General features: G+C 45.2%; 42 protein-coding genes (2 of these 42 running past the window's edge). 17 read left to right on the top strand and 25 right to left on the bottom strand.

Going from position 1 to position 57,671, the window contains the following annotated elements; translation table 11 throughout:
* Positions 1 to 286: the 3' portion of a type IX secretion system plug protein gene (locus tag HYN43_RS00820; RefSeq protein WP_162996246.1), read on the top strand. Its footprint begins 935 nt before the window's first position; 286 of the gene's 1,221 nt are visible here — the last part of the coding sequence; the start codon falls outside the window, past its left edge; the stop codon is at positions 284 to 286.
* An 18-nt stretch (positions 287 to 304) separates the two neighbouring features.
* Here the strand turns inward: HYN43_RS00820 and purU are convergent, their stop codons facing one another.
* Complete coding sequence (gene purU, locus HYN43_RS00815; RefSeq protein WP_119407644.1) at positions 305 to 1,129, bottom strand: formyltetrahydrofolate deformylase; 825 nt, start codon at positions 1,127 to 1,129, stop codon at positions 305 to 307.
* A gap of 118 nt (positions 1,130 to 1,247) precedes the next feature.
* On the opposite strand from purU, the gene HYN43_RS00810 reads away from it, so the two are divergent.
* On the top strand, positions 1,248 to 1,667 hold the full coding sequence (locus HYN43_RS00810; protein ID WP_162996245.1) for a hypothetical protein: 420 nt from the start codon (positions 1,248 to 1,250) through the stop codon (positions 1,665 to 1,667).
* A gap of 76 nt (positions 1,668 to 1,743) precedes the next feature.
* Here HYN43_RS00810 and HYN43_RS00805 read toward each other — a convergent pair whose 3' ends face one another.
* The 3 genes from HYN43_RS00805 to HYN43_RS00795 form a co-directional block, all read right to left on the bottom strand.
* The gene (locus HYN43_RS00805) at positions 1,744 to 2,103 is read right to left on the bottom strand and encodes a hypothetical protein (protein ID WP_119407642.1); all 360 of its coding nucleotides are present in this window, start codon (positions 2,101 to 2,103) and stop codon (positions 1,744 to 1,746) included.
* Between the two features lie 22 nt (positions 2,104 to 2,125).
* Complete coding sequence (locus HYN43_RS00800; protein WP_119407641.1) at positions 2,126 to 2,728, bottom strand: DUF998 domain-containing protein; 603 nt, start codon at positions 2,726 to 2,728, stop codon at positions 2,126 to 2,128.
* Between the two features lie 166 nt (positions 2,729 to 2,894).
* On the bottom strand, positions 2,895 to 3,323 hold the full coding sequence (locus tag HYN43_RS00795; RefSeq protein ID WP_119407640.1) for a pentapeptide repeat-containing protein: 429 nt from the start codon (positions 3,321 to 3,323) through the stop codon (positions 2,895 to 2,897).
* Positions 3,324 to 3,522: 199 nt separating this feature from the next.
* Between HYN43_RS00795 and HYN43_RS00790 the strand changes: the two genes are divergently transcribed.
* Together HYN43_RS00790 and HYN43_RS00785 are read left to right on the top strand one after the other, a co-directional pair.
* Positions 3,523 to 4,011, top strand: coding sequence for a DUF6265 family protein (locus HYN43_RS00790; RefSeq protein WP_119407639.1), 489 nt, complete (start codon positions 3,523 to 3,525; stop codon positions 4,009 to 4,011).
* Between the two features lie 41 nt (positions 4,012 to 4,052).
* Positions 4,053 to 5,051, top strand: a complete 999-nt coding sequence (locus HYN43_RS00785; protein ID WP_119407638.1) for a hypothetical protein — start codon at positions 4,053 to 4,055, stop codon at positions 5,049 to 5,051.
* A 24-nt stretch (positions 5,052 to 5,075) separates the two neighbouring features.
* Here HYN43_RS00785 and HYN43_RS00780 read toward each other — a convergent pair whose 3' ends face one another.
* The 7 genes from HYN43_RS00780 to HYN43_RS00750 form a co-directional block, all read right to left on the bottom strand.
* A complete protein-coding gene (locus HYN43_RS00780; RefSeq protein ID WP_119407637.1) occupies positions 5,076 to 5,588 on the bottom strand; it encodes a hypothetical protein in 513 nt (170 codons plus the stop codon).
* Between the two features lie 4 nt (positions 5,589 to 5,592).
* Entirely contained in the window at positions 5,593 to 6,654 is a 1,062-nt protein-coding gene (locus tag HYN43_RS00775) for an AAA family ATPase (RefSeq protein ID WP_119407636.1), read from the bottom strand.
* A gap of 108 nt (positions 6,655 to 6,762) precedes the next feature.
* A complete protein-coding gene (locus HYN43_RS00770) occupies positions 6,763 to 8,976 on the bottom strand; it encodes an alpha-galactosidase (RefSeq protein WP_245447103.1) in 2,214 nt (737 codons plus the stop codon).
* Between the two features lie 14 nt (positions 8,977 to 8,990).
* On the bottom strand, positions 8,991 to 12,329 hold the full coding sequence (locus tag HYN43_RS00765) for a DUF5107 domain-containing protein (RefSeq protein ID WP_119407634.1): 3,339 nt from the start codon (positions 12,327 to 12,329) through the stop codon (positions 8,991 to 8,993).
* Between the two features lie 17 nt (positions 12,330 to 12,346).
* A complete protein-coding gene (locus tag HYN43_RS00760) occupies positions 12,347 to 13,702 on the bottom strand; it encodes a sugar porter family MFS transporter (RefSeq protein ID WP_119407633.1) in 1,356 nt (451 codons plus the stop codon).
* Between the two features lie 90 nt (positions 13,703 to 13,792).
* Entirely contained in the window at positions 13,793 to 15,754 is a 1,962-nt protein-coding gene (locus tag HYN43_RS00755) for a glycoside hydrolase family 97 protein (protein ID WP_119407632.1), read from the bottom strand.
* Positions 15,751 to 16,779, bottom strand: coding sequence for an aldose epimerase family protein (locus HYN43_RS00750; protein WP_119407631.1), 1,029 nt, complete (start codon positions 16,777 to 16,779; stop codon positions 15,751 to 15,753). The genes HYN43_RS00755 and HYN43_RS00750 overlap by 4 nt, the downstream gene beginning before the upstream one ends.
* A gap of 237 nt (positions 16,780 to 17,016) precedes the next feature.
* Between HYN43_RS00750 and HYN43_RS00745 the strand changes: the two genes are divergently transcribed.
* Positions 17,017 to 17,913: an AraC family transcriptional regulator gene (locus HYN43_RS00745; RefSeq protein ID WP_119407630.1), complete on the top strand. Its 897-nt coding sequence runs from the start codon at positions 17,017 to 17,019 to the stop codon at positions 17,911 to 17,913.
* Between the two features lie 379 nt (positions 17,914 to 18,292).
* Positions 18,293 to 18,823 (top strand): DUF6886 family protein, encoded by a 531-nt coding sequence (locus tag HYN43_RS00740; protein ID WP_119407629.1) that lies wholly within the window; start codon positions 18,293 to 18,295, stop codon positions 18,821 to 18,823.
* A 261-nt stretch (positions 18,824 to 19,084) separates the two neighbouring features.
* Here the strand turns inward: HYN43_RS00740 and HYN43_RS00735 are convergent, their stop codons facing one another.
* The 5 genes from HYN43_RS00735 to HYN43_RS00710 form a co-directional block, all read right to left on the bottom strand.
* Entirely contained in the window at positions 19,085 to 20,296 is a 1,212-nt protein-coding gene (locus HYN43_RS00735; RefSeq protein ID WP_119407628.1) for a DUF5000 domain-containing lipoprotein, read from the bottom strand.
* 21 nt (positions 20,297 to 20,317) lie between these two features.
* Entirely contained in the window at positions 20,318 to 21,544 is a 1,227-nt protein-coding gene (locus HYN43_RS00730; RefSeq protein ID WP_119409204.1) for a DUF4959 domain-containing protein, read from the bottom strand.
* 52 nt (positions 21,545 to 21,596) lie between these two features.
* Positions 21,597 to 23,516 carry a RagB/SusD family nutrient uptake outer membrane protein gene (locus HYN43_RS00725; protein ID WP_119407627.1) on the bottom strand — a complete coding sequence of 640 codons (1,920 nt, stop codon included), beginning with the start codon at positions 23,514 to 23,516 and terminating at the stop codon, positions 21,597 to 21,599.
* Between the two features lie 18 nt (positions 23,517 to 23,534).
* Entirely contained in the window at positions 23,535 to 26,834 is a 3,300-nt protein-coding gene (locus HYN43_RS00720) for a SusC/RagA family TonB-linked outer membrane protein (RefSeq protein ID WP_119407626.1), read from the bottom strand.
* A gap of 531 nt (positions 26,835 to 27,365) precedes the next feature.
* Positions 27,366 to 29,828: a TonB-dependent receptor gene (locus tag HYN43_RS00710; protein ID WP_119407624.1), complete on the bottom strand. Its 2,463-nt coding sequence runs from the start codon at positions 29,826 to 29,828 to the stop codon at positions 27,366 to 27,368.
* 380 nt (positions 29,829 to 30,208) lie between these two features.
* Here HYN43_RS00710 and HYN43_RS00705 point away from each other — a divergent pair, with 380 nt between their 5' ends.
* The 3 genes from HYN43_RS00705 (at position 30,209) to HYN43_RS00695 (ending at position 32,573) form a co-directional block, all read left to right on the top strand.
* On the top strand, positions 30,209 to 31,330 hold the full coding sequence (locus HYN43_RS00705) for a sensor histidine kinase (RefSeq protein ID WP_119409203.1): 1,122 nt from the start codon (positions 30,209 to 30,211) through the stop codon (positions 31,328 to 31,330).
* Positions 31,331 to 31,333: 3 nt separating this feature from the next.
* Positions 31,334 to 32,074, top strand: coding sequence for a LytR/AlgR family response regulator transcription factor (locus tag HYN43_RS00700; protein ID WP_119407623.1), 741 nt, complete (start codon positions 31,334 to 31,336; stop codon positions 32,072 to 32,074).
* 76 nt (positions 32,075 to 32,150) lie between these two features.
* A complete protein-coding gene (locus tag HYN43_RS00695; protein WP_119407622.1) occupies positions 32,151 to 32,573 on the top strand; it encodes a DUF1801 domain-containing protein in 423 nt (140 codons plus the stop codon).
* On the opposite strand, the gene HYN43_RS00690 is transcribed toward HYN43_RS00695, so the two are convergent.
* Both HYN43_RS00690 and HYN43_RS00685 read right to left on the bottom strand, forming a co-directional pair.
* A complete protein-coding gene (locus HYN43_RS00690) occupies positions 32,570 to 34,885 on the bottom strand; it encodes a tetratricopeptide repeat-containing sensor histidine kinase (RefSeq protein ID WP_119407621.1) in 2,316 nt (771 codons plus the stop codon). The genes HYN43_RS00695 and HYN43_RS00690 overlap by 4 nt on opposite strands.
* 131 nt (positions 34,886 to 35,016) lie before the next feature.
* On the bottom strand, positions 35,017 to 36,459 hold the full coding sequence (locus HYN43_RS00685) for an aminotransferase-like domain-containing protein (RefSeq protein ID WP_119409202.1): 1,443 nt from the start codon (positions 36,457 to 36,459) through the stop codon (positions 35,017 to 35,019).
* A 93-nt stretch (positions 36,460 to 36,552) separates the two neighbouring features.
* On the opposite strand from HYN43_RS00685, the gene HYN43_RS00680 reads away from it, so the two are divergent.
* The 8 genes from HYN43_RS00680 (at position 36,553) to HYN43_RS00645 (ending at position 42,925) form a co-directional block, all read left to right on the top strand.
* Positions 36,553 to 37,020, top strand: a complete 468-nt coding sequence (locus tag HYN43_RS00680) for a GNAT family N-acetyltransferase (protein WP_119407620.1) — start codon at positions 36,553 to 36,555, stop codon at positions 37,018 to 37,020.
* A gap of 144 nt (positions 37,021 to 37,164) precedes the next feature.
* A complete protein-coding gene (locus HYN43_RS00675) occupies positions 37,165 to 38,358 on the top strand; it encodes an aminotransferase class V-fold PLP-dependent enzyme (RefSeq protein WP_119407619.1) in 1,194 nt (397 codons plus the stop codon).
* A 153-nt stretch (positions 38,359 to 38,511) separates the two neighbouring features.
* Complete coding sequence (locus HYN43_RS00670) at positions 38,512 to 39,360, top strand: alpha/beta fold hydrolase (RefSeq protein WP_119407618.1); 849 nt, start codon at positions 38,512 to 38,514, stop codon at positions 39,358 to 39,360.
* Positions 39,361 to 39,647: 287 nt separating this feature from the next.
* A complete protein-coding gene (locus HYN43_RS00665) occupies positions 39,648 to 40,505 on the top strand; it encodes a helix-turn-helix domain-containing protein (RefSeq protein ID WP_119407617.1) in 858 nt (285 codons plus the stop codon).
* 69 nt (positions 40,506 to 40,574) lie between these two features.
* Positions 40,575 to 41,147, top strand: coding sequence for a DUF417 family protein (locus tag HYN43_RS00660; RefSeq protein ID WP_119407616.1), 573 nt, complete (start codon positions 40,575 to 40,577; stop codon positions 41,145 to 41,147).
* Between the two features lie 23 nt (positions 41,148 to 41,170).
* Complete coding sequence (locus HYN43_RS00655; protein WP_119407615.1) at positions 41,171 to 41,710, top strand: carboxymuconolactone decarboxylase family protein; 540 nt, start codon at positions 41,171 to 41,173, stop codon at positions 41,708 to 41,710.
* 95 nt (positions 41,711 to 41,805) lie between these two features.
* Positions 41,806 to 42,207: a nuclear transport factor 2 family protein gene (locus HYN43_RS00650; protein WP_119407614.1), complete on the top strand. Its 402-nt coding sequence runs from the start codon at positions 41,806 to 41,808 to the stop codon at positions 42,205 to 42,207.
* A gap of 115 nt (positions 42,208 to 42,322) precedes the next feature.
* Positions 42,323 to 42,925, top strand: coding sequence for a DUF1684 domain-containing protein (locus tag HYN43_RS00645; protein ID WP_119407613.1), 603 nt, complete (start codon positions 42,323 to 42,325; stop codon positions 42,923 to 42,925).
* A 340-nt stretch (positions 42,926 to 43,265) separates the two neighbouring features.
* Here the strand turns inward: HYN43_RS00645 and HYN43_RS00640 are convergent, their stop codons facing one another.
* The 7 genes from HYN43_RS00640 to HYN43_RS00610 form a co-directional block, all read right to left on the bottom strand.
* Complete coding sequence (locus HYN43_RS00640; RefSeq protein WP_119407612.1) at positions 43,266 to 45,545, bottom strand: glycoside hydrolase family 3 N-terminal domain-containing protein; 2,280 nt, start codon at positions 45,543 to 45,545, stop codon at positions 43,266 to 43,268.
* 388 nt (positions 45,546 to 45,933) lie between these two features.
* Positions 45,934 to 48,888 carry a discoidin domain-containing protein gene (locus HYN43_RS00635; RefSeq protein WP_119407611.1) on the bottom strand — a complete coding sequence of 985 codons (2,955 nt, stop codon included), beginning with the start codon at positions 48,886 to 48,888 and terminating at the stop codon, positions 45,934 to 45,936.
* A 466-nt stretch (positions 48,889 to 49,354) separates the two neighbouring features.
* Positions 49,355 to 50,584 carry a DUF4998 domain-containing protein gene (locus tag HYN43_RS00630; protein WP_119407610.1) on the bottom strand — a complete coding sequence of 410 codons (1,230 nt, stop codon included), beginning with the start codon at positions 50,582 to 50,584 and terminating at the stop codon, positions 49,355 to 49,357.
* 17 nt (positions 50,585 to 50,601) lie between these two features.
* Positions 50,602 to 51,846, bottom strand: coding sequence for a DUF4959 domain-containing protein (locus HYN43_RS00625; protein WP_245447101.1), 1,245 nt, complete (start codon positions 51,844 to 51,846; stop codon positions 50,602 to 50,604).
* Between the two features lie 25 nt (positions 51,847 to 51,871).
* Positions 51,872 to 53,785 carry a RagB/SusD family nutrient uptake outer membrane protein gene (locus HYN43_RS00620; RefSeq protein WP_119409200.1) on the bottom strand — a complete coding sequence of 638 codons (1,914 nt, stop codon included), beginning with the start codon at positions 53,783 to 53,785 and terminating at the stop codon, positions 51,872 to 51,874.
* A gap of 16 nt (positions 53,786 to 53,801) precedes the next feature.
* Positions 53,802 to 57,299 (bottom strand): TonB-dependent receptor, encoded by a 3,498-nt coding sequence (locus tag HYN43_RS00615; RefSeq protein ID WP_245447099.1) that lies wholly within the window; start codon positions 57,297 to 57,299, stop codon positions 53,802 to 53,804.
* A gap of 187 nt (positions 57,300 to 57,486) precedes the next feature.
* On the bottom strand, positions 57,487 to 57,671 hold the 3' portion of the coding sequence (locus HYN43_RS00610) for a FecR family protein (protein ID WP_119407609.1). Its footprint extends 967 nt past the window's final position; the window shows 185 of its 1,152 coding nt (coding positions 968–1,152); its start codon lies off the right edge, out of view — the gene reads right to left on this strand; it ends in the stop codon at positions 57,487 to 57,489.

Here is a 57,671-nt window from a genome sequence, read left to right as displayed (position 1 = left end):
TGCGCCGTACGTGGTAGGTCAGTTTAACAATTACCGCCTGGACGATAGCAATAAACTACACCCGCTTGATGACGGCCGCTATACCGTAAACATGCTGTTAAAACAAGGCGTATACGATTATGAGTACGTTTGGGTAGACGCCAAAACCGGCAAGGCCGATGATATACCCTTTGAAGGCAGCCATTTTGAAACTGAGAACGAATACCAGATGCTTACCTACTATCGCCCGCCCGCTGCAAGGTGGGATGAGCTGGTTGGGTTCAGGGAATTGGTAACGAAGAGGTAGCCAAAAATCATTCAAAGCCTATCCAAACACCACTGTTTTATTCTTGTGTACAAACACCCTATCCTCAAAAACCAGTTTCAGGGCTTTTGCTAATACGGCAGTTTCCACTTCCTGTCCGGCTTTAACCATATCTGTCCAACTGTAAGAATGATTTACGGGTACAATTTGCTGTGCGATGATAGGGCCTTCATCCAGCTCGTCGGATACATAATGGGCGGTAGCTCCTATCAGTTTTACACCTCGTTCAAATGCCTGTTTGTAGGGGTTGGCACCGATAAATGCCGGTAAAAACGAATGGTGAATGTTGATGATCTGCATCGGGAACTCGGCCACAAACCTTGGCGACAGGATACGCATATATTTGGCCAGCACTACATAATCGGGCGTATATTGTTTAATGGCGCTGATCACCTGCTCTTCAAATGCTGCTTTAGCCACCCCTTCGTGGCTGATGTGATAAAACGGAATATCAAAGCGCTCGCAGATATTTTGCAGTTTGGCATGGTTGGCAATAACGCATTGCACGCTTGCACCCAGGGTACCAAAATGGTTACGGATCAGGATATCGCTAAGGCAATGATACTCTTTAGTAGCCAGTACCACCACTTTTTTCACCGGCTCGGGATTTACTGCAATATAGGCCCCATCCGGAAGGATTTTCCGCAACGAGTCTTCAACCCCTGCGGTATCGCCATCCTCCACATCCAAACGGGTAAAAAAAACATTTTCATTATGATCAACATGCTCACGCATGGAAACTATATTGAGCAGGTGTTTGGCTAATGTAGATGCTATGGCTGCCACAAGGCCCACCTTATCCCGGCATTGTATTACGATAATCATGCTTTAATGATACAAAGAATTTTGCTGAATTACCAAAGGCCACGATCTAAAATTTATTTATAACCTGCTGTAGCAAAGCAGGGTGACAGGCCGTAAAGTATAATATAAACCCACAATTATGAGAAAGGTAACTTTAATGTTTTTTGCCGCAATAATATGCAGTATAACAGCCTGCGATAAAAACAATCCCGGCCCTGGCAACCCAAGTATAGTGGGTAAATGGCGATGGGTAAAATCGGTTGGGGGTATTGGCGGCTTCACTTCCACACCCAAAAGTGTAGGCTATAACCTGCAAGACGAATTTTATGCCGATAGCACATATAAGCGACTTAAAAACGATACGGTGCTGTTTAGCGCCAGTTTTCATACTACTAAAAACTATAAGCTGAGCGCAACTGAAACGGTAAATCTGTTGTCAATTTACGGCCCTGCTATTGATGGCTTTCCGGTAGCATATGTGGTGAGGCATGATTCGCTTTACCTTAACAATTTTTATATCGCCGATGGAGAAAACAGCGTATATGTGCGGATAAAGTAAAAGGAAGTATAATAACTCACCCCGACTTCGCTGCGCCGGTAGGGGTGAGTTATTATACGCCAGACCGATAAAAATCTTATTTGGTGCTATGCCCCACTTTCATCATATCCCTTACAGCCTGCGCTAACGAGATTTTCTCGCCATTATCAAGGTCGGTATGTTTTTCGCCGCCGTTAAACTGGTAGCTGATGTGGCCGGCATGATCGCTTTCGGCAATAATATCTACGTCGTTAGTTTTATATATCACCGTTCCGTTTGGCGAAATGCGGCTGATAGCTGTACTATCGGGCGTGAAATAAGCGTAGCCCCGGTATTCTATTCTGCGCTCCCTTCCATTGCTGTTTTCAACAATTACGGTGTGCCTGCCGCCTATATGACAACCATCTAACAAGGCAATAAGGCCAATTACTACTAACAGATATCCTAATGTTTTCATTTTCTTTATTTTTTAATGATGACTATTTTAATTGATGCCGCTCTTTTAAATCGAGCATTTTGTTCAAAGTGATACTTAACGATATAAACCAAACCGACCAGCCCGCGTGCGCAAACCTTTGAATAAGCCCGGTATAATTATTTTGCAATGATGCTGATGGAATAAAGCGGATAAAGATGAGCAGCATAATACCGAGGCTTAGCAATGATAGCAGCCTCAACTGCTTAAACTCCACTCCTCTCCATAACACCGCAGCAAGTAGTGCGCCTACATAAATGAGCAAAAACACCGGGCCCGACGCAGAATGGAGGGGATTGCCCGAATGAAATATTGCCGCCCAGCCAAACATAACAGGGAAACCTATCACCCCAAACACAGGCAATATATTGAGTTTAAGCTGGCTGCAGGCAATAAACAACCCTGCCATAAAAAACACGCTGAGCACGGTACACAGCAAAGTGAAGGTTTCCATCAGGGTTTCGGATTTTGTGCCGATAGCGCCCAACTCGCTGATGGTGCCGCTGATATGGCTGTAGTTACCATGTACCAAACCACATATAATGGTTGCCAGCCAAAAAACTACCGGGATAATGATGCCTGTATAAAGTAGTGGTTTAGTATCCATTTTATTGCTGATTGTTTACGATCAAAGTTTCTGATCTGAACAAAGATAATATTAAACACAGTACTATACAATACATAGTACTATAAAAATTAAAATTTATTTTTTCAGGGAAACAAAAAGCCCCGCCGGATAAGGGCAGGGCTAAGTTTTGGAGAGACAGGATATTTTACTTACTTAACTCATAAACCCTTAACAATTCTTCCACTTCTACCCCATTTATCTTCATCCCGCTTAGGTTACAATCCGAAATTTCAACATTACTTAGGTTGCAATTGCTGATGGTGCTGCCCTGCAAATCGCAGTTTTCAAATTTAAGGGGGCGCTGCTTCAGGTTGGGATCGTAAGCCGGGTGCCCCTCGGGCGGCATGCCAATATCGTGTATGTACGCCCCGCCAAGCTGCGCGTATTGTATTTCGAGGTCGCTCAGGTTGGCATCTTCAATTTTAAGGTTGGTGATACATACATCTTTGAAACTGGCATTGTTCATCATTACCTGCTCGAGTGTGGTGCCATTGATAACAGCACATTTTACTTCGAGTATTTTTTGAGTTTCTTTAACGGTGATAACTTCGGGGTTGCTGGCTGGATTTTCCATGGTTTACTTGTTGGTTTTAATCAAAGATGCTGAAAATCAACAATGCGTAAGGGTTTCATAAGCGACAACAAGCGGGTGCAATTGCGACAATTTTGTTTTATTCCAGGACACGTAACTCCCTCCGGATGACGGCTTAACATCGCTGCGTAAAACTGTTTTCAAATTGATTTTTTGTAACTTCAATCTAAATTAACCTGTCATGATGGTACGTAATTATATTAAACCCGCATTCGTGTTTCTTGCCTGCCTTCTCTCCACAACAATATCATACGCTCAAACCAAGCAACCTATCGCGCAAGCCCAATGGCTTATCGGCAACTGGAAAAACCAATCGGCTAAAACGTTGGATATTGAAAGCTGGAAAAAACTGAATGACAGCACCTACCAGGGCCGGAGTTATTCATTGGCAGGCACGGATACGGTATCATCAGAGCATATCAGAATTGAGCAGCATGCAGGTAAATTATATTACATCCCAACGGTAAAAAATCAAAACGATGGCAAGGCGGTAACCTTTACGCTTACCTCATCAACCGGTAAACAACTGGTATTTGAAAACCCGGAGCACGATTTCCCCCAAAAAATAACCTATACTCAAATCAATAAGGATTCGTTTGTGGCGGAGATTTCGGGCAACCGGAAAGGCAAATTCAAGGCCATTCCATTCCCCATGAAACGGGTTAGGTAAAGTGGCAGAATATCCGGCTTTTTCATATTATTACAGCCGATATGAAAGTCCTATTCCCTAACACAATTAAACTATTTGGTGGCCTTTTACTGGCTGCTGCATTACAAAGCTGCGTTAAACAGCCCGGCTCATGGCGTAACGACCAGATTCCCGGTGGTAAACGCGACGATTTTCACAAGCTGAACGAACAATTGCTTCGCGATCTGAAGAGCGGTAACAGCGACGATATCGGCAATCTCGAATCGAAGGATATGCTGGATGATCGCTCGAACCTCCGCCGGATTGAAATAGTTGGCAATACCGCCAAAACCGCCGATTATGAGCTTTACGACGAATATTACGTAATTAACAAACACCGCACCTCCGATACCATAGAAAACCTATCGGCCGGGGTAAACAGCTATCGCCTGATTTATAACGGCATTGAGCACGAAATGTATTTTGCTATTTTTTTACCGAAGGATAAAAATCAGCCCAACCAGGAGATGATCACCGCCATGTATGCCAAATATAATTATGGCTGGAAGCTGGCATCGTTAAGCACCAACACCTACAAAATAAATGGAAAAACCGCACCCGAGCTTTATAGCGTTGCGAAGAAAAGGCTTGACAAAATGGAATACGCTGATGCCCGCCTTGCGGCCGAACTCTCGCTGCAATGCAACGCGCCTAATGATTACTGGCAATACACCAATGATGCAGACGCCGGCAAAATTTTTCAGGAGGCCCAGGAAGCTATCTTCACTCATTACCGTTTCCCGCTTACTATTGATGAGGTTGCCAGCCAGCCACGGATTTTCAGGATAGGTAACCAGAAAAACAGCCACGGCTGGTTCCCGGTAGTTTACTATACCACTAAGGTGAGTATCGCCGATACCAATGCCGTAAAGACCGAAAATATGCAGATCAGGAAGGTGATTAACAAACTGCTGCCCGGTATTGATGTTGATAAGGATTATATGTTTTATTCGGCATGTAGTAAGCTGCCTTTGGGCGCGGGCAGGGTTGATCATTTTGATATGACGGTGAAGTTGAGATAAGATATCTCATGTCAAAGGTTAATTTCAGGAAACTATCCCATGAGGTATCATGCGTATTGCTCTGCTATGCTCAACAACAGCATAATACGAGATATTAAATAACTCCGCATAAGGTTTAAATTTATTTCGGAACTTTTCATTAATCAATTGAACACCTGCCCGCTGTGAAGAATCACAATGTATAATGGTTACAAATTTAAATTCAGTATTAACATCAGGTACGTATGGCAAACAAGGGTCAATATCTACGGCAAAAGGATATTGATTCTTGGAGGATAGAAAAAAGCAAAGGCTATCATAGGCCTTCTTTGCAATATCCCAGGATCTTTCTTCTATCGATTTTTTATCTAACGCCGCCGATGAAAAATCTTTTAATTCAAATAACCAGTAGGTATTAGAGTTCTGCTCATACCAACAAGCATCCATCTCTTTAAAAGAAAACCCGCTTAGTGCTTTATATCCATTGCAGTTTGCTATACGAAGTCCGTTCGCATCAGGGAAGGTGAGCGTTATATTACTCTCAGTTAAGAATGGCATTCAATTATAAGTTAAGGTTCAACCTGGTTTCCTCATCAGCCATCTTTACTGCTTCTTCAGTAATTTCGTTCTCAGGAAAGTATTTTTCGATATCATATTGTACACATCGTACATATTTTCCCTTTTCACGAGTTAGCGAATAACAATTGGTTTTTACTTTATCCCGACTTGCACTTAGGTGGAATTGTTTTAACACAAAATAATTGTGTGTCGCCAGGAAAATTTGAATTCCTGACTTTGCCATTAATAACAGCATTTCAACCAACTCTCTTGTCGCTTCAGGATGCAAAGCTGTTTCCGGTTCGTCCAAAAACAGTATTGAGTTAGAATTCAGCTGCCTATTTCGAATTAACGTTGTGAGGATACCTATTTTTTTAACCCCCTCGGCTGTAAGTTGCATTGGGAATTCAGTATTTCCTTTTTTAAAAACAAAGTCGTCATCGACTGCCTGGTCGATATGGCCCTCAAAAAGATCCTCCAGCTTCCTGTTTACCGATTTCAGTTCCTCAGTGACATTACCCTTTTGCGTCGGGATTACCAAAGCTCGTATTAAATCAAGATAAGTATCATCAAACCCCGGCATATGAAGATTATCGCGCGTTGCGCGTATTGCTCGTAGCGAAGTCAACACTTCCTTGGCTGGGATAAAAAGACAACGGAAATTATCGTTTATAAACTTAATTCGCTCCTGGCAGTCATTAATGGTATTGGTTGTGCTATCCCCGAAACTAAAATGTAGTCTGTCATCATACCCAAACTTAGCGTGATTGAACTCAATGTCTACTCTTAACTTCTCCTTAGTCGATTTATTAACTAATTCTCCAAGACCTTTCTTTCCAGGCTGATATACATCAAGTAATTTTTCCGCTAATATTTTCTTAAAGCTAATTTCTTCATTTTGGCTTCTCCTGCTATAAGTATCAATTGTTTTACAGCACGTATATAATAACTTTAGCAGCCCAGTTTTGCCTGTATCATTTTTACCAATAATAATATTAATTGGAGCAAAGCCAAAATTGAAATCTTGATATCCTATGAAATTGGAAATAGTGGCAGATTTAATCATAATAACAAACTTATGAAATTATCTAAATAACTATTTAAACTTCAGCCAGTATAAAATGCAAAAGGAAGCGACAAGCCGCTCCCTTTTGCATTTCAAAAACAGGAACTATTAAATCGCTTCTAACTGCAATACCACACTGGTGTGGTAAGTATTGGTTTCTGGATTGATACCAACATTCATCAGGAAATCACCGGTGAGCACCAAATCTTCATTACCCAATACCGAACCGGTACCCGGAAATACGTTGATCTCTTTAACACGGTATTTCTTATTCGGATCAAGACCTTTCAAACGTACCGGAACCTTTGTGCCCGAACCGTAACGGTTATTCACCAAATAGTTAAACATTACCGCTTTTGATTTGTCGGCGTTTACATACATGATAGATGCCGCGTCGTTATCCCATGGTGAGGCTAAACGGTACTGATCGCCGTGCCAGATAGCATCTTTCAAGCCATCGTAGTTTTTAAGCGCCGATTGGCAGAAGGCCAGCTCGTTGTCGCTCAGTTTACCAATCACAATATCGAAACCCATTTTGCCCATCATAGCTACATCCACACGGTATTTGATAGGTTGTTTGCCCCAATCGGTTACGTGGTTTGAGCTGGTGATAGCCGGGTAGAAGAACGAATACTCCCACTGGATAAACACGCGCTCCAGCGGATCAGTGTTATCGCTTGGCCAGTACTCGGTAAAGTATTGCAACGCGCCATAATCAACACGGCCACCACCGCCCGAGCAAAGCATCAATGGCACTTTAGGGTATTTGGCACGAACGCGTTTCAGCACGTTATACAAACCATTCACATAATCAACATAAATATGCGACTGGTCTTTTTTCAGATAAGCCGAGTAAGCGTTATAGATCACCGCATTACAATCCCATTTAATATAAGCCAGATCAGGATTTTTGGTGAACAGGTTATCAACCACACCAAATACAAAATCCTGCACTTTAGGGTTAGCCAGGTCAAGCACCAACTGGTTACGGAAATATTTTTCAGGGCGGTTTGGTTGTTTAATCACCCAATCAGGATGGGCTTTGTACAGATCGCTGGCAGGGTTAACCATTTCCGGTTCAATCCAGATGCCGAATTTTACGCCATTGGCCTGCGCTTCTTTTACTAAGGAGCTGATGCCGTTTGGCAGCTTTTGTTTGTTCTCCTGCCAATCGCCCAAACCGGCGTTATCGCCGTTGCGCGGGTGGCTGTTGCCAAACCAACCATCATCTAATAAAAACAGATCGACACCCAGTTTCTTGGTATCTTTTAACAAACCGGCAAGTTTAGTCTCGTTGAAATCAAAGTAAGTAGACTCCCAGTTGTTTAGCAGGGTAAGCCTTGAACCGTTACCATCAACAATTTTGTATTGGCGTGCCCAGCTTTGCAGCTTGCGGCTTGCATCACCTTTACCATGATCAGAATACGTGTACAGGAAGGCAGGCGTAGTAAATTCAACACCCGGCTTTAAATGGTATTCGGAAGCAGCATTGTTAATACCGGCAATAATTTTCAGGTTGTTGGTTACATCCAGCTCAAAATCAACCCTGAAATTACCAGACCATTCCAACGCGCCATAAAGTACCTTGCCTTCATCCTCGGTAGCAGGTTTATCAAGCGATATAGCAAACATTGAATGCTCATACAGGTTGGCACGGGTACCCAGCTTGCTATCAATGGTTTTGATGCCGTGGGTTAAACGGGCCTCTTCGGGCTGTACTTCCATAGCCCAGTTGCCATGGTATTGTTTTAACCAAAAACCGCCTGTGGTATTACCTTTCAGGTTTAAATTGGCCGAAGCATATTTGTTAAGGGTTACTACCCCCTTTTCGTTATGCTTAATAACCGACCATTGCTCGGTAACATCCTCTTTGTAATACGTTTTATAATACAGCTTTACCTCAAAATCATATACCGGATCTTTCAGGGTAACCACCAGTAATGAAACATCATCGCTCACCTTGCTCACCGTATGGCTTACATAAGTTAAGTTAAGCGATTTATTGCCATCGGCATGGGTAACCGTAATGGCAGGCTCGCCGAGGCTTGCCGAACCCGATGGGGTGTAAACATCATTCTGCACGCCCGAATCATCGGCCTGTTTGTACATTTTTTGGATGCGGGCATACTCGGCGCTATTGGCCAGTTTAGCGCCCAGGTACACCATGTTGAGGTGTTTTTCGGCATCAGTTTGCAGTACAATGGCGTTGTGTTGTGTTTCTACAGGGATGGTTACATCCTGTGCTGCTGCCCTACCGGCAAACAGCATTGAGCCTGCGAAAAGCAGGCCCAGTGGTAAAGTTTTCTTTTGAGTAGTTCTCACGTGTAAGTTTTGGTTTAACCGGCTACTTCGGTAATTTGGTTTATCATATTTTGATGTATCCTCGCTCCAAAATGCCCGGCATCAAGTTTCAATACTTCGGCAAAGGCTTTTTGCGCACGTTCCACATCATGCAGACCAAGGTATCCCAAGCCCTGTAAAAAGTGACAATGCACCTGGTTCCTTGCCTTCAGATCGTCCTCAAAAATGAGCAAATTTGGCAGCGAGACGGCAAAGTAATCAATTTTTACGTTATCATCCATGTGCTCTATACCATATTTAAGCAGTTTTTTAAAGATCCGCTCTGCTGATGTACTGTCACCGAGACATTTTTTAGCTAAACCCTGGTAAAAGATCTTATCCGGCTGCTGATCGTTGTAAAAAACAGCGGCTGTTGGGTCTTCCAAACCGGTGCTTGCCTTGTCGAAATAAAGGGCTGCTTTCTCTGTTTCCTGCAGGCCGTCGTAGGCTTTACCCAGCCAGTAGAAAATATCATTTTCCTGTGTGCCGAACAGTTTGCCTTCGCCTAAATTGTGCGGGTAGGTTTGGGCCTGCGTTAATTTATCGATAGCCTCCTGGTATTTGCCATCGTTGATGTTTTGTTTAGCCAATTCAACCAAAGCACCAACGTACTGGCCGGATGCTTTGCCCTCACCGCCTTCCCATGGGTGGAAGGTACGTTCCATTACCTGCGCAAAAGCGGTTTCATGTTCACCAAGGAAATTATACAGGGTTGCACGCTCCAAATAAACATCATCACGCAGTTTAGCTGTTTCTAAATTAGCCTCGATGAAGTGTAAACGGGCATCAGCGGTATAGTTCAGTTTCTTGTAAAGCTGATCAAGCTCCATCAATACGCGGGCATCTGTTTTATCAAGCTCAAAAGCTTTTTCAAAGCAGGTTAAAGCTTTGGCAGGATCGTTACGTTTGTTGTAGTAAGCGATACCTAAATTCCTGAACACGGTTGGGAATTGATCATCCAGTTGCACCGATGTTTCCCAGGCGGCAATGGCATCATCATATTGCAGCTTATCGTAAAACAGGTTGCCTAAGTAGTAAGGCGCTTTGGCATCCGTAGGGATCAATGCGGCAGCCAGCTTTAATACACTGATATCCTCCAAACGATCAGGGAAACATAAGTATGAATCGGCTGCCGAGGCCAGTTTAAAGTATTGGGCAGCATGCTCATTATTACCCAACTGGCAGGCAAAGTAACCGAGGTAATAATACACCATCGGACTGGTAGTATTGCCTGTAACCGCATTGTTTAATAAGCTTGAAGCTTCATCATACAAGCCTGCGTTAGCATAATCCAAAGCATACTCGATGTAGTTTTGGTAGTAACCGCGCGATAGGGTTGCCAGTTGCTCAAAGCTTGAAGCAGCTTTTTCATTCTGCCCTAAAGCTTTGTAAGCAAGGTCCATTTCGAACAAAGCGCCAAGGTTAAAAGGATCACGTTTTACGGCCGAAGTTGCTACTTCAATAGCTTCTTCATTCCTATTCAGTTTGCGGAAAGCAGCAGAACGTAAAACGTAGGCTTTGCTGTTGTTGGCGTTCCTATCTAATGATGACAATGCATGGTCAAGAGCCAGTTCATAATCGCCGTTTTCAAGATCGATCTGTGCTACCGAGAAGTAGCCGCTGTCTTTCCAGGCGTTGCTCCAGGTGGCTTTGTAGAAGGCTTTGTAAGCTTCATCTTTTTTGCCCAGGAATTTCAGGGTCAAACCTAAATTATAATAACATTCGCTATCGTAAGGGTTAGGGTTGCGCTGGGTAATTGTTTCAACCGCCCTCCTGAAGTAAGGCTCGCTTTTGGCAAACTGGCCGCGGCGTAAATACCATAAACCTAAAGCGTTGTTATTGCGAATATCTTTGGGGTCGCGGCGGATGGCTTCTTCGTAATATGGAACCGGGCTGTAGGTTGCATGGCGATATTGCTCCAGGTGCTGGGCGGTTAAAAACAATTGTTCATTATTTTCAGTATCAGCAGGTAGCAGGGCGGGTTTGGCGGCTTCAGGGATGTTGTTCAGTTTATTGCTGGCAGCATCGTATTTGATCAGTTCCTTACCTGCTTCCGAGTGTACCGTAAGCAGCAAAAGGTTTTCATCAATGTTTTTTATGGCTATCTCACGTTCAAAAACCTGCTCCGGAACGATACAAACTTTTTCACTCAGCAATACCTTACCATCGTGCTGTAGTTTGATATTCAGGTTATTTTGTTCGCCGGTTACGTAAACTTTTAAGAGCAGTTTGCCATCGGTATAATCCAGGGCCAGCAAAATATCTTTGGTGGCATTTTTAATTACGCCAAGCTCGCGGTATGGCATAAAGTATTGGGTAAAATGCTTTTCCTCATGCGGCATCAGCCAGGTAAAATCGGGCTGATTATCGGTGAACATACCAGTCATGAGCTCGATATACGGGCCATCCTCGTCGGTCAGGTTCCTGTCCCAGGCCAGGCCGAAATCGCTGTGGCCCCAGGTCCATTGTTTTTTACCGGGGGATACGTGGTGGTTGGCTACGTGCAATAAGCCAGCCTGTGAATCATGCTCATATCCGCCTACAAAATCATAGTTAGAGTTGATGGCCATGTACGATGTTGGCACAGGGATGTTTTTATAGCGCGAGATATCTGTACCCGGCGAATAATCGACTTTGTAATAAGTACCGGTAGCTATCGGGAAGGTTGAAACATCACGTTTACCATGGTCAAACACCGCGTTCACATCAGGCGGGAAAACCGATTGATAATCATCATTAACCTTTACAGCCGGGTTTGCCCACCATAAAAAGGTTTGCGGCAGAGCCGAGCGGTTGTACAGTTTCGCTTTTATTTCGATGTAAGCCTTATCCGGATGCAGGGTAAAACCGGCCATGCCTTTGGTATGGAACATGCGCTCTACCTCGTTCACCAGTACGGTTTTGCTGCCGTCGGCATTTTCTTCAATTTTATAATCAACCGGCTCGAAAGTGCTCGGACGGTGATGTTGCGGCCAGTTAAACTCAATACCGCCCGAGATCCACGGACCAGTCAAACCTACCAGCGCCGGTTTAATCACCTGGTTGTAATAGATAAAGTGGCGTTGTTTGATCTTATCATAAGCCATCTGGATGCGGCCGCCCAACTCGGGCAGGATCAGTACTTTGAGGTATTTATTCTCGAGGTACAGGCCTGTGTATTCTTTATCTTCTTTTTCGTCGTAAATTTTTTCGATAACAGGGTTAGGGTACACCTTGCCACTGCTGCCCTGGTAAACGCGCTTTTCAAAAAACATAGGGTTTTTGTCGGGCTTACCTATAGCGTAGGTTGGAATGGTTACTTTTTCTTCCCAAACGTTTACAAACAAATCATTCATTTTAGCTAATGGTTATATTAATGTCTTATTAAATTGTCTTCAAGTCCTTCCAAAGTCTGCCCTTTGGTTTCTTTTACCTTGGTTATTACAAACACAAAGCCGATAAAGCATATCGCCGCATACAAATAAAATGGACCGTAAGTGCCTATTTTATCTGCAAGGATGGGGAATGTAAATACCAGTATAGAGAATGCCGCCCATAATGAAATTACAGCCGTTGTAGTTGCAGCACCACGGATCTTATTAGGAAATATCTCTGAAATAAGCACCCAGGTAACCGGTGCCAGCGTAAACGAATAAACACTGATAGCCAGCAGCACGAAAACCGAGATCAATAAAACCGGGGCATGGCTTTGCAGCAAAAATGCCAATACTATAAATGATATAGATAAGCCCAACGAGCCGATGAGCATCAAAGGCCGGCGACCAAGCTTATCAACCACCAACATGGCCAGCACGGTGAATATGAGGTTTACTACACCGATAGAAACGGTTTCGAGCAGTTGCTCATCCAAGCTTGACCCGGCAGATTTAAATATGGTTGAGGCATAGTTAAACAAAACGTTACTGCCGCAAAACTGCTGAAACACTGCCAAACCTATGCCGATGAGCACAGCGGGCCGCACGCTTTTTTCAAATAAAGCACGGAATGATTGCTTTTTAACACCCGCTAACGATTTCTCAATGGCCTGAACTGTGGTGTTCATAAACTCATCCGAACCAATTTTTAACAGTACTTTTTTACCTTCCTCTTCACGCCCGGCTTTAATGAGCCATCTCGGGCTTTCGGGTAACCAGATCACCCCTACCAGGAAAATAACCGCAGGTACGGTACCCAGGCCAAACATCCAACGCCAGGCATCAACACCAATATCCTTTAAAAAATAGTTAACCAAATTAGTGATCAAGATCCCTAACACCACCGTAAACTGGTTTATTGCCACGTTGCGGCCCCTCACTTTCGCAGGCGAAATTTCGGCGATATACATGGGGCACAGCATCGAGGCCATCCCTACCCCTATTCCCGCCGCGAAACGCAGCACCAGGAAATAGGTAAGCCCGGCAGAGAGTGCTATGCCGATTGACGATATCGCGAAAATGAACGCCGCCACCATTAAGCCTGGTTTGCGGCCATACTTTTCGGCTATTTTACCGGCTATCAGGCAGCCAACAATGCAGCCCAATGCCAGCGAGGCCGTAAGGAAACCTTCAGCTACCGAATCGAGCATAAACTCTTTCCGGAGGAATGGCAATGCCCCTGCTATCACGGCAAAATCAAAGCCGAACAGATAGCCGCCCAACGCCGATATAAAGGAAATGCCTATTATATAGCTGTTGTTAAACTTAGTTTCTTGTTTTAAATCAGTGATCATTTTATAATGGTTAGCTTCTTCTATTATAAATCTACTTTAATAATTCCTGTTATTAAATCAGCTTTAAGCTTTCTGCCTTCGGCTTTCAGCTTACTTCCCGTGCAGGTGTACTACCGCGCCACCGCCGGGTGCCAGTTTCAAATTCAATTTGGTTGAGCGGGTTACTGTAATGGTTTTGTGCTCATATTTCTCAGCATTCTTATCCGCGTCGGCTGCATCGGTATATAAATCGGCGGTGTAGGTGGCACCTGCTGGCAGGAAGGAGAAATCAACATTGATATCCCTTGCATCCCAGTTGGTCATTGCTCCAACGTACCAGTCATTACCTTTCTTTTTTGCTAACGCTATGTATTCGCCAAGTTTGGCATCAAGCGGTTTTGTTTCGTCGAACACGGTTGGTACGGCTGATAGATATTGTTCAATATCCGGGTATTTTTCATACTCGGTAGGCGAATCGCAAAATACCGCCAAAGGCTGATCGAACACCACAAACATGGCCAGCTCATGGCAACGGGTACCTTGCGTTGATGGCAACCCCTCAGCTATCGGCTTAAAAGTATCTTTTGATTTATTACGCATTGATCCCGGCGTATAATCCAGCGGACCGCCCAGCATCCTGATAAAAGGGAAAGTAGTATGATGAACCGGGTTGGTAGTCAAATCCCATTTTGAACATTCCTGCCCACGCACAGCTTCATAGTTTACAATGTTTGGATAAGTACGTTGCAAACCGGTTGGCTTAGAGCAACCATGAAAATCAACCATCAAATGGCGTTTGGCAGCAGCTTCGGCAATTGTTTGCAGCTGTTTAATGGCCAGCTGATCGTCCCGGTCAAAAAAATCGACCTTGATACCTACCGCGCCGATATCTTTCAGGTAATCCATGTTGGCTTCCAGATCTTTTAACAATGGCGCAGCCACACACCAAACAAAAATGCCTACATGTTTCTCATTAGCATGCTGAATTACCGCGCGGATATCCGTTCTTTTAAGCGGCTTTTTAACATCATAATTATCGCTCCAACCGGCATCTATCATCATATATTCCAAATGATTTTTGGCCGCGAAATCGGTATAAAAATTATACAGCTGGGTGCTGCGGTTTTCCATACCCGATGCGATCGGTGCGCCGGGTAGGATAGCATCGTGCCACCATTCCCAGGCTGCTTTGCCGGGTTTTATCCATGCGGTATTTTCCAGTACAGATGGTTTGGATAGTTTATAAACCAGCTGGTTGTTCAGCAAAGTTTTATCATCATCGGTAGCGATGATCACACGCCATGGATATTCTTTTTTACCGGGTTCTTGGGCAATATAGTTTTCGCGCGAGGTTACTACCGATACAAAATCGCCCCAGCTGCCCATTTTGGTGGTTGCCGGGTAGCCTGCCCACTCGCCAATGATATTGCCGCCTTTTTTCTTTACGTACATGCCGGGATAATCGAACAGGTCTGCTTCGGCAATTACCAGTTTTACGCCGTTTTTATAACTGTATAAAGCCGGGGTAATGGCATGTTTATCTTCCTTAACCTCATCTATCGATTTGAATTGGTTGTAAGCCAATTCCCAGGCCGTGTAGTTATCCGTTTCGGCAATGGTTGTACCTGGTGAGCCTTTCAGGTTAAAACCGGCTTGTTCGCTTATTACTTTAACCGAATCTTTCAGGTCGGTTATAAAGCGGTACGCTACGCCCTCGTTGTAGGCACGCAGCAGTAGTTTATAATTGCCCGCGAAGCTGATCAGCAATTCGTTATAATTATCAGTCAATACTGCATCCTTACCATACAAAGGGCGGATAGTTTTATTTACTGCAGATGGCTTAGCGCTTAAAACTTTAGCACCTGCGCCAATAGTAGTTTTATCCAGCTTAAGGCCGATAGCAGAGGGCGAAATAAGCTCGTTATTTTTATAGTTTACCGAATAAGTAATGCTATCCTTTACATTAAGCACCAGTTTCAGATTATTATCCGGCGATTTCACCCTATAAGTTTGTGCCGAAGCCGCAAGCGAGAAAACAGATAGTACAGAAAATATCAGGGCGTATTTTTTCATATAGTGCCGAACTTGTATAAAATGTTTTGGTTATAAACTTCGCCCGGCTGCAAAATAGCCTGCGGAAAATTAGGGTGGTTAATGCTATCCGGATAGTGCTGGCACTCCAGGCAAAGGGCATCAAACGGTTTAGCCTGCTTGCCGGTAAGTGTTACATCCGTGCAGCTCAAATAATCGCCGGTGTACAGGAACACGCCAGGGTAATCGGTAAAAACTTTTAATGTGCGACCGGATACCTCGTCAGTAAGCAAAGCGGCATAGGCCAACGCTTTTTCCTCTGTTTCGGTATCGATAATATAAAACAGGTTGAGGCCTTTTACGTGGCTTTCATCTATTTTAAATTTCTCGCTCAGGCGATTATTGTTGAACGCTTTATCTTTTGCAGGATTAACGGCTCCGCTTGGGGTATAATCTTCATACGAATCAACTATCTTATCTGATAAAACAGTAAGCCTGTGGTTATAGATCTTGCTTTTAAAAGCCGATAGGTTAAAATAAGCGTGATTGGTAAAATTAGCTATGGTTGCTTTATCCGTTATTGCTTTATAGCTGATCAGCAATTCATTATCGGTACTCCAGGTGTAAGTTACACTAAGTTCGAGGGTACCGGGATAACCGCCGTCGCCGTCGGCACTGGTAAGGGTCATTACTACGCCGTTATCTATCGTGGCTGTGTCAAATACCCTGTAATTAAAACCGCTTTTTCCGCCGTGATTGGTATTCTTGCCGTCGTTAGCATCCAGGTGATAAGTTTCTCCATCAAGGTTAAACTTTGCCCCGCTGATACGGTTAGCGTAACGGCCTATGGTTGAGCCGATATAGCAGGTATCATTCAGATAACCTTCCAGTTCAGGAAAACCTACTACCACATTTTCCAAACGCTGCTCCTTATCCGGCACCACAACAGACACAATGGCCGCGCCGTAGTTGGTCAGCTCGACATAGGCACCCATTTCGTTTTCAATTTTGAAAAGATAAACATCCTGCCCCTCATGTTGTCCCCATAAGCGCGATTTAACAGCCATGCGTGTATCGGTATTTAATTTGTTTGTTCATTAATCAGCTTCATTTAAAACATTGAGCGGCGCGGCAACCTGTTTCAGCGTTTAATTGGTTTTGGTAAACCTACTATGAAAGCATGGTTAAAAAAATGGATAAATTTTAAAAAGTGATGGATAATACTATCATCTTTTAACCCGTTTAAAAAACTTGCATGCCGTAAAAAAATCGATACCTTTAAACACCAGTTAATTCATGAAGCTATGAACGCGATAGCCGAACCTAAAAAAAAGATTAAAGAGGGCTTTATCGGTCAAAAAATGATCGTATTGCCTCCAAACATCAAAAAAGAGATCACCAATAACGCCTTAATCAAAGGTTTTTACCTTACGGCGATAGGCTACTACCCCAAGGCCGCCTACCACGACCGTGAGCGCCGCACAGGCAGCGGCGAATACATCCTGCTTTATTGCATTGATGGAGAAGGTTATGTTTATCTGAACGGTGAAGACCATGTTTTAAAACCCAATACTTTTTTCATTATCCCCCGTAACGTAGCCCACCGCTACAAAAGCTCGGAAACCAACCCATGGAGTATTTACTGGGTGCATTTCAGTGGCTTGAATTCGCAGTTGATCTACGAGCGCTCGCTGGATAACGGGCAACCGGTAGTACAATCGGTACCGTACGATAGCAGCCGGATCAAGCTGTACGAACAGATCTACGCCGTGCTGGAACACAGCTACCACGAAAAGGAAATGGAAATTATGAACATCAATCTGCTCAATTTTATCTCCTCGCTGGTGTACTACAAGCAAACCAACCCGGTTGATTATGATAATGATTTTGTGAGCAATTCTATCGCGTACATGAAAAAGCATATCAGCAAAAAGTTTGAGGTGATGCACCTGGCTAAGCAGCAGGGTATATCGGCCTCGCATTATTTACGTTTGTTTAAGCAGAAAACCGGCTCCTCGCCTATCAACTATTTTAATTTATTGAAGATCCAGGCTTCATGCCAGTATTTATATTTTACTGATAGAAGTATTAAAGAAATCTGCTCGGACTTGGGTTTTGATGATCCTTATTATTTTTCGAGGTTGTTTACCAAGCTGATCGGGATGTCGCCTTCGAAGTATAGGAAGACGCATAAGCGGTAGGTTGCAGAGGATTACCGTGGGAGATTTTGGCTAAAGCCAATTTGCCGGATCTGCATTTTGTCCGTCGGTTAAAACCGAAGGCAATGAAGTCTATTTTTTGATGTAGAGACGGCATTACATGCGTCTCCTTTAGGACAAGCCGCCCTGCAAATGATCGCATTTGCAAACCTTTGCCCGGCGAAAATCAACCGTGATTTGCATGCGAGAGACGCATGTGATGCGTCTCTACAAAAAACAGCGCACATACCGCTTCTTTTCATTGCCGTCGGTTTTAACCGACGGTTATATAATAGCGAAAAGATGGCTTTAGCCAAAATAAGCCATACATACCTCACGTAATTCCTCGTGACAAACACAACAAAACATTTTAAATTTGGCTATGCAATCGCTCCACCCCAAACTCTTCCACATCAGCGAACAACCGGGCATCAGCATATTCCATCCCCGCCCTTCCCCATCACAGTTTGATAATATTACCGGCGATGTTGTTTTTGCCATCAGCGAAGAATTACTGCATAATTATTTGCTGCCGAGGGATTGCCCAAGAGTAACATTTTATGCCGGACCTAATACAACAGATATTGACAGGCAAATATTTATGGGTAATACATCTGCTAACCACGTTGTTACTGTTGAAAGCGAATGGTATGAACGTATCAAACAAACCACCCTGTATTGCTATGAATTTGCAACTGATGATTTCATATTGATAGATGAATGCGTGGGGTATTATGTATCCTACAAATCTGAGATACCGATAGCAGCTGCTGTTATTGATGATATCATGTCCGCTTTATTGAGCAGGAATATTGAGTTGCGATTTACACCTTCGTTGATTAGGATTGCAGATATTGTTAAAAAATCGAGCTTGCAGTTTTCGTTGATCAGAATGAGAAATGCAAAGGGATAAGATCATCCAGGAAACACAACAAATCAAATAAGAAGAAACATAAAAAGCTAATAACCTTTGCGAACGCCAAACTCTTATACTTTGCATAAGAACTCTTCGCGACTTAGCCCCCTTTGCGTGCTTAAAAATCTCAAACCCTGCATTAAAACACTTTGCGTCCCTGCGTCTTTGCGTGCCTATATAAAATACCCCTAAAAAAACAAATCCCGCGCCTACAAGGCAACGGGAATTTGTCATTTATTAAACCAAACCAAGGTCTTTCTATTTATCCACTTTGTACATGGTGAGTTCGCAGAGGTGCAGGTAATTGGTGCCGCCCCATGTTTCCAATACTTTAATCCTGATGTAGCGGAAATCGCCTGTATTAGGCGGGAAGTTGAACGGCTCGCCGGCGGCTGCAAAATCAGCATCGGCCTGGGTGTTTTGGCCGGTTGGCTGGCCCGATGGTTTTACCGAGGTGAAACTTGCCAGTTTAGTCCAACTGCCGTAGCTGCCATCAGCTGCCGGACTATTGCTGCCGTACACTTCAAAACGTTTAGGGTTACCATAGTTGTATAAGCCCGACATACGTTGCCAAACTTTCATTTTAGCCAGCGATGCAGATTGCCCCATATCAAACGTAAACCATTGCGGCATGCTTGTACCCGGGGTATGGAAGCCCGGCTCGCCGGTTTTATTATCCCACAGGTAGTAAGTTTCCCAGCCATAGGCCGAAGGAATGTCTGTAGGCAGATTATAAGCTTTAAACAATGATTTATCGCACACGGCAATACCGTAAACCGTTGGGAAATCATCATAAGCCGGAGCATTAAACGCGTCGATAGCGTCGGCGGTTGGTTTGTATGATGAGCGGAACTGCGGGGCGGTTTTAAGTTTCAGGTCTTTGATGGTGATGCCTGTACTATCCGGGCTAAGTTCCACAGTAGTTTCAGCGCCCGCCGTATTGGTGTATTTGATGGTAGTACTAACATTTAAACTATCAGCCCTATTAAAAAACAACCTTACCGAATTATCATCATTTACCTGGTAAGGAGCGGCTGCATTAAACGGACGGTTTAATAAAGCCGCTTGGTAGGCTGCACCATACACCCGCACATTGTTAATATCCTGCCCAACCGAACTGTTCCCCGCGTTGTCACGCGCTATCAGCCTGAAACTGTAAACATACTCCTTCAGGTTAGGGATAATGGCAGTGATGGAATCGGCCGGGCTGTGTGATGTGGCATTAACAATCAGCGAATCGGTGCCGTTGTTCCAGGTTATTTTATAGGTGGTGATACTTGGATCCGGACTTGGATGCCATACCAGCGCTGCCCGCAGGTTGCCTGGATGAAAAATTGCCTTCCCGGCCAGGCCGGGATAGGTAACTTCGTGATTATTTAAATATTTTTTATAGTCTTCGTCATATCTTTTACAACCCAGTATGGTAACACAGGCTAAAAAGAAAGCGGCTATTTTATATGTGATCTTCATCTTTTCGCTATTTAAATGATGTTACAATGGGTTGCCATATAAGGAGATTTCCATGGCGTTCACATAATCCAAACCGCCCCAGGTTTGCGTACACTGAAACCTGATAAACTTGGTTGCAGGCGCGTTAATGGAGATTTTGAAGTTTACACCGGCGGCAACAAAAGCCTGATCGGAAGCGTTGGCCTGGTTTGGCGGCAAGCCCGATGGCGGGTTAGGGAAGGTAAAGTTACCCAGGTTAACCCAATCGCCGGATACGGTGCCGGGAGCCGAACTTAGCGGCAGGGTCGAATCGCCGGGCGAATCGCTGTTTGATCCCCAAAGGGTCATTTGACGAATGTTCTGGTAACCGTAGATGCCGTTTAACCTCTCCCATAATACAAAGCGGCTTAACTTGGCGCTGGTACCTAAACCGAATGTGCCCTGTTTGGTTGGCGCACTTAAAGTATGCCATCCCGGGTCGCCGGTATTACCATCAAAGAAATATTTAAACTCCCAGCCGTAACCTATCGGGCTATCGCTTGGCAGGTGATAGGTATAAAACTTACTCTTATCCAAAAGTGTCTCAAACAGCGGTGTTAAGGTTTTGAATACCGTATCTGATACGTTGCCAAATCTATCGGTAACAAACACACCGAATTTTTTAGGCACCGCATCGTAACCACGTACCGAAACATTTACGGTATCGGTGCTCAGGTATTGCGGTTCCTCTTCGTCGTAAGCGTTGCGTTTTTCATTAAACGATATAATATGCACCGCAACAGGCACTTTATTAGGATTAAAGCCGAAGAAATTGGCTCCACCAAAATCAGGCGTGATAGCCAGGTTATCGTTAATCAGCAGGTAATTAGGTGTTTTAGGATTTACCTTAATCGTTACCGGGTCTGATTTTATGTTGGCGCGGCTTACGGCATACAGGGTAACCTCGTACTCCTGTGCCCTTGCAAAACCATCAACCATAACGGTATCGGTATAATAGCTGGCTTTGGTTTCGCGGGTTATCTTATCGTTAATTTTGTAGCTGGCCAGTACATACAACAGGTTTTTTGAATTGGGCAGCGTGTAGGTTAACCTTGCGCCGCCATTCAAATTTTCAACCTTTACGTTGGTGACTACGCCGGGCTTGGTGGTATCGTTTGATACCACTTCAACAGGCGATTCCATTTTTTTGCAGGATGCGATAAGCACCATCAGCAAAACCGGCACCATTACTAATGCGGCAAGCCATCTGCGGTTATTAATCTTTTTCATATATCTTTTTTCAATATTGATCATCTTAAAAATCTGTCACAAAAGCTATATCCTACCAGTATGGGTTTTGGGTAAGGTTATTGTTTACAATGAGGTCGTTGGTGCTGATCGGCCACAGGTAATCTTTTATCCCGAATACCGGCTGCACCACTGTTTGCGGGCGGTAGTAGTTTTCCGGCGTACCTTCGTCAACCTTCCAGCCTTGCAGCGGACGGCTCAGTACATCCTGTAACTCTTTCCAGCGGCGTAAGTCCCAGCCGCTTTGCGCCTCGAAACAAAGCTCGATACGGCGCTCCTGGTGGATAATCTGGCGCAAACCTTCTTTCGAATTTGGTTTCGAAGGATTTTTTGAATACTTCGACCATGAATCAACCACACCTTCCAAACCTGCACGTGCCCTTACTCTATCTATATAGCTGTATGCTTCAGCACTCGGGCCATCGGCTTCGTTCACGCACTCGGCATACAACAGGTATAAGCCAGAAAGGCGCATTACCGGCAACCGGTAATTTTCGGTAGTGAACAGGTTGGTGTAAACCGTTAAGTAATTGGCCAGTTTTTTAGGCCAGTAACCGGTGATATTGGTAGCCGTTAAGCTTTTCGGTCCGGCCAATGCATACGGACCACGGGCATTAACATAGTAGGCTTCGTTCTCATTACGTTTACCGTTACCAAACCAGATACCTCCATCAAAAGCGATATCGGCATAAAACCTTCTTTCGCGGTTAAAGTGTTCTTTGGCGGTAGCGTAACCGGTTTGAATCAAAGGCGCGCTCGAATCATCACCGGTTTGGATATTGAAACGGCCGGCATAATCCCAGGTTTTATCCTCGTTAATGGGCACACCTTTATCGGTATAAAACAATTCGGCAGTTTGAATCGGCACCGCGAAAGTACCCGGGTTGCTTGATGCTAAACTTGCCGCATCAGATGTTAACCTTGGGATACAGAAGTTCTGGTAACCAAAACCATAGTTCAGCGCCCAGATCAGCTCCGGGTTTTGCTCCCATTTTTCGGTGATGTCGTTTTGCAGTACCAATACATTGCGCAGTTTATCAGATATGTTACCGATGTTAACCGTTGGCGGCGTGGTGTATAATTTCAAACCCTGCGCTTCGCACTCGGTGATAGCGGCTTTGGCAGCATCGGCAGCTTTACGCCACTTGGTAGCATCAAAGGTAGCCGAGAACAGCGCCTTGCCATCATGATCTTTAATATTGGCATAATCGGGGTTACCGTTAAACAGCGGACTTGCCTGTGTTGCCAAAACCTCGGCTTTAACAGACATGGCCATGAATTTGGTAATCCTACCAAACTCCAATGCCTGGTTGCTGATAACCGGCGGCAGGTTAGGGATGGCTTCATCCAGCAGCGATACCACATAATCAAAGCTCTCATCAACCGAAGCGCGTTTGCGTTTCACTTCCTCGGCAGAGGCATTGATAGGCAGGTTTTCTTTGATGAGCAACATCGGGCCGTACATCCTGATCAGGTAGTAATGATAAAACGCTTTCAGGAATTTGGTTTCAGCTATCCAGCGTTGTTTCTCTGATGCACTCAGGTCGATAGGTTTATCAATATTTTCGAGCATGATATTGCAGCGCCTTAAAGCCTGGAATATGGCCTGGCCGCCGTTGGTTCCGTCCCAGTAATTTAGGGCCGGATCTGAACTTAGCTGCAATCCCCTGATGAGATTAAAGCCCGATTCGTTAAAAAAGTGGTCGTTCAGGTTATTGGGATAAACAATCTCGCCCGAGTAAACAAAACCGGGGTTGTTCACCACATCGTTTAAATGCTGCATGGTTGAGTAGCAGGTAAACAGGTAATCTTCCGTTTCGTTACGGTTGCGGAAAGTGTAATCCAGCGTGGCAACGTTATCGGGGGTAATATCCAGGTATTTTTTGCACGATTGCCCCGATGTAGCCAACGCTACCAGCAGCATGAGTTTATAGTATGATCTTAATTTTTTCATTTCAAACTTGTTTTTGGGTTACAAACCAACGGTTAAGCCCAGGTTAAACACTTTTTGAATTGGGTAAGCAAAGCCGTTGCCGCCAAGCTCCGGGTCCCAGGCTTTGAAAGGGCTCCAGGTAACCAGGTTAAGGCCGTTAAAGTAGATACGGCAATTGTTTACATGCAGGGTTTTTGAAATGCCTTTTGGCAGGGCATAACCCAACTCTACCGATTTCAACCTCAGGAAAGCGCCGTTACGTAACCACCAGCTGCTGGCCTGCAGGTTGTTCAACTCTGATGATAGCGTGGTACCTAAACGCGGGTACAGGGCGTACAGGTCCTGGTGTTCCTCGCTCCAGTGGCTGTCTGCAAAATCCTGTAGTACCTGGGTGTTACCATAAATATATTTTTCGTTACTTGGGATGAAGGGGCTCACCTTGTTCGGGTCGACAAAGAAAGATACCCTTGCCTGGCCCTGGAAGAATGCCGACAGGTCAAACCCTTTAAATCCTCCCGAGAAACCAAAACCGTAAACAATCTCAGGCGTGGTTGGGTAACCTATGAAAGCCTGATCAAGATAATCTATCTTGCCATCGCCATTCAAATCGCGGTATTTAATATCACCGCCTTGTGGTAAAATTCCGTTTACGTTGTTACCATAAGCATCCTGGCCTTTAAAAATTTGTGTGGGCGAGTTGCGGGCTTCCTGGTCGTCAACAAATAAACGCTCGGCAATGTAACCGTAGCCGCGGCTAATCGGCTGGCCGATAAAGTGCCTCCACGGTTCTTTATAATCAGGTTCCTCAATGTATTTATATTTATTGGTTGAGTACGTGAAGTTAGCACGGATTTGTGCCCAGCCTGTGTTGGCAAAGCTTTGCTTATAATCTAACGACAGATCGACACCTTTTGAATCAACCTTGCCTAAGTTGGCGCTTGTTGGCGATTCCAAGCCTTCGCTGGTTGGTGTGTTGCTGCGTTGCTGCAAAATATCGTAACGGTTGTTGCGGTAAAACTCGGCCACAAAATTAAAGTTTTTAAACAGCGTAGCTTCAACAGCTAAGTTGGTTTGTTTTGAGGTTTCCCAGGTAACATCGGGGTTAGCATAGTTGCGGATGGTAACACCTTTACGCTCGTACTGGTTGTTGATACCAAACTGGGCATAGTTGTAACCCTCGTTCAGCTGCACGTCTGACTGATAAAAGAACCTTTGCGAACCTATAGCATCGTTACCCACTTTACCATAGCTACCGCGGATTTTTAAACGATCGATAATTGATGGATCCCAGAATTTCTCGTTCGAAATCACCCACGAACCGCCTATGGTTGGGAAGAAACCGTAGCGATGATTGGCCGAGAAACGCTCCGAACCATTGTAACCAAAGTTGGTTTCGATAAAATACCTGCTTTTGTACGAGTAGGTTAACCTGCCCGCCAAACCTAAGTTACGGAATGGCAACGAGTAAGGCAAGGTGGTAGTGCCGGTACGCGGATCGATAGCGCTTGAGTAAAGCGTTTGCTGCGCGGTACCTATCAGTGTTGTGTTGATGTTATGCCCGTTACCAAATGGCTTGTTATACTCTAACGCAGTTTGCAGGTAGAAGAAAGTATTGGCGTTTGGCGTGTTACGGTTATAGCTCAGGTACTCGGTTGGTACGTTATTACCGGTTGGTTTAGGGTTAAGCCATTGCAGGGTGTAGCTGTTGGCATCCCTATCGTAACTGGCAATGTTATAGTAAAACGGCGAATATGATAACTGCGAATCAAAATATGAGTACCTGTTGGTGTTAAAAATGGTTTTGAATTTTAAACCATCGGTAAGCCAACGCAAATCCTGGTTCAACTCAAACTGTGCCGACATTCTTGATTCCGATGAGTTTTTGTGACCTCTTAATAAAGACGCGTAAGGGTTGTTAAACTGGATATTGTTATCGCTGCTGCCGGCCAAACCTACGTTACCAAACAAAATGTGCTGCACGTTGGCATTAGCGGCATCGGGCTGGTAATAGGCCGGAAAATCAACCGGGCTGGTGTGGATGGCTACGTTATACAGATCCGAAGCGAAAGAACCATCTGTAGTTATCGGCCCGTTGTACTCGCTGAAGGTACCCGATAACCTAACAACGATCTCGGTAGTTTTGGTAAGCGTAACGTTTACGTTTGAGCGTAACTGGTAATTTTTAAAATTAACGTTGTTGTTATTATTATTGCGGATATCCGTACGCAAAACACCGTTATCAATATTGTACGAACCGGCAATGTAATAACGTGCAGCCGGACCGCCGCCACTAATGTTCAGATCATTACGTTGGGTAGTGGCGCGTTTTTTAAATAACATACCAAACCAATCAACCGCAGGGTAAACATAAGGATTGCTGCCCGGTGTACCGTTGATAGTATTAATGGTATTGTTGATTTTGCTTTGCGGATATTTAAGCGGCAAAGTAGGGTTACGGGTAAGCAAAGCCTCGTTATAAAGGTTCATGTACTGGATAGGATCAACCAGGTTTAGCGTTTGCGTTGCCTGCGATGATGAAAACTCCGAGCGGAAATTCAGCTTCGCGGGGCCTTGTTTACCCTCTTTAGTAGCTACCAAAATAACGCCGTTGGCACCGCGTGCACCGTACAACGCAGTCGCGCTCGCGTCTTTCAGGATAGAGAAACTGGCGATATCATCCACATTTAAACGGGCCAGATCGTTGGTAGAAAGCTCCACGTTATCGATCAAAATCAACGGATCGCGTTTGTAACCGAATGTGGTTACACCACGGATAAAGAAGGAGGCATTATCCTGCCCCGGCTGGCCGCTGCGCTGGTACGAGATGATACCTGCCGCCTGGCCTGCCAAAGCATTGGTTAAGTTACTGGCCGGTATTTTCAGCTCGGCAGGTTTAATACTGGTTACCGAACCTACCAGGGCTTCTTTTCGCTCCTTTTTACCAAAGGCGGTAACTACCACCTCTTCGGCCAGTAATTTTTGTTCTTTCAGGCGGATGTTGAGCGTGCGGTTATCGGCAGTAACAATAATGTGCTGATCGATAAAACCCACGTACGAAATGCGGAGACTGGTACCTGGCGTAACATCCAGCACAAACCTACCGTTGTTATCGGTAGTGGTACCTACGTTTTTCACGTTTTCGGCGGCGATGTTGGCACCGGTTATTTTAACGCCAAGCGTATCGGTTACCGTACCCACCACCGTGATCTTGTTTTGGGCCCTCGCGGCAAAACCAAAACAGGATAGTACGAGCAGCAGGAGTAACCTACCCACTAAATTACGGCTTTGCTGCCGGTAGTTTTTTAGGGTTGATTGATCGTAAAAGTAAATTTGTTTCATAAAGTTGGGTTCATATTAGTTATTTAGGGTTGGCTTGTAAATTTGTACATACATGAGTAGCAATTAGCACTTAAAGCCCATAACATGATCACATCGCCTCAATTTTAACCGGTAGTTAAAACCCGAACTGGCAATAATGACGGGGCATTAAATAATAGCTAATAATATCATTTGGTTGCGGCAGTGCAACCTACCGATAAGCTTATCTGATTTACGTGGAATTTAATTGAATCAACGACAGTTTCGCCGTTTGAAGGGAGTAGATAATCTTTTTCATTACTTGGGTTCTTGATTTTATTAATTGGTTTTGTAAATGTATACGGGTGCGGCAAATTTTCAAATGGATAAAACATATAAAAAGATGGATAATATTACCATAACCCATAAACTGCTTAGCTGTGCATCAAACAGTTAAACACAGCAAGCAATCCTGTTTAAGCATATCAAATCGCCCCAAAAACAAAAAGCGGCCCCCTATGCGGCCACTTTATCAATGAACAATAATGCTTTTTTTAACCTTGCAAAAACCTTTTAGTTATTCCTGATCCTTTCACTCTCATCGGTAGTGCTCTTTGTTGATTTATTTTTGGCTGATGAGCCCGAACCTCCAAACGAACGGGTATAACTCAGTTTGATGATCGGGAAACGCCGCGATTCGGTATTGACTATGACATGGCTTTTAATATCAAAAGCTTCGCGGGTGAGGGTACCGTAACGGGGATGAATTTGCAGGGTACTGAATACGTCCGCCACCGAGAGTTGCAGACTCCCCCTGTTTTTCAATTCTTTTTTAATACCAGCGTTAATCGTACTAAAACCATCTATCCGGGTGGTACCGTTGTAAAACAGCGAGTTATACACGCCCGAAACCTCTGCCGAAAAATCCTTAGGCAGCTTAAACGTTTGGTTAAAATTAAACGAATAGGCAAAGTATGATTTGGTAAGCGGCGATGCGGTGTAGGTTTCTTTAAACTGCCGCAAACCGCCGGTAAAGCTGTATGTCATATCCCACCAGTTGGCAGCCTTAAAGGGCAGGTTGGCCTGGAAGGTGAGGTAGCGCTGATAAGGCAGATTTTGGGGCGAGATAAACAAAATATCGTGCGTTGCATTTTCGGTAAGCTGGTAACGGGAAATGGCGTTTTCATCATGGCTGTACAGTAACGAAAAGCTGTAATCGCGGTTGGTATAGCCCAGTTTAATATTGTTGGTGATGGTTGGTTGCAGGAAGGGGTTTCCGGTATAAACCGCGGTCGGGTCGCTGTAGGCAAAGTACGAGGCCAGGTCATCATAAGTTGGCCGGGCTATGCGTTTGGTATAGGATAATTGCAGTTCTGATTGTTCGCCTATTTTATTGGTTAACAGCAAGGTTGGGAACAGTTTACCCAGCTTGCGGTTAACGATATTATTGCCTGTTTTAGGATCGTCCATATTGGTGTACGAGTATTCGTAACGTGCTCCGGCATTAACACTCAAGGCTTTATTCGCCTGCCAGTTGAGCGACAGGTAGGCCGCGCCTATCTCCTCCTTCATATAAATATTGGCCGAAGTTTGCATATTGCGTACCCATCCCCCATTCTCAAAACTTTCGATGCCCGATGCGCTCGAACTGCCTGTGCGCGTACCTTTTACTCCTGTTTCCAGTTTCAAAGCTTCCGATAACTGGTTGCTGTAATCGGCTTTGATCACACCTACATTGATGGTAGTATTGGCAAAACCACGCTGATTTTCGGCACTTACCGAGTTATTGGCATAAACCTGCTCGCCGTGCTTGTTAATAAATGAGCTCTGCACCGTTTTGGGGCTGTTGTTGCTGTAGCGGATATAATCGGCATCAAAACTTAACTTCTCCCCCTGCTTTAATACGCGCTCCAACCCTGCCGAGCTTATTACGCTATTCCATTTATCCGTACCATTAATGTTGCCGGTATAAATCAACAGGGAATCGGGCAGGATGGTATAATCGGCATGGCTGTAGGTATAATTAGGCGAAGTGCTGTTGTTATACAGTACGCTGCCGCTCAGGGTAGTTTTATCATCAAGCTTTATATCGGCCCCCAAGGTGGCATTGTGGTTATTGCTAATGCGTTTGGTTTTGGTATAAAACGCGGTTTCGGTATTGCCGCCTATGTAAGGCATATTCTGGCTGCCGGTAATGAAGAGGTCGGTATAAGTTCTGTCGTGCGAAAAAATGTATGAGCCGTACAGGTTAACGTTTTTGGTATTGCTGTTGAGGTTGAGGCTGGCGGTGGCCTTTTCGCCCTGGCCGTAGCCTCCCGTTAGGGTGTATGAGCCATTGGTGCCCTGCTTCCGGCTCTTTTTCATCACAATATTGATGATCCCGGCGCTGCCTTCGGCATCGTATCCGGCGGGCGGGGTGCTGAGTAGCTCTACCTTTTCAATATTATCGGCGCTGGTACCGTTAAGCAACGCTGTTATTTGCGATGGCGGCATCCGCACCAGTTTACCGTTAATCATGATGGTAGCCCCGCTTTTACCATTCAACGAAATCCCGTTATCCCGGTGATCAATAATCACACCCGGCGAGCGCTCCAATACCTGCAAAGCGGTGCTGCCTTTGGTAAGCAGGCTGCTTTCTACATTTACTACCAGGCCATCGGCCCGTTGTTGGTACAGTGGCTTGCTTGCTTTTACGACAACCTCGCCCAGTTGGCGGGTATCTTCCCTCATTACTATAACGGCAAGGGATTTAGCCCCGCTATTGGCATTAACCTTAAACGGAGCCGAAAACCAGGTTTGGTAGCCTACGCTGCTTAATTTAAGCCGGTAATTACCGGGCTGAATATTGTTAAAAAGATATGCGCCCTGCTCGGTAGTGAGCATACTTTTTACCGATGATGAATCGGCGGCTTTAATAAGCGCGGTGGTTACATAGCCCAAAGGCTGGCCCGTGGCGGTGGTTACCTTGCCTGATATTTGTGCTTTTGCCGTTTGTAACAGGCATATCAACAGCATACTGATGCATAACGTTTTCATAAGCTTACCGGCGTTTTAATTACCGTTGAGGCAAATAAAAAGCGGGTTTATCAACCTGAAAAACCTGTGTGATAAGCGGGTGGGGATTATTGATGAGATGCAGGAAATTGGGCTAAATCAGCGTGATTACCTGTTATATTGATCGTTTTGCAGCTTGTACTTTGAGAGTCGCATTTGGTCAATTATTTAGGGTGATTGGTATAACAGTAGATGTAAATGAGTGATATTGACGTATCTTAGAGTATGTTGTTGAAAAATCTTCATTAACAACCGTCGTTGCGAGGCACGAAGCAATCGCGAACTATGCAGGGCCGCTTTGCAAATCGGGGATTGCTTCGTTCCTCGCAATGACGTGGTGGAGGTGGTTAAAAACCAAACCAATGAACACACTATCTGTAGATACATTAAACCAAAACTGGCTGTTTAAATACAAGCTATACCATATACCATTTTGGTGTGTGTACCATTATTTTTGGTTTACCATAGCGGTAGCCAACCCGGTAGTTGCGGCAAAATCCATGTTTTTTTCGGCTTATACGGTTAAGATGTTCGGCTATGTGGTTTTCCAGGCCTTCGCGGTTTATTTTAACCTGTACTACCTGATGCCGAAGTATATGAAAAAGGGCAGCCTCGCGCGGTATGTGATCTACCTCTCGTTAACGCTGATCTGCGCTTCATCACTTATTAACTGCGGGTATTATCTTGGCTCATTCTTCGCGGGGTGTACGGTGCAAAAAATGTATGGCGTTAGTAATTTCGCTTCGTTTTACAATAACTCGCTCCCCTCTACCCTGGCCAGTACTACTTTGGCCATGAGCATTAAGCTTACCAAAACCTGGCTGCAAACACAGCACCGGCAACAGTTGCTTGAAAATGAAAAACTGGAAACCGAACTTAAATTTCTGAAATACCAGTTTAATCCGCATTTTTTATTCAATAGCATCAATTCGATATTTTTTCTCATCCATAAAAACCCGGATATGGCTTCGGCATCGCTGGCCAAGTTTTCGGAGTTGCTGCGATACCAGCTTTATGAATGTAACGATCAGCAGATCCCCCTCGGCAAAGAGATCAGCTACCTTGAAAACTTTATCGAACTGGAACGACTTCGCCAAAACAATAATGTGCATGTTACTTTCGAGGCGGATGATCACCTGACCGATAACCTTGGCATTGCCCCTTTTATATTGATGACTTTTGTAGAGAATGCCTTTAAACATGTATCCAAAGAAACCGACAGCCCCAACTGGATAGGCATCAAATTAAGTGTTAAAGATAACCGGCTGGATTTGCATGTTGCCAACAGCACATCGCCGGAAACCCCGGCAGAAACGTTGAACTACGGCGGTATCGGCCTCAATAATGTTAAACGCCGCCTCGATCTGATCTACCCACAACAGCATCAACTTAAAATAACACCCGGCGAAAACCGTTTCGGGATACACCTGCAATTAACTTTGGCTTTGCTCCAACAACCGGTAACAACCCTGCAAATGGCTTAACCTATGATGAACTGTGTAATAATTGATGATGAGCCATTAGCCCGCGAGGGTTTAGCCAGCTACGTACGCGAGGTTGATTTCCTGAACCTCGGCGGTACCTGCGAAAACCCGTTGCAACTGATTAAACTGCTTGATGAGCAAGCAATCGACCTGATTTTCCTCGATATCCAGATGCCCAAAATGAACGGGATCGATTTTCTGAAAATCTTCCCGAAACCGCCCATGGTGATCATCACCACAGCCTACCCCAGCTATGCCCTGGAAGGTTTTCAGCTTAACGTGCTCGATTACCTGCTGAAACCTATTACCTTCGATCGCTTTTTTAAATCGGCTAACAAAGCGCGGGATTATCATCGATTGCTTAATAATTCGGCCCAACCTGGCGCGCAAAAAACTGAAACCGACGAGGGATATTTCTTTATTAAATGCGGTAATAAGTACGAAAAAATCTATTTTGATGAGATTTTGTACGTAGAGGGCATGCAAAACTACGTCACCATTTTTACCACCAAAGGCAAGTACATGACTTTGCTCAACCTCAAAAGCCTTGAGCAAAACCTGGATGGCAAGCTGTTTATCCGCGTACACAAATCATACATCGTATCTACCGGAAAAATTGACGGCATTGAGGGCAACGAAATTTTTATCGGCGAGCACCGCATCCCCATCAGCCGTAATTACCGCGAGCAGGTGATACAACAGGTTGTAACCAATAAACTTTGGGATAAGATCAAATTTTCGTGATATATTTATGTAGCAATATATCATCAACCCAACACCTGCTTTAAGCCTTACGCTTTCAGCATTTAGCTCCAAAAAAATGGCCAAAAACACCAACAAAACCACCGAAAACGAAGCCAGCGTAGCCGGTTTTATCAATACCGTTACGGATGAAACCCAACGGGCCGACAGTTTTATACTTGTAGATTTATTAGGCGAAGCAACAGGCCTCCCGGCCAAAATGTGGGGGCCAGCCATTGTTGGTTTTGGCAGTTATCATTACAAATACGAGAGCGGCCGCGAGGGCGATGCGCCGCTTATTGCGTTTTCGCCGCGTAAAAGTTCGTTAACGCTTTACCTTTCGGCTTTTGAAGGTAAAGAACAACTATTGCAAAAACTGGGAAAACACAAACAAAGCGGCGGCTGCACACACATTAAAAAACTTACCGATGTTGATACGGAGGTGCTTAAACTGATGCTCAGCAATTCGTTCGCACATTCAAAAGTGATTCATGGCGTTTAGCAGCCGGCACAGGAGCTGATATTAGGTTCGCCCTTTTCATAAGCGTTTTTGGCCTCGGTGTTGTACCTCACGCTTTCAATTTCAAACTCTACAGTAACAGTAACACCGCCATTGTTTTGTACTTTAAAGGTACCCCTTAACTGCTTGCTAAGGGCTTTCATCATTTCCATGCCCAATGAGCTGGCGCTTTTCAAATCAAAATCGGCGGGCAGGCCCCGGCCGTTATCGGCAATGGTGAGCATCACATCATTTTGCCCCACCAGTTGCAGGGCAATCACAATCTGGCCGCCGTCGCTGTCAAAAGCATATTTGATGGCATTGGTTACTGCCTCATTCAAAATTAGTCCGAAGGGTACAGCCTGTGTCAAATCGAGCTGAATAGGTTCAACCAGTTGCTCAAACCTGATTCGGTGTCCTGCGGTATCAAAGCAATCGCCCAGGTTATGCACCAGATCGGTTATATAGGATGGCATATGAATGCTGGCTACCTCATCGGTGCTATACAATTTATGATGAATAAGTGCTATTGCCCGCACCCGGTTCTGGCTTTCGGTAATGGCCTCAAGTGCTGCATTATTTTCAAGATAGGCTGATTGTGTGCTGAGCAAACTCATTACAATTTGCAGGTTGTTTTTTACCCTGTGATGCACCTCTTTCAATAGCCACTGTTTTTCGTCAATCAATCTTTCCTGCTTATTATTGAGCATCTGTAATGATTCGTTTTGCTTGTTGATCTCGTTTTGATGCGCCCTTAATTGCCGGTTACTTCGCTGGTTTAAGCGGTAACGGTTGTAGCCAACTCCCAGCAACAACAGCAGCATTGCGGATCCTCCTATAAACATATTACGGCTTGCTTTGGCGGCCGTAACCCGGCTGCGCTGCAGTTGCTCCTTATCTTTAAGCAGCTGAATATTTTTGGCCTGCAATTGCAGTTCTGCATTTTTCTTTTCGGTTTCAAACTCTATCTGCAAAAATGAAGTATGCTTATCATTAGCCGTTCTGTAAACCGAATCGGTAAGCATTTTGTAGCGCTGGTAATGTTTAATGGCGCTCAGATATTTACCCATACCCGAATCTACCTTAAACCAGCTTAGCTGGTTGGAAGCCAGAAATTGCAAAACTTTTTTCTGTTGGTAATAATCTTCATGGGCCTGCAAATAAGGATAAGCCTTACTGTACTGTTCCGTAGCGATATAATAACCAATGTATGCCCGTTGTATCTCGGTAATTTGCGGACCGGCATCCTTTTTCAGCACCTCCATTTTATCGAGGTACACCTTGGCCATTTTAAACTGCCTGAGCCGGGTATAAACGAGGCAATAATAGTAGTAACGCTCTATCTGATCCTGCGGATCGGTAAAAAGGTACAGCATCGGTTTCAATTCCATAAGTTTGCCCAGGGCTTTCTCCGGCTGATTAAGGCGATAATACGATAACACCTCGTTGCCGATAATAACAGCCATCGAAATTGAATCCTTGTATTTACGGGCGATTTTAAGCGCCTTGCCATAATAAATAAGGGCCTGATCCCACCGGTGCAGGCTATAATAGCATACCGCGAAACGGTTGTACACCGTGCACATCAATGAACTTTGATCGCCTTTGGCCTCCATCAGCCTGACAGCCATTAGCTCGTATTTCAATGCTTCATCAATATGGCCTAAGTAAACAAGCGAGGTGCCCATCAAATCATATAATTGCTCCAGGTTTTTAAAGCCGATGGATTGGTAGATGGCAAGTGCAACTTGTAAGTTTTTAACCGCTATCTCATATTTTCCCTGCATGGTTTGCAGTTCGGCTATGCCAACAGTGGTGTTGGCTTCCCTTTCCTTTAAACCAACCTGTTTAAAAATGTCAACTGCTTGTTGATAGTAAGCTATTTTTTTATCGATATCGTCTCCGGCATTTTCATAATGCTGGCCGATAATGATATAAGCCTCGGCCATACCGGGTTTATCATTAATACTTTTAAAAAAATCGAAACCTTTTTGGGCAAGCGCCGCACCGTTTTTATGGTCGCCTTTTTTGTTGCTGATCATTGCGGCCAGCAGGGCGGCGTTTGCGCGGCCTTTAACATCATTTAGTTTAATACTAAGCAGATCGGCCTGCTGCATATACCGATAAGCACTGTCGGTCTCTTTAGGTCCGGCTCCCGATTTGAGCAGGATTAGGCGACCTAAAGCCAATAATTTCTTTACCCGGCCGGTATCGGCCTTACTTTTCTGAATTTCCTGCAATAGTGAAGCCGATGACTGCGCTTTTACGCTACCGGTTATAAGCACTAAGCAAAACAACAATAATTTAACTTTCATGACAAAGAATGTTACAGGATATAAAACATTCAGCCACCGCCCCGAAGCAATAAGGTGTTAAGTGTTAATATACCGAAAAATAGTCATTTCAAAGCAATATCTGTTATCACTAAAATAAGAACTTCTATCAGTTAGATAATAGTTTTAATCAAACCGCCCAGTACTTTAAAGCTTTCTTCAACCACATCATCAAAAGCCAAACCGAAGCTGATGCGGATAAAATTAGTAAAACGCCCGTCGATACTGAAAATTTGACCAGGGGCTATGCTGATATTTTGTTCAATGGCCAACTGATAAAGTTCGAATGCGTTTACCTTTTTATCCAACTCAACCCAAAGGGCATAACCACCTTCGGGGCGGCTTATTTTTGTGCCTTCGGGAAAATATTGGGCAATAGCCTGTGTATACCTTAAGCATTGCGTATGCAATGCCTTACGTAGGTGCCTCATGTGCAGATCATACCGCCCGGTTTCGAAAAAGTGGCCTATGGCAGCCTGCGTGGGCGTGGCCGAGGCAATGGAGTGCATCATTTTAATGTTCAGCACCTGCTCCTTAAATCTCCCCGGAATACACCAGCCCACCCGGTAACCCGGCGCTATGGATTTGGATACCGACGAGCAAAGGATCACCAATCCCTCCTTGTCATAACTTTTACAGGTATGCGGGCGGCTTTTGCCAAAGTAGATCTCGCCGTAAATATCATCCTCAATCAGCGGGATCTGTTTTTTAGCCAGCATCTGCACCAACAGGCGCTTCCGTTCATTAGGCATACAAACGCCTATCGGGTTACTAAAATTGGTTACGAAGAGGCATACTTTTATCGGTTCTGTTTCGATAACATGCCCGAGATACTCCAGGTCGAGGCCGGTCTCCGCACTTACCGGAATCTCGATCACCCGCAGATCAAGGCTCAGCATTACATTAAAAATGCCGAAGTAGGTGGGGCTTTCAATAGCTATGGTATCACCGGGTTTGGTTAATGCACGAAGGCAAAATATCAAAGCTTCCAGGCAGCCTTGTGTGGTTACTACATCATCTTCGGTAATATTGCCGCCCCAGTTAAAAGCATTTTTGGCCACCTGTTTACGCAAAGCCATATTGCCCTGCAGGTTCTCGTAAGTGATATTACCCGACGGGCTGTTACGAATCGACTCGAGCATGGATTTGCTGAGCTTAGCCAAAGGGATCAAACTTAAAGGCGGCGATGAGCGGGACAACTGCAAAACGCTATCTTCCGACATATGGCGGTAAACCATCGCTATCATTTCGGCCACACTCGCATCGCCCGCTTTTTTTACAGGTAGTTTGGTTTCGGGCACGCTGGCAAACCTTGCCGGCAGGTATTTTACGTAATAGCCCGATTTGGTTCGGGCTTCTATCAAACCCATATTTTCCAGTTCGACATACGCTTTGTAAGCTGTGCTGAGGCTGATGCCCTGCTCCTGGCTTAGCATCCTAACTGATGGCAGTTTATCGCCGGGTTTAAGCAGGTTTTGTTTAATCTGCTTTTCTATGCGGGCCGCTATCTGCGCATATAAAAAGTCGTTATCTGTTGTGGTTGCCGGGCTTTCCATATCAAAATCTGTTATGCTCAAAATTAATAAAACTGCATCTGTTTTACTATTCACGAACATCTTTATTTTGTATCGATCAAAATAATTAAGCACATGGAATTACAGGTTATCGATTATCAGCCGCAATACGCCCCCTACTTTGATAAGTTTAACAAGGCCTGGCTGGAAGAACATTTTGTGGTAGAACCTTTTGACAAATGGGTACTGGAAAACCCCGAAGAAGCCATCATTAAAACCGGCGGCAGCGTATATTTTATAGCCAAAGATGAAAAGATCATCGGCACCGTAGCCCTGCGTCGTATTGAAAACGGTGTTTATGAGCTTACCAAAATGGCGGTAGACCGCGACCATCGCGGAGCGGGGGCCGGCCAGTTTTTATGCCAGGCCGGTATTGATAAGGCCCGCGAACTGGGTGTTAAAAAGCTGGTGCTGTTTTCAAACCGGGTGCTTAAAAATGCTATTCATATTTATCATAAATTAGGTTTTGTTGAAATTCCGGTAGAGCCGGGCACTTATCAACGTGCCGATATTATGATGGAGATAAATTTTAGTGATAATTAAAGTCTTCACCGACCACGTCATTGCGAGGTACGAAGCAATCGCGAACTATACAGGGCGGACCTGCTTCCGTGCGATTGCTTCGTACCTCGCAATGACCGTGGTTATTTAAATCTGTTTCGCAAATTCATATCAGCCCTACACCCCATGAACAATATACTAACCAACGAAGAAATACAACAACTCCGCGCCGAAACCCGCGGAACGGCCAAAACCATCCATTTCAATAACGCAGGCTCGTCCCTGCCGCCTGATGTTGTGGTTGATACCATTACCGATTACCTGCATTACGAAGCTCTGAACGGCGGCTACGAAACCGAATACACCTACCGCGAAGAGCTGGAAAATACCTATAGCCTGATAGCCCGGCTCATCAACTCACGCAAAGATGAAGTTGCCGTGGTTGAGAATGCCAGCATTGGCTGGTGGCTGGCCTTTAACGGCATTGATTTTAAACCCGGCGATGAGATCATTACCTGCGAAATGGAATATGTAAGTAACCTGATAGGCTTGCTGCATGCTCAAAAAACATGGGGTGTTGAATTTAAAGTGATCCCCAATGATAAAAACGGCTATTTCCCGTCAGATCAATTTGAGGCCGCCATCGGTCCTAAAACCAAACTGATAGCGGTTACCCATATCCCATCATCGGCAGGTGGCATGATCCCTGTTATTGAGATAGGTAAGATAGCCCGTAAACATAATATACTGTACTTATTGGACGCCTGCCAAAGTGCAGGTCATATACCATTGGATGTGCAGCAGATTGGCTGCGATATGATGGCCGTAACCGGGCGTAAATACCTGCGCGCACCACGGGGCACAGGTTTTTTATATGTGCGGAAAGAAATTCAGGATAAGCTGAAACTATTTTTCATGGACGGCTTCACCACCCAATGGGTTACCGAAACCGATTTTAAGCCCCGCGATGATGCCCGCCGCTTTGAGGTTTATGAAAAAAGCAGGGCCTTAACGCTCGGGGTCGGTAAAGCGGTTGAATATGCGCTAAACATCGGTGTTGACCGGATCTGGCAGCGTATTCAATATTTAGCGGGTTTGCTGCGCGAAAAGCTGAACGTTATAGCAGGTATTACCGTTCATGATTTTGGCGATCAGTTATGCGGCATAGTCACTTTTTCGGTTGAGGGGATGACAGCCGCGGATGTAAAAAACAAACTGGCTGAAAAACACATCAACATATCGGTTGCCAAGGCGGTATCCACACTTATCTATATGAATAAAAACCACCTGGGCGATATTGCGCGCTCCTCGGTGCATTATTATAATACTGAGGAGGAGATAGAGATATTATGCGGTGCGTTGAGGGAGATAATTAACTGATCTGCATCTCTATAATTTTTCACGCAAAGCCGTGAGGGCGCTAAGAAAAACACTTTGCGGCTTTGCGCCTTTGCGTGCTTAAATTTTTTTAATTTTTTGTGTAAGGTATTAGCCCAAAAAACGACCAACCTAAAAACCGCCGGCTAAATAAACATGATACCTCTTCCAAAAGCTATACTAACCACCCTTGCTTTATTACTACTATTCATCCTCCCCTCCTGCCGTTACATGCGCATGCCCGATGAAAAGGCGAAGCAACAATTTGCCCAACACGATATGTATGCCCATCTTATGCATATGTCGGTTGATGGCATCAGTTTGCATTATGTTAAAGTGGGCAGCGATACTTTACCTACGCTGTTTTTCATCCACGGCTCGCCCGGCAGCTGGAAGGGTTATGAAAAATACCTGATGGATACGGCACTGCTCAAGCATTTCAGGATGATAGCGATCGACAGGCCCGGTTTTGGGTACAGTAACCGCGGGCATGCCTACCATCTGCCCAAACAATCCGAACTGATTTACGGCATTGTTAAAAAGGAAATGAACGGCAAGCCGCTTCATATCATCGGCCATAGCCTTGGCGGCCCGATAGTGGTTAAGCTGGCACAGGACCATCCCGAAGCATATTCATCACTAACGATACTGGCCGGTTCTATATCTCCATACGATGAACCCAAAGAACGCTGGCGAGCTATATTTGTCCATAATCCGCTGCAATATCTGCTACCCGGCCCTTTCAGGGTATGCAATACCGAGATCTGGTATTTTAAAAAGGAGCTATACGGCATGGATACCTGTTACAACCGCCTCACTATGCCGGTTACCTTTATCCATGGCGATAAGGATAACCTGGTGCCCGTACATAACGCCGAATACGGCAGGCAAAAACTGGCGTTTAATAAACAGGTAAAAGTGATCATCATCCCCGGTGCCAATCACCATATTCCCTGGGATCATTTTGATATTGTAAAAGAGCATTTGCTAACCCTCGGGAAATAGCATATTTCCGGATTAACAGCAAGAAACGAGGCACCTACGGAGCCGGGAAGCTTTTGTTTGCGGCTATAAACACGTTACTCCTACGGAGTACTTAACTCCTACAACCTGCAAGACACCGACCGATTTAGATTAAATTGCCCTGCCAACTCCGTAGGAGTAACGTGTTTATAGCCATAATAGATAAATGTTCCCGGCTCCGTAGGTGCCTCGTTATCTCAAACAGTTGCCGAATTGTTGCGAATTGAACCTGCCGCTTTCCTATATTAGCGCTCTTATAAAACCACCCGTTGAAAGAGATCCGCGATAAATCAGGAGAATTCCTGTTAGGTTTAAAAGAACCGCAGGACGATTTTTTATGCAAGCCCGCCCAGTTTTCAGAGTACACCGTTTATTTTATCCCCGAAGGACAGGGAACTTTTCATGCCGATTTTGGAGCATTCCCTTTTAAGGGCCCGGTTTTATTATTCTCCACCCCGCTGCAGGTTATTTACATAAATGATTGCCGCATCACTAAAAGCAACATCATCCAGTTTCACAGCGATTTTTACTGTATCGAATATCACCGCGAAGAAGTGGCCTGTAACGGACTGCTGTTCAACAACATTTACCTCGACCCGGTTGTGGTGCTCACCGAGCGCGAGGCAGGCATTTTTGAGCTATTGTTAGGGCAGATCAATGACGAGTTCATGCAGCCCGCCCCCTCAGATATTGTGCTCCGTGCCTTTCTGCAACTGTTTTTGGCTAAGGCCAGCACCATTAAAATGAACGCCATCAGCACCAGCCAGGATAAACCCGAAAAAGATGAACTGATGGAACGCTTCCGCCAATTGCTGAACGTGCATTTTCTCGATCTGCATAAGCCATCTGATTATGCCTCGCTGCTGGCCGTATCGCCCGATACCCTCACCCGGCGCTGCAGTAAATATTTTCGCAAATCACCATCGCAACTCATACAGGAGCGGCTCATTCTCGAAGCAAAAAAACAGCTTCACCTTACCCGGCAAAGTATTAAGGAAATTGCCTATAACCTTAAGTTCCAGGATGAGTTTTATTTTAGCCGGGTATTTAAAAAGTTTACCAAAGTATCGCCCCAAACCTTCCGCGATAAAACGGGCATATCCATCGTAGCGGATTTGTACAAATGAAACCCTGATTTGTCCATGTTACGGGCCCTTGTACTGCTGTAGTTTTGCTTTATCAATAAACAACACAGTATGAAAACTTCAATCATAAATACCATAGCCGGCATTGATCAGCTTGGTAAAAAGGCAATTCGTTTCGGCATTGTAGTCGTATTTCTTTGGATAGGCGGTCTTAAGTTTTTCACTTATGAGGCCGATGGTGTGGTTCCTTTCGTAGCCAACAGTCCGGCAATGTCGTTCTTTTACAACCACCCTGCCGAATACAAAAAACATCAGAACAAAGAAGGCGAACTGATAGCCGCCAACCACCAGTGGAACATCGAAAATAACACCTACGGCTTTTCTATTGGTTTGGGTATTATGTTGGTAACGCTGGGCATTTTGGTAGCTCTTTATAAAGTAGTGCCAATAGCAAGTATGATAGCCAGCGGCCTTATTTTTATCATGACGCTGGGTACCCTCTCCTTCCTGATCACTACGCCCGAAGCGTGGGTGCCACATTTAACTGATGTAAACTTTGGCTTTCCCTACCTATCGGGCCGCGGCAGGTTGGTTATTAAAGATATCGTGATCCTTGGTGGCGCTATTATTACCATGAGCGAGACTGCCCAATTGTACCTTAAACGTAAATCAACCAATAAATAATCATCAAAATCAACAATACAATCATGAAAACTATAAATGTCCCTACCCGCGAACAGGTAAGCACCGAATCGCAGGAATTATTTGATACTTTGAAAAAACGTATGGGTAAAGTACCTAACCTGTACGCCACTATAGGCTATTCATCACATGCCCTGAAAGCTTTCCTCGATTTTGAAGGCAGCTTAAATGCCGGTTTATTCACCGCTAAAGAGCGTGAGGCGATAGCGCTGATCGTATCGGAAGTTAACGGTTGTGCCTACTGTTTAGCCGGCCATACTGCGGCAGCTATATTGCGTGGCTTTACCAAAGCCGAAACGCTTGACATAAGGAGAGGCTATACTGCCGACGACAGGTTGAATGTAATCATCGCCTTAGCAAAATCCATCACCGCAAACAAAGGCAAAGGCGATACTGCCGATTTGGAAAACTTTTATGCAGCCGGTTTTGACGAGGCTGCCCTGATGGAATTGATTGGTTTGGTTACCGTGCGTATTTTTACCAACTATGTGTTTGTGAACACCGAAATCCCTGTTGATTTCCCTGCTGCCGAACCAATTAATTAAAGCTGAAAGCCGAAGGCGGAATGCTGAAAGCCTAAGGCATAAAGCTGAAAGCTTGCAGATCGTTTTTGGCTTAATACACTATTATAAATAATACAATGAAAACTACAGAAGAGATCAAAGAACAATTAGCCAATAAATTTTTAAATGGTTTAAGGAACCGCGACTGGGATTTAATGCGCTCGGCACTGACCGATGATGTAACCTGGACATTGCCCGGTACCAGTCTGCTTTCCGGCCCGGCTATTGGTGCCGATGCGGTAATAAAAAGAGCCAATCAGCTGCGCGATTTTGGGGTGATGGTGAAATTGAACCACATTTTATACGGCCTGGATAGCGTAGCGCTTTCCCTGCACAATACAGCCAGCCGCGGCGATCTGATTTTGGATGAATATGTAGCAATTGTTTGCGATATCAGCGATGGCAAGATTGTTAGGATAGTTACCCATTTGAGTGATGTGGAAGGCATCAATCGTTTTTTTGTTGAAGGGGTGATTTAAATATTCCATAAATCTTTCAGGCAAACACGCCAGGCCGCTAAGAGAAAACCTTTGCGGCTTTGCGCCTTTGCGTGAAACACATAATCCGTTTAACTTTAAGCCAAATAATTTATAGATGAAATACCTCACTACAATAATCCTGTTATTTACCGTTAATACTTTCAGCTTTGCTCAAAACCACAAAACCCAGATAGCCGAATTCCGCAAAAGCTATATGGATGATTTTTTGAAAGATCCCCGCTCGCCGCTAAAACAGGAAGATTTAAAATACCTCCGATTTTACGATGCCGACAGCACTTACCGTGTTACCGCTAAAGCAGAGTTGCTAACCAATCAAACCCCGTTTGTTATTCCGGCTTTTGATGGTACGGCGAAGCAATATCTCCGCTACGCCTTGCTCTCATTTACTTTGAAAGATAAATCATTACAATTAACCATTTACAAAAGCATAGCCCTATCGGCAAACCCGGCATTCAGTAATTACCTGTTTTTGCCTTTTAACGATACTACCAATGGGAAAGAAACTTATGGAGGCGGCCGCTATATCGACCTTACCACCAAAGACATTAAAAACGGCAGTATCGTTATCGACTTTAATAAGGCCTACAATCCTTACTGTGCCTTTGCCGGCGGTTACTCATGCCCTAAGCCACCCGATGAGAATAATTTGGATATAGCGATTGTGGCCGGGGAAAAGAATTTTGGGAAGGCGCACTAAAAAATGAAACATGTTGTCATGCTGAGGAACGAAGCATCTTCTGCAACAAGCATGGCCGCTATGCAGGGCTAAGAAGATCCTTCGTTCCTGCCCATGGCATGTTCAAAAACACGTTGTCACGCTGAGGAACGAAGCATCTTCTACAATAAGCATGGCCGCTATGCAGGGCGAAGAAGATGCTTCGTTCCTACCCATGACAAAGGTTAAATGTTATATCACCTTCAGATGCCGCGGCTTTTACTTACTCAGGATGACAAAATCGTGATGTCATATCGCCTTCAGAGATCACGGCTTTTACCTATTCAGGATTAACAAGATGGTAATTGTTAAACTGATCTTATTACTTCACGCTAACCGTTTTATGAAACACTATCTGGTTTGATGCACCGCCTACCTGTATATCAAACTCGCCGGGTTCAACCACGTATTTCATTCTATCATTATACAATCCCAATTCAGATACCGGCACGTGTAAGTTAATTTTCACCCTTGCTCCTGCTTTTATCAGTTCTTTTTTAAAAGCCTTAAGCTGCTGCACCGGCGTAGCTACCGAACTTACCTTATCGCGTACATAAAGCTGCACAACTTCCTTACCATCACGATTACCGGTATTTTCAATCTCGACCTCTACATTAATAGTTCCGTTTTCATTTAATACCGAATCTTTCACTGTACAGCTAACATATTTAAAATTGCTGTAGCTCATGCCTTCGCCAAAAGCCCAAAGCGGGTCTGGCCTGTCAAAAATATAATGCCCCTTAGGTTCTTCGGGACTTCCCGGCTGATCGAAAGGTTCGTTGCGGTCGGTTACATAGTGATTGTAAAATGATGGGCTATTACCGGTACTGCGCGGGAACGACACATTTAAATGGCCCGAAGGATTAACAACCCCGGTAAGGATATCGGCCAAAGTACGGCCTTGTTTTTCGCCGCCATACCATTGCACCAGCACGGCATCAGCATTATCTTTTACCCATGGCATAGCCAGGGGCTTGCCTGCAATGAATATTACCACCATAGGTTTACCTGTAGCTTTGATAGCTTTCAGCAAATCCATTTGCACACCCGGCAACTCGAGCGAAGAAAGGTCAAAACCCTCGCCCGAGGTTGAGTTTTTTGGGCTACGGCCCAAAAAAGTGCTGCGGGTGCCAATAGCCACGATGGCTATATCGCTTTGCTCAACAGCTTTAACAGCTTCGGCAATATGGCTTTTGTCCTGGCTCCACCAGTCGCAGCCCTCGGCCTGGTTTAGGGTGATAGCTTTATTGCCTATCACTTCTTTTAAACCGGCCAGCAGGGTTGTGCCTAATTTAGGGTTGCGCTCTGTCCAGGCGTAATCGCCAAAAATGGTTTGATTACTGTTGGGTCCAACTACGGCTATCGATTTGTATTTGCTGAGATTTAGGGGCAAGATATTATTGTTGTTTTTAAGTAAAATGGCGCTTTCATCGGCGACCTCCTTAGCCATAGCCACATTGGCCGCGCTGTGTACTACTTTGGCAACTTTAGCCGGGTCGCCATATGGATTTTCAAACAGGCCGAGGTTAAATTTTACCGTTAACACCCGGCGCACAGCCTGGTCAATATATTTCAGATCCAATTTACCGCTCGCAATCAAGCCTTCCAATTTGGTATAGGCATCGTCAATATCGAGGTCGATACCGGCAATGAGGGCCATTTTGGCGGCATCTTCCTGCGAATCTACAGCATGATGGAATGTTTGCAGGCGATCTACCGATCCCCAATCCGAATATACATAGCCTTTAAAGCCCAGCTCGCCGCGCAAAATATCGGTCATGTAATAGGCAGAGCCGGACATGGCTACCCCATCGTACGAACTATAGCACGACATTACCGCAAGCGGATTGGTTTCGGCAATCACCCTTTTAAAAGGGTACATATACAGGCTGCGTAACTCGCGCTCGCCGCCGCTTACATTAGCGCAATTTAACCCGCCCGATGGCGAACCGTGGGCCATAAAATGCTTGGGCGTACAGGTGATACTGCTTTTTTGATAGCCCTTTACAAAGGCCACGCCCATTTCGGCAATGAGGTATGGGTCTTCGCCAAAGGTTTCTTCTACCCTGCCCCAGCGCAACTCGCGGGCAATATCCAGTACCGGAGAAAGAATCTGGTGGATGCCCATCACCTGTGCCTCATCGCCGGCGGCTGATGTCATCCTGTTGATGAGTGCCGGGTTAAAGGTACTACCCTGAGCCAGTTCCTGCGGAAAAATGGTGCTGTTGTTTTGCAGGATGCCTTCAATGCCTTCGGCAGCGGTAAGGATGGGGATGCCCAGCCGGGTTTTGGTAAGCATATAGGTTTGCAGCTTTTGATACATATCGGCACATTCGGCGGCGCTGCGGTTCATTTCGTGGGTGCAGCCGTAGCTTTCGCCTTTAAATATCCGGTCAATTTCGTCGGCGCTGCCTGATGCGCGGTTTTGCAGTTGCTCAACCTTTTCTTTCAGGGTCATGCGTTTCAGCAGGTCTTCCACTCTATCAGCAACGGGGGCTTTTTTATCTTTATAAAGCGGGGTGTCGGGGTTAGTTTTTAAAGTGCCCGATGTGGTAATTATCAGGGTTGAAAGACTGATTAGGCCTAAAGTTATTTTTTTCATTGATGATGCGTGGCGATAGTGGGCGCTAAAATAGTATTATGATCTATTAAATTACAATCGATTGCGAGATTGGATAAAAAAGGAAACACAGCCGTCCGGCTCCAGCCGGGTGGCTACTATCGCCCAGGCCTCTGGCCTGCGCGATACGAAAAGTACTGGTCGAAGTTTAGCGATAGCATAACTTCGTACTAAAGTGGCGGAAGCATTCTGCTTCCGGGGCGCGACATTAAATCTCTTTCCACATCTGAAAAACTTAAGTGGATAGTATTAAAGTTAAGCTGAAAGCTTAACACAGTTTAGCTCGAAGTTACGCTATCGCTAAACTTCAACCAGTACTCCATATTACCAACCTTCGCTATCGCGAAGGTTGGTAATATTATTTATTAAACTATCTTCCTGCAACCGTGTTATTATAAGCCTCAGCCTCCAACTTCACAGCATCCTTCCCTAACGCAGCCTCGTCAAATTCAATCTTAACTGTTTTACTTTCTCCTTTCAGCAAAGTAAAATAGTTATCGCTCATAATGCCCGGCAAAATCTGCTCACCGGTAGATGCTTTAACTGCCTGCACACGCACACCGAAAGCTACGGCTTTTGATGATGAAGGATTAGTTACCTGAGCCGTGATATAATATTTACCATCGGCCTTAACCGTTTTATAATCTACCTTCAAATCAACTTTGGGCAGGTTATTTAAAGCAGTATAATCTTTACGCTTGTTACCCCTCCAGTAAAAATTATCAGATACTATTTTACCGGTATTATCACTAAGTTTTAGTTTGATAAAGTGTACCGCCGATAAACCTTCACTGGCTACATCGCCCTCATAAACCTCAAAATTATAAAGCGAATACCCCCAGTAAGTAGCACGCTCCACGCCCTGCATTTTTACGTAGCGGGCGTTAACCTCGGGGAAGGTGATTTTCTGTTCGCCCTGGCGGCCTTCGGTGGTGCTGTATACATCATACCAGTGATTGGCATCGTTTGATACCTGGATCTTGAACGATTTTGCATAGGCATCTTCCCAGCTTAGGCCAACACCGTTCACTACTTCTTCTTTACCCAGATCGATATAAACCCATTCGCCATCGTTGTAACGGCTGGCCCAGCGGGTGCCAGGGTTACCATCGTTAACAGCCGAAGCATCGCCGTTGGTTGATGATGAGCTTACAACTTTTTTGTTTTTTGCCAGATCGGCCTTGTACTGGTTAAATTTCAGATCAAATGCCGCACCTGAACTGTTGGCCGGGGCATCGATAGTTTTTGAAATACTGTATTGTTTCACCAGTGTACCATCCAAATTATACACATCTGCCGAAGCTGTTAATCCATCCACATCTTTCCGGGTAGTGTTAATTACTTTAATGGCATTGGTTAAAGGATTCCATTGAATGTGCAACGGTTCGCAGGCCTTTTTAACGCCCCAGTAAGCGCCCGTCAAATCATAATAGTAATCATAGGTTTGCCATACCATTGATGGATAGGCCGATTGGCTCATCCAGGTCATCAAACCCGAAGCATCCTCGCCCATGGCATCCTGCCAGCCCTCAAACATAGCCTTGTTGCTTTCCAAACTTACAAACTGCGCTTTACGGCAAAAGTCTTCTATCCCCTTTGGTTCGCCGTAGCCGTTTGTAATGCTGGCCTGGTAACTATCCGGCCCGGCATTAAATGCCCTCGGACCGAAAAAGTGCTGATCCCACATTTCATTGCGCGGCCACCAGTTTTCTTTCGGCATAAATTTTTTAAAGCTTTCAAAGTTTACAAATACCGCAGTGCCCAGCTCAGAACGTAAACCCCAGCCTTTGTTACCGCCCAGGCCGGTTGGGTATGCGGTAAAGTAGTAGCGTGGATCTTTGGCATCCCATGGGCCGCTGCCGGTAAGATTTTCGGCGTGCGAGTTGGGTTGGTACCAGCGGTCGCCGCCATCAAAGGTGGCCAGGTCTTCTTTCAGCCAGGCGCTGAGCGGTTGTTCAGGCCATCCCTCATTATCGGCGCACCACACGGCAATAGCAGGATGGTTTCTGAACCGCTTTATTTTTTCGATGGCATTGGCGTTAAACGCCGTCAAATCGGCCGGAAGATTTGGGTTGGCATTCAGCCAGAAATCGTCCCAAACCATAATGCCATATTTATCGCAGGCATCATAAAACTCCTCGTCGGTAGTTGAACCGATCCAGTTACGGATCATGTTGAAGTTCATTTCCTTGTGCAGCTTTACCTTGTAATCATATTCGGCACCACGGCAGCGCAGCAGGTATTCGCTCATGCCCCAGTCGCCGCCTTTTATAAATACTTTGGTGCCGTTAATGGCCAGGTGCAATACATGGCCAATGGTATCATAGCTGTATCTTTTAATACCGAATTTGATGTTCCTTACGTCCGATACTTCATCGCCCACACTAACGCTCAGTTTGCAGTTGTACAGGTTAGGCTCGCCATAACCGTTTGGCCACCAAAGTTTGGGACTGTTGATCATCAGCTGCTCAAAATCGCGTTTGGTGAGTTTTACATCGGTGCTGCCATTGGCATCCACATAAACCTTTTTCTGAAACTCGATATTGCCCGGTGTAATTACACCTTTAATAATAGCTGCCTGCGAACTTGCCGCATTGTTTTTAACTTCCAAAGCAACCGAGAGATCGGCACGGGCATTGGTTGGTAACTCGGCGCGGATCCAGGGATCTTTAATAGTTACATCGCCGGTATTGCTCAGGAAAACATTATCGGTAATACCAGAGTTAAGGCCCGGTACATACGGCATCCAATCCCAGCCAGCACTTGATACATAGTTGGGGCTGCCTACGTTGGCCAATGGTTGTTTGGGGATATAAACCAATGCAGTCAATACGTTTTTGCCGTTTCGGCTTGCCAATGCGCTGATATCAAAATGGCCGCGTTGCATAAACCCATCCAAAGTACCCAATAAAGTACCATTCAGGTAAATATCAGCCTTGCGATTTACGCCCCTAAAATTAAGCCAGATAGTTTTTTTGGTATAGCTTGCGGGGATTCCAAATTCGGTACGGTACCAAAAACTACGATCATATTTGGCTTTATCAACCTTGTAAATATTATCGCCAAAGTTGGGGTCTTTCTCTAACGCGGCTGCCACGTACGATGCGAACGTGGTACCGGGAACAACGGCAGTAACCCAGCCGGAAGTATTGTAGCCGGCATCCTTAATTTGCGAGGCATCGGTAACGTCGGCTTGTGGTTTTACCTTCCATTGCTGCCCGGACGAGCTGTTGAGCGACACCTCGTTGCTTTGGGCATAGACACCGGAGCAAACACCTGTAAGGATGACAATTAAAAATCGGGATAAAGAAAAACGTTTAAACATTGGGTTTTAATTATTTAGTGGGATTTTTTGGGTAGATTTTTATCAGGGGTATTAATACCGGTTTTGTAAATGTATATGGGTGCGGTAAAATTGAAAATGGATAAAACTTATAAAAAGATGGATTATACTCGGCAAGCTCCTAAGGTTCTCAAAAGCTGTTTAAAAGCATGTAAGAGCCGTCATTGCGAGGCACGAAGCAATCCCCGATAGGCAGAGGGGCTAAGCAAATTCGCCCTGTACAGTTGGGGATTGCTTCGTGCCTCGCAATGACGCTCGGAGATAATACCAGTTTCATTACACGTTTTTAAACAGTTTTGTCTCCCCAGGTTCTCTTGCAGAGAAGCCCGATTTTTGCCCACTATCTCACCAATTAAAGATAAAGGCGAACCCATAGGCCTCGTGTGGTGCACGCTTCAGAATCCTCTACCAGAGAACCCGAGGGGACATTTGAAAAGCGTTATTTCTATTACAAACTCCTCAGCTTAACACCTTTAAACTGTACATAAGTATAGTTCTGCGTATTTACCACCCATCCAAACGTAATGGTGGTGGTTGCCGCAAGAGTAAAGCTTAGCGTATGCGTACCGCCCAGGTTATTCTGATCGCCACGGAAGATGGCCAGCGGGCTACCGATATTGGTGATATCCGGTAAGGCATTGCCAACCGCCACAATCTCATTAGCATTGAAGTTGCCACCATAGCCGGCCGTTTCAATATCCAGCGCGTAGCTACCGGCTGGCAGGGTAATGGTTTGATAAACTTTACCATTGTTCACCCCATCGCCGCCCCAGTCTTTCGATTCGAAATGGATCACGCCATTGCCATCCCACGACCAGCCGCCGCCTTTGCCGCCATCCTGGTTCAGCACGTTGTTGTTGTACTGCCAGTCTTTAGGGGTCCCCCATTTGTTGGTACCATTATCTCCGCGTTGAAATGTGTATCCTGGGTTTTTGATGTAGAGCGATGTGATGTCGCCCACACGCCTAACTCTTGGGAAAAGCGTAGGCGAAGCCACCGTAAACGTATCGATAGCCCCCCTGAACGGCAGATAGCTTGATTGGTAGGTAACATCGGTACCAAACTGAAAATCATTAATAGTCACTATCGAATCTTCAGGTTTTAGCAAAGCGATTTTGGTTTGCCCGGCGGTGTTGATGTACGTAACAATGGTTTTGGTGTTGATGGTTACCGAATCGAGCGTGATCTGGTTAAAGTTCAGCTTAACCAGGCCGGTGGTAATATCAACCGTAAAAGGGTTATCGGCATTGTAACCGCGGTTAAAAATACCTCCCGCGTAAACCGAACCGTACACTCGTACACCATTAATGGTTTTGGCGATGGAAATATGCCCTTCGCTATCAACCGAGTTTACGATAAAGTTATAGGTACCCTCAACCAGGTTGGGGATAATTACTTTTACGGTATCCAGCGGATCATGGCTTTCGGCCGTAACGGTTAACGAATCCTGCTTGTTGTTCCAGTAAATTTTGTACTTCACAATTTTAGGGTCGGGACTTGGGTTCCATACCAGTTGGGTACGCAGCTTGCCTGCCCTGTAATTGGCGTTTGATATTACACCGGGGTAATATTTTTCGCCGCCTTTTATCAGCTCTTTATAGGCTTCATTCTTTTTCGAGCAGCCCCATGCGGCCAGCAGCAATACCAGCCATGCTATATTTTTGATGTTGATTTTCATTGTTTGATGGCTTAAGGTTATTGAGGGATTCCGTAAAACGACATTTCTTCGATATAGGTGTAATCCAAACCAAACCAGGTTTCTTTCACCACTACCCTAAGGTATTTTACAGGCGGAGCATTAAACGGCAGATCGAAGTTTACGCCGGCATCAATAAAGGCCTGGTCGGCAGCGTTGGTTTGTCCCTGCGGCAAACCCGACGGCGGATCAGGGAAACGGTAAGTACCCAGCACCACCCAGTCGCCAACGGTAGTTCCGGCGGCAAGGCCTCCAGGCGTAACGGCATCGGCAGGGGTATCTTTATTTGATCCCCAGATGCTGAATACTTTAGGGTTGGCATAGCCGTAACCACGGGTCCACATTAAAAAGTGACTTAGCTTATAACTTCTGCCTACGCCAAAAGTACCCTGTACCAGTTTCTGAACCGGCCCGATAGTGGTTTGCCATGGCGAAGCGCCGCCAACCTCTTTGGTAAAGCCATCCCATAAATAAGGTAGAATACCGCCATAACCTATGTAAGCATCGCTTGGGGTATTAGCCGGGAAAAACAGCTTTTTATCAAGCATCTCTTCATACAAAGGCGTAAGTGTTACAATGGTAGTATCAGACGAATTACCAAACTGATCGGTCACAAACGCGCCGAATTTGGCAGGCGTAGTGCTGAAACCGCGCACCGCATAACTAATGGTATCGGTACTGGTAAAATGCCTGTCGTTGATGGCGAATTTATTGTTTGCAGGATCGATAGTTACGAGGTTGATGCCTACCGGGCGTTTATCTTTATTTAAGGCCGATAAATGCACGCCACCAAAATCGGCAGCAAGGGTAAGGCTTTTCCTGATCAACTGGTAATAAGGCGTATCCGGGTGAACGGTAACCGTGATAGGGTCTGATTGTACATTGGCCCTTGTTACCGAATGCAGTGTAATGGTATATTCCTTACTGCTTTCAAAGCCATCAACCCTAATGGTATCCAAAAAATAACTCGATTTAGTTTGACGGGCTGTTTTTCCGTTGATGTTATAATCGGCCACCACATACAGCAGGTTTTGCGATGAGGGCAGGGTGTAAGTTAAAACCGCGCCACCGTTAAAATTGCGCACCTTAACATTGGTAACTACGCCGGGTTTGCTTTTATCGGTATCGTCCGGAAGTTTATAAGTATCGCTTTTGGAGCATGAAAACAAGCATGCGGTTAAAAGCGCCAGTATAGCTAAAAAGTATACCGACTTTATATGATTATTGCTCATAATATCTTTCATTTTTTATTCGTGCTACAAAAAAATCCTACCAGTAAGGGTTTTGAACAAGGTTATCATTAATCACTATCGAGTTGTTCCAGATAGGCCACAGGTAATCGCGGGTATTGAATACCGGGATCTCTACGTTGCGGGCGCGGTAGTAGTTAATAGCTTGTTCTTCGTAAATGCTCCAGCCGGTTAGCGGGGTGCTTAACACACCCTGCAACTCTTTCCAACGGCGTAAATCCCAGCCGCTTTGGCCCTCAAAACAAAGCTCAATGCGGCGCTCCTGGTGAATGATGGCGCGTAAACCTTCTTTGGTAGTAGGTTTTGATGGATTTTTTGAATAGGCAGCCCATGCGTTAACCACGCCATCTAATCCGGCGCGTGCCCTTACCCTATCCACATAGCTTATGGCATCGGCTGTTGGGCCATTAGCCTCATTTAAAGCTTCAGCATAAAGCAGGTATAAACCGGCCATGCGCATTACAGGCATCGAAAAATCCGTCCAGTTAAAGCCGTCGTCATACACGGTTAAATAGTTGGCCAGTTTTTTAGGCCAGTAGCCGGTGATGTTGGTTTTTTGCAACGTTTTCGGTCCGGCCAGCGCGGTTACGCCCCTTGCAGGTACGTAGTGGGCAATTTTGGCATCCAGGATCCCATCGCCAAACCAAATACCGCCATCAAAACCGATGCTGCCGTAAAAGCGCGGTTCACGATCAAAGTGGGCTTTAATGGTTTGGTAACCTTGTTTGATGTAGTAAAAGTTAGCGGCATCACCGGTGCGCAGTTGGTTACGGTCGGCATAATCCCAGGTTTTATCTTCATCAATAGGTACGCCTTTGTTGGTATAAAACAGATCGGTAGTGGAGATAGGCACCGCGTAGTAAGCCGGATTTTGCCCGTCGTTCTGGTTAGCTTTTTGGGTTAACCTCGGGATGCAATATTCCTGCCCATGCCAGATGTTGCTTAACGACCAGATGAGCTCCGGGTTGATATCCCATTTTTGGGTAAGCGCGGTTTGGAAAGTAAGCACACGTTTCAACGAATCGGGCAGGTTAGTTACCGCAGGCGAAGGAATAAAAGTTTGGTTAAGGTGCAAACCGGCAGCCTCGCACATATCAATAGCCGTTTTGCAAGCCGTAGCCGCTTTTTGCCATTTGGTGGCATCAAATGAGGTTGGGAACAGGTTTTTGCCGCTTTTGTCTTTAAAGTTGGCATAATCCGGGTTCCCGTTAAACAGCGGGCTCGCAGCCGTCATCAACACCTCGGCTTTGATAGCCGCTGCTGCAGGCGCTGTGATCCTGCCCAGCTCTTTAGATGGATTATCGATGGTAGCAGGCAGATCGGGAATGGCCTGATCCAGCAAACCCACTACATAATTAACTACATCGTCAACTGACTGGCGTTTCACTTTAACTTCTGCAGTAGATGCTTCAACAGGTAAGTTAACATCAACAATTGGCACCGGGCCGTACATCCGCATTAAATAATAGTGATAGTAGGCCTTTAAAAATTTCACCTCGGCTATCCAGCGTTTCTTTTCAACGGCAGATAGGTCGGCAGGTTTGTCGATATTCTCCAGCATGGTGTTACAGCGCCTGATGGCTACGTACATGGCAGTACCGTTAGCACGGCCATCCCAGAAGTTTAAACCTGGTTCGCCAACGTTTTGGGTGCCGGTTATCAACGTAAAACCGGTAATATCAATAGGGTTGCCGGGCAGGTTGAGCGGGAAAATAATCTCGCCCGAGGTGGTGAAGCCGGCGCTCCTGTTCATATCATTTAATTGCTGTACCGATGAATAGCAGGTAAAAAGATAATTCTCCGCCTCGTTCTTGCTCCTGAAAGCGTAGTCAATCGTACCTACATCAGGCGGTACAACGTCAAGATATTTTTTGCATGAGCCGGCTACCGTCATTAAAAATAGCAGGCAAAAAAGTTTATAGTTAAATTTCATGATACTCTTCATCTCCTTATAAATTAACATTCAAACCAATATTGTATACCTTTTGAATGGGGTAGTTAAAGCCATTGCCGCCCAGCTCGGGGTCCCAAAGTTTAAATGAGCTCCAGGTAATCAGGTTAAGGCCGTTAACATAAATCCTCAGGCTGCGCAGGCCCATCCTTTTGGTTATGGACGCAGGCAGGGTGTACCCCATCTCGGCCGATTTAAGGCGCATAAAGGCCCCGTTGCGTAACCACCAGGTACTTGGCTGTAAATTATTTTCGATAATGTTGCGGGTAGTGCCTAAACGCGGATAGGTGGCATACAAATCCTGGTGTTCCTCACTCCAGTGGCTATCGGCAAATTGCTGTAATAGCTGGGTGTTGCCGTATACATATGCCTCGGTGCTTTGCACAAAGGGGCTAACCGAGTTGGGATTAATAAAGAATGACACCCTTGCCTGCCCCTGGAAAAAGGCAGAAAGATCAAAGTTTTTGTATTGGGCCGATACACCGTAGCCGTACACAATTTCGGGTACCTGCGGGTAGCCGATGAAAGTTTGGTCGCGGTTATCGATAATACCGTCGCCGTTCAGATCGCGGTATTTGATATCGCCGCCGCGGGGGGCTTTGCCGGTGGTGGAGAAAATTTGCGTTGGTGAGGCTGCTGCTTCGGCATCGTCAACAAAAAGCCTGTCGGCAATGTAACCATAGCCAATACGGATAGGCTGGCCAACAAAATGGCGATAAGGTTCAGGGTAGTTAGGCTCTTCGTAGTAGGTATACTTATCGGTAGCGAGGGTAAAGTTACCACGGCCCGATACGATCCATGAGTTATTGATGGTCTTTTTATAATCGAAAGACAGATCGATACCTTTTGAGTTGGCTTTACCTAAGTTGGCATAAATATCAGCCTCCAAACCCGAGGTACTTGGAATGTACGAGCGTTTTTGCAGAATGTTGTACCTGTTATAATTGTAAAACTCGGCAACGATATTCAGATTTTTAAACAGGGTCATTTCAACCGCGAGGTTTGCCTGTTTAGATGTTTCCCAGGTTACATTAGGGTCTGAATAGTTGAGGATAGTTGCACCGTTATGCGCATAGCCCGCGTTGGTACCGAAAGCGGCGTAGGCCCCGCCGTTAAGGTTTACGTTTGATGCATAAAAGAAACGCCTGTCGCTGATGGCATCGTTACCTACCAAACCGTAGCTGCTGCGGATCTTTAAACGGTTAACCACATCAAGCAATGGTTCGAAAAACTTTTCGCCCGATACCAGCCAGCCGCCGCCAATGGTTGGGAAAAAGCCATAACGATGTTCGGCCGAGAACCTTTCTGAACCGTTATAACCGAAGTTAAACTCCAAAAAATATTTTCCGGCGTAGTTATATCCGGCGCGGCCCGCTATACCAAAGTTGCGGTGCGGCAAGGCATCAATAAGCTGGCCCGCATTTGAATAAACCGTTTGCTGGCGGGTAAACACCGCGGTTGCCGAAAGATTATGTTTGCCCAACTGGCGCGAATAATCAAAGTTACCCTGCAGGTAAATCTGGTTGCTGATAGTTGGCGTGCCCGGAAAATATTGCAGATACTCAATAGCGTCGCCTGGTTTTTGGTTGAGCCAGGTTAAGGTATAGGTGTTATTGGTTTTGTTATAGCTACCGATGTTATAATAAAAAGGATTATAACCGTAATTGGCATCGAAATACGAATACCTGTTGGTGCTGAAAATACCGTGGAAGTTTAAGCCTTTGGTGATAAATTCAAGTCCCTGGTTCAACTCGATCTGCGCCAGCACCCGCGATTCGGTTGAGCTTTTGTGGCCTCTCAGCAACAACGCGTACGGGTTGTTATAAGGCACACCCTGATCTGCCGGGGCACCGAACAAAATATGCTTGGTGTTAATATTGGCCGAATCAGCTGGGAAATAAGCCGGGAACAACACCGGGCTGGTATGCAAGGCTATTTTATAAACATCCGAATTAAAGGAACCATCAGTAGTAAGCGGCCCGTTATAATCGCTGAATGTTCCCGAAAAACGCAGGATAGCCTCGGTGGTTTTGGTAAGGTTAAGGTTTACGTTGGATCGCAACTGGTAGTTGGTGAACTTGATATTGTTGCTGTTATTATTGGCCGCATCTTCGGCAAGGTTACCATGGTCAACATTGTATGATCCACCTACATAGTAACGGGCAAATGGTGTACCACCGCTAACGCTCAGGTTACCGCGTTGGGTTGATGTACGTTTTTTAAGCAGCAAATTGAGCCAATCAACCGCCGGGTAAACATAAGGGTTATAACCCGGACCTTTAGCCAAAGTATTTTCGGTGTTGATGATCTTATCCGGATCAAAAGGTGTAGGCTGATATGGATCACGCGACAGCGTAGCTTCGTTGAAAAGCTTCATGTACGTGATAGGATCGGCAATTTTAAGCGATTGGGTATTTTGCGATACCGAGTTTTCCGCCCTGAAACTAATTTGCGGCTTGCCAATCTTACCTTGCTTAGTAGCGACCAGAATTACGCCATTGGCACCACGGGCACCATACAAGGCTGTAGCACTGGCATCTTTCAGAATAGAGAAACTGGCGATATCATCCACCTGCAAACGAGCCAGATCATTAGTAGTTAACTCAATGTTATCTATCAAAATCAAAGGGTCAACCTTATAACCGAAAGTAGTTACCCCCCTGATAAAGAACTGCGCGTTATCCTGCCCCGGCTGCCCGGTGCCCTGGAAAGCGATGATACCCGCCGCCTGCCCGGCCAGCGCAGTGGTTAAGTTACTTGCCGGGATTTTTAACTCGGCTGGTTTGATGGTGGTTACCGACCCTACAATGGCTTCCTTCCGCTCCTTTTTACCGTAGGCGGTAATTACCACCTCTTCGGCCTGGCGCAAATCCTCTACCAAAACCACGTTAAAAAGCTTATTATCGGCATTAACCGTAAAAGTTTGCGGCACAAAACCGATAAAGGATACCCGAATCACCGAGCCGCTTTTTACATCGAGGATAAACTTACCGTTATTATCGGTAACGGTACCCCGTTTAGGGTCGTCAACTACGGTAATACTTACGCCCGGCAGGGTTACGCCCTTGTTATCTTTTACGGTACCGGTTACGGTAATATCGGCAATCACCTCGGCCGGGGCATCGTTTTTTCCGCCCGGCGCTTCTTTAATGATCACCGATTTACCATCGATACTGTAAGTTAAACCTGTGTTTTTGAGGCTGGTTTTCAGGGCCTCTTCAATAGGGGTATTTTGAAAGTTGACATCTATCTTCGGCGTGTTTTTGATACTTTTTGCCGACCAGAACAGGTTGTAGCCCGTTTGCTTATTTATTTCATTGAATACTTGTTTTAGCGTTACATCATTTTGTTTATAGGTGATCTTTTGCGAAAAGACCGCCGCACTTGCCTGCATAAAAGCGAGGAAGAGTATAAACGTGGTTAGCTTCATGATGAGCAGAAATTTCTTAGGGTAGCACGAAGGCGTACAAATGTTTGTAGTAAAAATTTTATACATTTGTTAAAGGCTGTTTTAAGTTGAAATGTGACGACAATTACATTCGGATTTTAAAAAGCTGATTGAGCAGGGGCATCGGAAGTGCCTCTGTTCTGCTTTTTATAAACCGCTGATCTGCTTTATGCTACGGGGAGTTGTAAAATTTTCTCATATAGTTTAATCGGGTTTAAATTGGTTTATCAGGTTATTACTTCTTCTTGGTTATAGTTATCGTTGAGCCCTGGATGCTAAACCGCGCGTCGCCGGTTTGCTCAATCATTTTTAGCAGCGTGTTGATGCTGGCAAAGCGGGTAGTTACCGCACCAAAGGTTTCGTTGCGCAGGCTCTGATCGGCAAAAACCACATCCACATTATACCAGCGCGATACGCTGC

The sequence above is a fragment of the Mucilaginibacter celer genome, assembly GCF_003576455.2.
Taxonomy (GTDB): Bacteria; Bacteroidota; Bacteroidia; order Sphingobacteriales; family Sphingobacteriaceae; genus Mucilaginibacter; species Mucilaginibacter celer.
Note: the sequence above shows the minus strand (reverse complement) of the source record. Positions and strands in the feature narration are given on the sequence as shown.

Excerpts from the sequence above, each read along its gene's own strand:
- purU (WP_119407644.1), bottom strand. The coding sequence starts at position 1,129 with ATGATTATCGTAATACAATGCCGGGATAAGGTGGGCCTTGTGGCAGCC.
- HYN43_RS00810 (WP_162996245.1), top strand. The coding sequence starts at position 1,248 with ATGAGAAAGGTAACTTTAATGTTTTTTGCCGCAATAATATGCAGTATA.
- HYN43_RS00805 (WP_119407642.1), bottom strand. The coding sequence starts at position 2,103 with ATGAAAACATTAGGATATCTGTTAGTAGTAATTGGCCTTATTGCCTTG.
- HYN43_RS00800 (WP_119407641.1), bottom strand. The coding sequence starts at position 2,728 with ATGGATACTAAACCACTACTTTATACAGGCATCATTATCCCGGTAGTT.
- HYN43_RS00795 (WP_119407640.1), bottom strand. The coding sequence starts at position 3,323 with ATGGAAAATCCAGCCAGCAACCCCGAAGTTATCACCGTTAAAGAAACT.
- HYN43_RS00790 (WP_119407639.1), top strand. The coding sequence starts at position 3,523 with ATGATGGTACGTAATTATATTAAACCCGCATTCGTGTTTCTTGCCTGC.
- HYN43_RS00785 (WP_119407638.1), top strand. The coding sequence starts at position 4,053 with ATGAAAGTCCTATTCCCTAACACAATTAAACTATTTGGTGGCCTTTTA.
- HYN43_RS00780 (WP_119407637.1), bottom strand. The coding sequence starts at position 5,588 with ATGCCATTCTTAACTGAGAGTAATATAACGCTCACCTTCCCTGATGCG.
- HYN43_RS00775 (WP_119407636.1), bottom strand. The coding sequence starts at position 6,654 with ATGATTAAATCTGCCACTATTTCCAATTTCATAGGATATCAAGATTTC.
- HYN43_RS00765 (WP_119407634.1), bottom strand. The coding sequence starts at position 12,329 with ATGAATGATTTGTTTGTAAACGTTTGGGAAGAAAAAGTAACCATTCCA.
- HYN43_RS00760 (WP_119407633.1), bottom strand. The coding sequence starts at position 13,702 with ATGATCACTGATTTAAAACAAGAAACTAAGTTTAACAACAGCTATATA.
- HYN43_RS00755 (WP_119407632.1), bottom strand. The coding sequence starts at position 15,754 with ATGAAAAAATACGCCCTGATATTTTCTGTACTATCTGTTTTCTCGCTT.
- HYN43_RS00750 (WP_119407631.1), bottom strand. The coding sequence starts at position 16,779 with ATGGCTGTTAAATCGCGCTTATGGGGACAACATGAGGGGCAGGATGTT.
- HYN43_RS00745 (WP_119407630.1), top strand. The coding sequence starts at position 17,017 with ATGAACGCGATAGCCGAACCTAAAAAAAAGATTAAAGAGGGCTTTATC.
- HYN43_RS00740 (WP_119407629.1), top strand. The coding sequence starts at position 18,293 with ATGCAATCGCTCCACCCCAAACTCTTCCACATCAGCGAACAACCGGGC.
- HYN43_RS00735 (WP_119407628.1), bottom strand. The coding sequence starts at position 20,296 with ATGAAGATCACATATAAAATAGCCGCTTTCTTTTTAGCCTGTGTTACC.
- HYN43_RS00730 (WP_119409204.1), bottom strand. The coding sequence starts at position 21,544 with ATGAAAAAGATTAATAACCGCAGATGGCTTGCCGCATTAGTAATGGTG.
- HYN43_RS00725 (WP_119407627.1), bottom strand. The coding sequence starts at position 23,516 with ATGAAAAAATTAAGATCATACTATAAACTCATGCTGCTGGTAGCGTTG.
- HYN43_RS00720 (WP_119407626.1), bottom strand. The coding sequence starts at position 26,834 with ATGAAACAAATTTACTTTTACGATCAATCAACCCTAAAAAACTACCGG.
- HYN43_RS00710 (WP_119407624.1), bottom strand. The coding sequence starts at position 29,828 with ATGAAAACGTTATGCATCAGTATGCTGTTGATATGCCTGTTACAAACG.
- HYN43_RS00705 (WP_119409203.1), top strand. The coding sequence starts at position 30,209 with ATGAACACACTATCTGTAGATACATTAAACCAAAACTGGCTGTTTAAA.
- HYN43_RS00700 (WP_119407623.1), top strand. The coding sequence starts at position 31,334 with ATGATGAACTGTGTAATAATTGATGATGAGCCATTAGCCCGCGAGGGT.
- HYN43_RS00695 (WP_119407622.1), top strand. The coding sequence starts at position 32,151 with ATGGCCAAAAACACCAACAAAACCACCGAAAACGAAGCCAGCGTAGCC.
- HYN43_RS00690 (WP_119407621.1), bottom strand. The coding sequence starts at position 34,885 with ATGAAAGTTAAATTATTGTTGTTTTGCTTAGTGCTTATAACCGGTAGC.
- HYN43_RS00685 (WP_119409202.1), bottom strand. The coding sequence starts at position 36,459 with ATGGAAAGCCCGGCAACCACAACAGATAACGACTTTTTATATGCGCAG.
- HYN43_RS00680 (WP_119407620.1), top strand. The coding sequence starts at position 36,553 with ATGGAATTACAGGTTATCGATTATCAGCCGCAATACGCCCCCTACTTT.
- HYN43_RS00675 (WP_119407619.1), top strand. The coding sequence starts at position 37,165 with ATGAACAATATACTAACCAACGAAGAAATACAACAACTCCGCGCCGAA.
- HYN43_RS00670 (WP_119407618.1), top strand. The coding sequence starts at position 38,512 with ATGATACCTCTTCCAAAAGCTATACTAACCACCCTTGCTTTATTACTA.
- HYN43_RS00660 (WP_119407616.1), top strand. The coding sequence starts at position 40,575 with ATGAAAACTTCAATCATAAATACCATAGCCGGCATTGATCAGCTTGGT.
- HYN43_RS00655 (WP_119407615.1), top strand. The coding sequence starts at position 41,171 with ATGAAAACTATAAATGTCCCTACCCGCGAACAGGTAAGCACCGAATCG.
- HYN43_RS00650 (WP_119407614.1), top strand. The coding sequence starts at position 41,806 with ATGAAAACTACAGAAGAGATCAAAGAACAATTAGCCAATAAATTTTTA.
- HYN43_RS00645 (WP_119407613.1), top strand. The coding sequence starts at position 42,323 with ATGAAATACCTCACTACAATAATCCTGTTATTTACCGTTAATACTTTC.
- HYN43_RS00640 (WP_119407612.1), bottom strand. The coding sequence starts at position 45,545 with ATGAAAAAAATAACTTTAGGCCTAATCAGTCTTTCAACCCTGATAATT.
- HYN43_RS00635 (WP_119407611.1), bottom strand. The coding sequence starts at position 48,888 with ATGTTTAAACGTTTTTCTTTATCCCGATTTTTAATTGTCATCCTTACA.
- HYN43_RS00630 (WP_119407610.1), bottom strand. The coding sequence starts at position 50,584 with ATGAAAATCAACATCAAAAATATAGCATGGCTGGTATTGCTGCTGGCC.
- HYN43_RS00625 (WP_245447101.1), bottom strand. The coding sequence starts at position 51,846 with ATGAAAGATATTATGAGCAATAATCATATAAAGTCGGTATACTTTTTA.
- HYN43_RS00620 (WP_119409200.1), bottom strand. The coding sequence starts at position 53,785 with ATGAAATTTAACTATAAACTTTTTTGCCTGCTATTTTTAATGACGGTA.
- HYN43_RS00615 (WP_245447099.1), bottom strand. The coding sequence starts at position 57,299 with ATGTATAAAATTTTTACTACAAACATTTGTACGCCTTCGTGCTACCCT.